At 60.8% G+C, this 50292-nt stretch carries 79 protein-coding genes, 4 tRNA genes and 1 pseudogene (1 of these 84 only partly in view); 44 read left to right on the top strand and 40 right to left on the bottom strand.

Annotation, left to right across the window (positions count from 1 at the left end):
• The 6 genes from LZ005_RS19660 to LZ005_RS19635 all read right to left on the bottom strand — a co-directional run.
• Positions 1-773, bottom strand: the 5' portion of a protein-coding gene (locus LZ005_RS19660) for a hypothetical protein (RefSeq protein ID WP_237810208.1). 55 nt of this gene lie to the left of the window's left edge; only the first 773 of its 828 coding nucleotides appear in the window; its start codon is at positions 771-773; its stop codon lies beyond the left edge, outside the window.
• Positions 766-2436, bottom strand: a complete 1671-nt coding sequence (locus tag LZ005_RS19655) for a GspE/PulE family protein (protein WP_237810207.1) — start codon at positions 2434-2436, stop codon at positions 766-768. The genes LZ005_RS19660 and LZ005_RS19655 overlap by 8 nt, the downstream gene beginning before the upstream one ends.
• Positions 2433-3617: a type II secretion system F family protein gene (locus LZ005_RS19650; RefSeq protein ID WP_237810206.1), complete on the bottom strand. Its 1185-nt coding sequence runs from the start codon at positions 3615-3617 to the stop codon at positions 2433-2435. Before LZ005_RS19650 ends, LZ005_RS19655 begins: the two co-directional genes overlap by 4 nt.
• An 11-nt stretch (positions 3618-3628) precedes the next feature.
• Entirely contained in the window at positions 3629-4087 is a 459-nt protein-coding gene (gene gspG / locus LZ005_RS19645) for a type II secretion system major pseudopilin GspG (RefSeq protein ID WP_373889404.1), read from the bottom strand.
• Positions 4088-4162: 75 nt separating this feature from the next.
• A complete protein-coding gene (locus tag LZ005_RS19640) occupies positions 4163-5584 on the bottom strand; it encodes a mannose-1-phosphate guanylyltransferase/mannose-6-phosphate isomerase (RefSeq protein WP_237810204.1) in 1422 nt (473 codons plus the stop codon).
• A 102-nt stretch (positions 5585-5686) separates the two neighbouring features.
• The gene (locus LZ005_RS19635; RefSeq protein WP_237810203.1) at positions 5687-7606 is read right to left on the bottom strand and encodes an ATP-binding cassette domain-containing protein; all 1920 of its coding nucleotides are present in this window, start codon (positions 7604-7606) and stop codon (positions 5687-5689) included.
• 77 nt (positions 7607-7683) lie between these two features.
• Here LZ005_RS19635 and LZ005_RS19630 point away from each other — a divergent pair.
• A tRNA-Arg gene (locus LZ005_RS19630) sits at positions 7684-7758 on the top strand.
• Between the two features lie 115 nt (positions 7759-7873).
• Positions 7874-9154 carry an integrase arm-type DNA-binding domain-containing protein gene (locus tag LZ005_RS19625; protein ID WP_237810202.1) on the top strand — a complete coding sequence of 427 codons (1281 nt, stop codon included), beginning with the start codon at positions 7874-7876 and terminating at the stop codon, positions 9152-9154.
• Here LZ005_RS19625 and LZ005_RS19620 read toward each other — a convergent pair.
• The 31 genes and pseudogenes from LZ005_RS19620 to LZ005_RS19480 form a co-directional block, all read right to left on the bottom strand.
• Complete coding sequence (locus LZ005_RS19620; RefSeq protein ID WP_237810201.1) at positions 9113-9427, bottom strand: AlpA family phage regulatory protein; 315 nt, start codon at positions 9425-9427, stop codon at positions 9113-9115. The genes LZ005_RS19625 and LZ005_RS19620 overlap by 42 nt on opposite strands.
• Positions 9424-9915: a hypothetical protein gene (locus tag LZ005_RS19615; RefSeq protein ID WP_237810200.1), complete on the bottom strand. Its 492-nt coding sequence runs from the start codon at positions 9913-9915 to the stop codon at positions 9424-9426. Before LZ005_RS19615 ends, LZ005_RS19620 begins: the two co-directional genes overlap by 4 nt.
• Before the next feature lie 2 nt (positions 9916-9917).
• Positions 9918-10241: a hypothetical protein gene (locus LZ005_RS19610; RefSeq protein ID WP_237810199.1), complete on the bottom strand. Its 324-nt coding sequence runs from the start codon at positions 10239-10241 to the stop codon at positions 9918-9920.
• Positions 10234-10479 carry a hypothetical protein gene (locus LZ005_RS19605; protein ID WP_237810198.1) on the bottom strand — a complete coding sequence of 82 codons (246 nt, stop codon included), beginning with the start codon at positions 10477-10479 and terminating at the stop codon, positions 10234-10236. The genes LZ005_RS19610 and LZ005_RS19605 overlap by 8 nt, the downstream gene beginning before the upstream one ends.
• Positions 10476-11897 (bottom strand): hypothetical protein, encoded by a 1422-nt coding sequence (locus LZ005_RS19600; RefSeq protein ID WP_237810197.1) that lies wholly within the window; start codon positions 11895-11897, stop codon positions 10476-10478. Before LZ005_RS19600 ends, LZ005_RS19605 begins: the two co-directional genes overlap by 4 nt.
• A gap of 3 nt (positions 11898-11900) precedes the next feature.
• A complete protein-coding gene (locus LZ005_RS19595; protein WP_237810196.1) occupies positions 11901-12278 on the bottom strand; it encodes a hypothetical protein in 378 nt (125 codons plus the stop codon).
• Positions 12275-12883, bottom strand: a complete 609-nt coding sequence (locus LZ005_RS19590; RefSeq protein WP_237810195.1) for a hypothetical protein — start codon at positions 12881-12883, stop codon at positions 12275-12277. Before LZ005_RS19590 ends, LZ005_RS19595 begins: the two co-directional genes overlap by 4 nt.
• A 356-nt stretch (positions 12884-13239) precedes the next feature.
• Complete coding sequence (locus LZ005_RS21930; protein ID WP_373889417.1) at positions 13240-13803, bottom strand: HNH endonuclease; 564 nt, start codon at positions 13801-13803, stop codon at positions 13240-13242.
• A 764-nt stretch (positions 13804-14567) separates the two neighbouring features.
• Positions 14568-15002, bottom strand: a pseudogene (locus tag LZ005_RS21925) (DNA cytosine methyltransferase); the annotation flags it as partial.
• A complete protein-coding gene (locus tag LZ005_RS19580) occupies positions 14990-15337 on the bottom strand; it encodes a hypothetical protein (protein ID WP_237810193.1) in 348 nt (115 codons plus the stop codon). The gene LZ005_RS19580 and the pseudogene LZ005_RS21925, both read right to left, overlap by 13 nt.
• Complete coding sequence (locus LZ005_RS19575; RefSeq protein ID WP_237810192.1) at positions 15337-15870, bottom strand: hypothetical protein; 534 nt, start codon at positions 15868-15870, stop codon at positions 15337-15339. The genes LZ005_RS19580 and LZ005_RS19575 overlap by 1 nt, the downstream gene beginning before the upstream one ends.
• A gap of 72 nt (positions 15871-15942) precedes the next feature.
• Positions 15943-16545, bottom strand: a complete 603-nt coding sequence (locus LZ005_RS19570) for a hypothetical protein (protein WP_237810191.1) — start codon at positions 16543-16545, stop codon at positions 15943-15945.
• Positions 16546-16547: 2 nt separating this feature from the next.
• Positions 16548-16919 carry a recombination protein NinB gene (locus LZ005_RS19565; RefSeq protein ID WP_237810190.1) on the bottom strand — a complete coding sequence of 124 codons (372 nt, stop codon included), beginning with the start codon at positions 16917-16919 and terminating at the stop codon, positions 16548-16550.
• The gene (locus LZ005_RS19560) at positions 16916-18070 is read right to left on the bottom strand and encodes a hypothetical protein (protein ID WP_237810189.1); all 1155 of its coding nucleotides are present in this window, start codon (positions 18068-18070) and stop codon (positions 16916-16918) included. Before LZ005_RS19560 ends, LZ005_RS19565 begins: the two co-directional genes overlap by 4 nt.
• The gene (locus LZ005_RS19555; RefSeq protein WP_237810188.1) at positions 18067-18837 is read right to left on the bottom strand and encodes a lambda exonuclease family protein; all 771 of its coding nucleotides are present in this window, start codon (positions 18835-18837) and stop codon (positions 18067-18069) included. The genes LZ005_RS19560 and LZ005_RS19555 overlap by 4 nt, the downstream gene beginning before the upstream one ends.
• Complete coding sequence (locus tag LZ005_RS21830; protein WP_307727822.1) at positions 18834-19904, bottom strand: RecT family recombinase; 1071 nt, start codon at positions 19902-19904, stop codon at positions 18834-18836. The genes LZ005_RS19555 and LZ005_RS21830 overlap by 4 nt, the downstream gene beginning before the upstream one ends.
• 236 nt (positions 19905-20140) lie before the next feature.
• Positions 20141-20269, bottom strand: coding sequence for a hypothetical protein (locus tag LZ005_RS21700; RefSeq protein WP_269106822.1), 129 nt, complete (start codon positions 20267-20269; stop codon positions 20141-20143).
• Positions 20257-20529 (bottom strand): hypothetical protein, encoded by a 273-nt coding sequence (locus tag LZ005_RS19545; protein ID WP_237810187.1) that lies wholly within the window; start codon positions 20527-20529, stop codon positions 20257-20259. Before LZ005_RS19545 ends, LZ005_RS21700 begins: the two co-directional genes overlap by 13 nt.
• Positions 20526-20879, bottom strand: coding sequence for a hypothetical protein (locus tag LZ005_RS19540; RefSeq protein WP_237810186.1), 354 nt, complete (start codon positions 20877-20879; stop codon positions 20526-20528). The genes LZ005_RS19545 and LZ005_RS19540 overlap by 4 nt, the downstream gene beginning before the upstream one ends.
• Positions 20880-20887: 8 nt before the next feature.
• A complete protein-coding gene (locus LZ005_RS19535; protein ID WP_237810185.1) occupies positions 20888-21100 on the bottom strand; it encodes a hypothetical protein in 213 nt (70 codons plus the stop codon).
• Complete coding sequence (locus tag LZ005_RS19530) at positions 21097-21303, bottom strand: hypothetical protein (protein WP_237810184.1); 207 nt, start codon at positions 21301-21303, stop codon at positions 21097-21099. Before LZ005_RS19530 ends, LZ005_RS19535 begins: the two co-directional genes overlap by 4 nt.
• Positions 21300-21473: a hypothetical protein gene (locus LZ005_RS19525; protein ID WP_237810183.1), complete on the bottom strand. Its 174-nt coding sequence runs from the start codon at positions 21471-21473 to the stop codon at positions 21300-21302. Before LZ005_RS19525 ends, LZ005_RS19530 begins: the two co-directional genes overlap by 4 nt.
• Positions 21474-21496: 23 nt before the next feature.
• A tRNA-Pro gene (locus LZ005_RS19520) sits at positions 21497-21573 on the bottom strand.
• Positions 21574-21735: 162 nt separating this feature from the next.
• Positions 21736-21808, bottom strand: a tRNA-Gly gene (locus LZ005_RS19515).
• A 336-nt stretch (positions 21809-22144) separates the two neighbouring features.
• Positions 22145-22378, bottom strand: coding sequence for a hypothetical protein (locus tag LZ005_RS19510; RefSeq protein ID WP_237810249.1), 234 nt, complete (start codon positions 22376-22378; stop codon positions 22145-22147).
• 59 nt (positions 22379-22437) lie between these two features.
• A complete protein-coding gene (locus tag LZ005_RS19505) occupies positions 22438-22779 on the bottom strand; it encodes a hypothetical protein (RefSeq protein ID WP_237810182.1) in 342 nt (113 codons plus the stop codon).
• Between the two features lie 11 nt (positions 22780-22790).
• Complete coding sequence (locus LZ005_RS19500; RefSeq protein WP_237810181.1) at positions 22791-22997, bottom strand: hypothetical protein; 207 nt, start codon at positions 22995-22997, stop codon at positions 22791-22793.
• Between the two features lie 160 nt (positions 22998-23157).
• Positions 23158-23478 (bottom strand): zinc-ribbon domain-containing protein, encoded by a 321-nt coding sequence (locus LZ005_RS19495; RefSeq protein WP_237810180.1) that lies wholly within the window; start codon positions 23476-23478, stop codon positions 23158-23160.
• A gap of 185 nt (positions 23479-23663) precedes the next feature.
• Positions 23664-23879 (bottom strand): hypothetical protein, encoded by a 216-nt coding sequence (locus LZ005_RS19490; protein WP_237810179.1) that lies wholly within the window; start codon positions 23877-23879, stop codon positions 23664-23666.
• A 106-nt stretch (positions 23880-23985) separates the two neighbouring features.
• Positions 23986-24801 (bottom strand): hypothetical protein, encoded by an 816-nt coding sequence (locus tag LZ005_RS19485; RefSeq protein WP_237810178.1) that lies wholly within the window; start codon positions 24799-24801, stop codon positions 23986-23988.
• 2 nt (positions 24802-24803) lie between these two features.
• Complete coding sequence (locus LZ005_RS19480; protein ID WP_237810177.1) at positions 24804-25463, bottom strand: LexA family transcriptional regulator; 660 nt, start codon at positions 25461-25463, stop codon at positions 24804-24806.
• A gap of 302 nt (positions 25464-25765) precedes the next feature.
• Here LZ005_RS19480 and LZ005_RS19470 point away from each other — a divergent pair, with 302 nt between their 5' ends.
• On the top strand, positions 25766-25969 hold the full coding sequence (locus LZ005_RS19470; protein ID WP_237810175.1) for a hypothetical protein: 204 nt from the start codon (positions 25766-25768) through the stop codon (positions 25967-25969).
• Here the strand turns inward: LZ005_RS19470 and LZ005_RS19465 are convergent.
• Positions 25938-26246 carry a hypothetical protein gene (locus tag LZ005_RS19465; RefSeq protein WP_237810174.1) on the bottom strand — a complete coding sequence of 103 codons (309 nt, stop codon included), beginning with the start codon at positions 26244-26246 and terminating at the stop codon, positions 25938-25940. The two genes, LZ005_RS19470 and LZ005_RS19465, sit on opposite strands and share 32 nt — an antisense overlap.
• Positions 26247-26325: 79 nt before the next feature.
• Here LZ005_RS19465 and LZ005_RS19460 point away from each other — a divergent pair, with 79 nt between their 5' ends.
• From LZ005_RS19460 to LZ005_RS19290, 35 genes are all read left to right on the top strand, one after another.
• Positions 26326-26805 carry a phage regulatory CII family protein gene (locus tag LZ005_RS19460; RefSeq protein WP_307727821.1) on the top strand — a complete coding sequence of 160 codons (480 nt, stop codon included), beginning with the start codon at positions 26326-26328 and terminating at the stop codon, positions 26803-26805.
• The gene (locus LZ005_RS19455; protein WP_237810172.1) at positions 26795-26971 is read left to right on the top strand and encodes a hypothetical protein; all 177 of its coding nucleotides are present in this window, start codon (positions 26795-26797) and stop codon (positions 26969-26971) included. The genes LZ005_RS19460 and LZ005_RS19455 overlap by 11 nt, the downstream gene beginning before the upstream one ends.
• On the top strand, positions 26968-27357 hold the full coding sequence (locus tag LZ005_RS21825) for a helix-turn-helix domain-containing protein (RefSeq protein WP_237810171.1): 390 nt from the start codon (positions 26968-26970) through the stop codon (positions 27355-27357). Before LZ005_RS19455 ends, LZ005_RS21825 begins: the two co-directional genes overlap by 4 nt.
• Entirely contained in the window at positions 27354-28496 is a 1143-nt protein-coding gene (locus LZ005_RS19445) for a phosphoadenosine phosphosulfate reductase family protein (RefSeq protein WP_237810170.1), read from the top strand. Before LZ005_RS21825 ends, LZ005_RS19445 begins: the two co-directional genes overlap by 4 nt.
• Positions 28497-28500: 4 nt before the next feature.
• Positions 28501-28926 carry a Ref family recombination enhancement nuclease gene (locus tag LZ005_RS19440; RefSeq protein ID WP_237810169.1) on the top strand — a complete coding sequence of 142 codons (426 nt, stop codon included), beginning with the start codon at positions 28501-28503 and terminating at the stop codon, positions 28924-28926.
• Complete coding sequence (locus LZ005_RS19435) at positions 28923-29492, top strand: hypothetical protein (RefSeq protein WP_237810168.1); 570 nt, start codon at positions 28923-28925, stop codon at positions 29490-29492. Before LZ005_RS19440 ends, LZ005_RS19435 begins: the two co-directional genes overlap by 4 nt.
• Entirely contained in the window at positions 29489-30499 is a 1011-nt protein-coding gene (locus LZ005_RS19430) for a DUF1376 domain-containing protein (RefSeq protein WP_237810167.1), read from the top strand. The genes LZ005_RS19435 and LZ005_RS19430 overlap by 4 nt, the downstream gene beginning before the upstream one ends.
• Positions 30499-31236: a hypothetical protein gene (locus LZ005_RS19425; protein WP_237810166.1), complete on the top strand. Its 738-nt coding sequence runs from the start codon at positions 30499-30501 to the stop codon at positions 31234-31236. Before LZ005_RS19430 ends, LZ005_RS19425 begins: the two co-directional genes overlap by 1 nt.
• Positions 31233-31814: an endonuclease domain-containing protein gene (locus LZ005_RS19420; protein ID WP_237810165.1), complete on the top strand. Its 582-nt coding sequence runs from the start codon at positions 31233-31235 to the stop codon at positions 31812-31814. The genes LZ005_RS19425 and LZ005_RS19420 overlap by 4 nt, the downstream gene beginning before the upstream one ends.
• Positions 31815-31823: 9 nt before the next feature.
• Positions 31824-32285: a RusA family crossover junction endodeoxyribonuclease gene (locus LZ005_RS19415; RefSeq protein ID WP_237810164.1), complete on the top strand. Its 462-nt coding sequence runs from the start codon at positions 31824-31826 to the stop codon at positions 32283-32285.
• A 178-nt stretch (positions 32286-32463) separates the two neighbouring features.
• Positions 32464-32835 carry a hypothetical protein gene (locus LZ005_RS19410; RefSeq protein ID WP_237810163.1) on the top strand — a complete coding sequence of 124 codons (372 nt, stop codon included), beginning with the start codon at positions 32464-32466 and terminating at the stop codon, positions 32833-32835.
• Positions 32836-33023: 188 nt separating this feature from the next.
• Positions 33024-33126: transfer RNA gene (locus tag LZ005_RS19405), tRNA-OTHER, on the top strand.
• Positions 33127-33261: 135 nt separating this feature from the next.
• On the top strand, positions 33262-33417 hold the full coding sequence (locus LZ005_RS19400; protein WP_237810162.1) for a hypothetical protein: 156 nt from the start codon (positions 33262-33264) through the stop codon (positions 33415-33417).
• The gene (locus LZ005_RS19395; RefSeq protein WP_237810161.1) at positions 33417-33617 is read left to right on the top strand and encodes a hypothetical protein; all 201 of its coding nucleotides are present in this window, start codon (positions 33417-33419) and stop codon (positions 33615-33617) included. The genes LZ005_RS19400 and LZ005_RS19395 overlap by 1 nt, the downstream gene beginning before the upstream one ends.
• 80 nt (positions 33618-33697) lie before the next feature.
• Positions 33698-34018 carry a hypothetical protein gene (locus LZ005_RS19390; protein ID WP_237810160.1) on the top strand — a complete coding sequence of 107 codons (321 nt, stop codon included), beginning with the start codon at positions 33698-33700 and terminating at the stop codon, positions 34016-34018.
• On the top strand, positions 34009-34395 hold the full coding sequence (locus LZ005_RS19385; protein WP_237810159.1) for an HNH endonuclease signature motif containing protein: 387 nt from the start codon (positions 34009-34011) through the stop codon (positions 34393-34395). The genes LZ005_RS19390 and LZ005_RS19385 overlap by 10 nt, the downstream gene beginning before the upstream one ends.
• A gap of 64 nt (positions 34396-34459) precedes the next feature.
• Positions 34460-35095 (top strand): HNH endonuclease, encoded by a 636-nt coding sequence (locus LZ005_RS19380; protein ID WP_237810158.1) that lies wholly within the window; start codon positions 34460-34462, stop codon positions 35093-35095.
• A 177-nt stretch (positions 35096-35272) separates the two neighbouring features.
• Complete coding sequence (locus LZ005_RS19375; protein WP_237810157.1) at positions 35273-35650, top strand: terminase small subunit; 378 nt, start codon at positions 35273-35275, stop codon at positions 35648-35650.
• Positions 35647-37350: a terminase large subunit gene (locus LZ005_RS19370; protein WP_237810156.1), complete on the top strand. Its 1704-nt coding sequence runs from the start codon at positions 35647-35649 to the stop codon at positions 37348-37350. The genes LZ005_RS19375 and LZ005_RS19370 overlap by 4 nt, the downstream gene beginning before the upstream one ends.
• The gene (locus LZ005_RS19365; RefSeq protein ID WP_237810155.1) at positions 37347-37574 is read left to right on the top strand and encodes a hypothetical protein; all 228 of its coding nucleotides are present in this window, start codon (positions 37347-37349) and stop codon (positions 37572-37574) included. The genes LZ005_RS19370 and LZ005_RS19365 overlap by 4 nt, the downstream gene beginning before the upstream one ends.
• Positions 37571-38803 carry a phage portal protein gene (locus LZ005_RS19360; RefSeq protein WP_237810154.1) on the top strand — a complete coding sequence of 411 codons (1233 nt, stop codon included), beginning with the start codon at positions 37571-37573 and terminating at the stop codon, positions 38801-38803. The genes LZ005_RS19365 and LZ005_RS19360 overlap by 4 nt, the downstream gene beginning before the upstream one ends.
• Positions 38784-39437 carry an HK97 family phage prohead protease gene (locus LZ005_RS19355; RefSeq protein ID WP_237810153.1) on the top strand — a complete coding sequence of 218 codons (654 nt, stop codon included), beginning with the start codon at positions 38784-38786 and terminating at the stop codon, positions 39435-39437. Before LZ005_RS19360 ends, LZ005_RS19355 begins: the two co-directional genes overlap by 20 nt.
• Before the next feature lie 65 nt (positions 39438-39502).
• Entirely contained in the window at positions 39503-40786 is a 1284-nt protein-coding gene (locus tag LZ005_RS19350) for a phage major capsid protein (RefSeq protein WP_237810152.1), read from the top strand.
• A 76-nt stretch (positions 40787-40862) separates the two neighbouring features.
• Positions 40863-41294, top strand: a complete 432-nt coding sequence (locus tag LZ005_RS19345; protein WP_237810151.1) for a hypothetical protein — start codon at positions 40863-40865, stop codon at positions 41292-41294.
• Positions 41295-41370: 76 nt separating this feature from the next.
• The gene (locus tag LZ005_RS19340; RefSeq protein WP_237810150.1) at positions 41371-41643 is read left to right on the top strand and encodes a hypothetical protein; all 273 of its coding nucleotides are present in this window, start codon (positions 41371-41373) and stop codon (positions 41641-41643) included.
• Complete coding sequence (locus LZ005_RS19335; RefSeq protein WP_237810149.1) at positions 41640-42011, top strand: hypothetical protein; 372 nt, start codon at positions 41640-41642, stop codon at positions 42009-42011. Before LZ005_RS19340 ends, LZ005_RS19335 begins: the two co-directional genes overlap by 4 nt.
• A 3-nt stretch (positions 42012-42014) precedes the next feature.
• On the top strand, positions 42015-42329 hold the full coding sequence (locus tag LZ005_RS19330) for a hypothetical protein (protein ID WP_237810148.1): 315 nt from the start codon (positions 42015-42017) through the stop codon (positions 42327-42329).
• Complete coding sequence (locus LZ005_RS21920; RefSeq protein ID WP_237810147.1) at positions 42326-43144, top strand: head-tail connector protein; 819 nt, start codon at positions 42326-42328, stop codon at positions 43142-43144. Before LZ005_RS19330 ends, LZ005_RS21920 begins: the two co-directional genes overlap by 4 nt.
• A 14-nt stretch (positions 43145-43158) precedes the next feature.
• Positions 43159-43503 (top strand): head-tail adaptor protein, encoded by a 345-nt coding sequence (locus tag LZ005_RS19320; protein ID WP_237810146.1) that lies wholly within the window; start codon positions 43159-43161, stop codon positions 43501-43503.
• Positions 43500-44003: an HK97-gp10 family putative phage morphogenesis protein gene (locus LZ005_RS19315; RefSeq protein WP_237810145.1), complete on the top strand. Its 504-nt coding sequence runs from the start codon at positions 43500-43502 to the stop codon at positions 44001-44003. The genes LZ005_RS19320 and LZ005_RS19315 overlap by 4 nt, the downstream gene beginning before the upstream one ends.
• Before the next feature lie 4 nt (positions 44004-44007).
• Complete coding sequence (locus LZ005_RS19310; protein WP_237810144.1) at positions 44008-44556, top strand: hypothetical protein; 549 nt, start codon at positions 44008-44010, stop codon at positions 44554-44556.
• The gene (locus LZ005_RS19305; RefSeq protein WP_237810143.1) at positions 44549-44947 is read left to right on the top strand and encodes a hypothetical protein; all 399 of its coding nucleotides are present in this window, start codon (positions 44549-44551) and stop codon (positions 44945-44947) included. Before LZ005_RS19310 ends, LZ005_RS19305 begins: the two co-directional genes overlap by 8 nt.
• A gap of 82 nt (positions 44948-45029) precedes the next feature.
• The gene (locus LZ005_RS19300; RefSeq protein ID WP_237810142.1) at positions 45030-45491 is read left to right on the top strand and encodes a phage tail tube protein; all 462 of its coding nucleotides are present in this window, start codon (positions 45030-45032) and stop codon (positions 45489-45491) included.
• A 117-nt stretch (positions 45492-45608) separates the two neighbouring features.
• Complete coding sequence (locus LZ005_RS19295; RefSeq protein ID WP_237810141.1) at positions 45609-46016, top strand: hypothetical protein; 408 nt, start codon at positions 45609-45611, stop codon at positions 46014-46016.
• Positions 46017-46174: 158 nt separating this feature from the next.
• Complete coding sequence (locus LZ005_RS19290; protein ID WP_237810140.1) at positions 46175-46498, top strand: hypothetical protein; 324 nt, start codon at positions 46175-46177, stop codon at positions 46496-46498.
• Between the two features lie 74 nt (positions 46499-46572).
• Here LZ005_RS19290 and LZ005_RS21820 read toward each other — a convergent pair whose 3' ends face one another.
• Entirely contained in the window at positions 46573-47160 is a 588-nt protein-coding gene (locus LZ005_RS21820; protein ID WP_307727820.1) for an Arc family DNA-binding protein, read from the bottom strand.
• 75 nt (positions 47161-47235) lie between these two features.
• Between LZ005_RS21820 and LZ005_RS19280 the strand changes: the two genes are divergently transcribed.
• The 6 genes from LZ005_RS19280 (at position 47236) to LZ005_RS19260 (ending at position 49642) form a co-directional block, all read left to right on the top strand.
• Positions 47236-47436, top strand: coding sequence for an Arc family DNA-binding protein (locus LZ005_RS19280; protein ID WP_237810139.1), 201 nt, complete (start codon positions 47236-47238; stop codon positions 47434-47436).
• Complete coding sequence (locus LZ005_RS19275) at positions 47414-47953, top strand: Rha family transcriptional regulator (RefSeq protein ID WP_237810138.1); 540 nt, start codon at positions 47414-47416, stop codon at positions 47951-47953. Before LZ005_RS19280 ends, LZ005_RS19275 begins: the two co-directional genes overlap by 23 nt.
• Positions 47954-48022: 69 nt before the next feature.
• Positions 48023-48727: a BRO family protein gene (locus LZ005_RS19270; RefSeq protein ID WP_237810137.1), complete on the top strand. Its 705-nt coding sequence runs from the start codon at positions 48023-48025 to the stop codon at positions 48725-48727.
• Between the two features lie 14 nt (positions 48728-48741).
• Positions 48742-48951 carry a hypothetical protein gene (locus LZ005_RS19265; RefSeq protein ID WP_237810136.1) on the top strand — a complete coding sequence of 70 codons (210 nt, stop codon included), beginning with the start codon at positions 48742-48744 and terminating at the stop codon, positions 48949-48951.
• 6 nt (positions 48952-48957) lie between these two features.
• Positions 48958-49224 (top strand): DUF1902 domain-containing protein, encoded by a 267-nt coding sequence (locus tag LZ005_RS21915; RefSeq protein WP_373889383.1) that lies wholly within the window; start codon positions 48958-48960, stop codon positions 49222-49224.
• 1 nt (position 49225) lies between these two features.
• Complete coding sequence (locus tag LZ005_RS19260; RefSeq protein ID WP_237810135.1) at positions 49226-49642, top strand: type II toxin-antitoxin system HicB family antitoxin; 417 nt, start codon at positions 49226-49228, stop codon at positions 49640-49642.
• 72 nt (positions 49643-49714) lie between these two features.
• Here LZ005_RS19260 and LZ005_RS19255 read toward each other — a convergent pair whose 3' ends face one another.
• Positions 49715-50164: a PH domain-containing protein gene (locus tag LZ005_RS19255; RefSeq protein WP_237810134.1), complete on the bottom strand. Its 450-nt coding sequence runs from the start codon at positions 50162-50164 to the stop codon at positions 49715-49717.
• Positions 50165-50292 lie beyond the last annotated feature (128 nt).

The following is a 50292-nucleotide window of genomic DNA, read 5'->3' as shown; positions in this document are numbered from 1 at the left end:
CCGCGCCGCGCGTGATCGAGGCGCTGCACGCGCAGCGTCGCATGGCTGCCATCGACCCACTGGGCCGGCGCCGCGCCGCACACCTGCAGCAGCTCGGGCGCCGCGCACTCAAGACGCAGGGCCTCGCGCGCGACCTGCTGGGCCAGCCAATCGAGGCTGGCTTCGGGTGTCACGCGCAGCACACGCACGGCATGCAGGCGCCTGGCGCGGCTGATGCCCAGGCTCAGACGATCACCCTGCACGAGGGCGAACCAGGCCGCAGCATCGAGCTTGCCGCACCAGCGGTTCCAGGCGGCCAGCAGCTGCGGCTGCACCTGGGTCAGCAGCGCGCCGCTGTCACGGGCCGCGCGCGCCAGGCTGTCGCCCAGGCTGGCGCGCAGCGCACAGGCCAGGAAAGGCGCGTCGGCCTGCCAGTCGGCGGCCAGCTCCCAGCCGGCCAGGCTGTCACCATACAGGCCCTGAAAGCGCAGCGCGCAGGCGGCCTCCAGATCGGCCAGTCGGGCCGCGCCCTGGGGCGGCGTGACGCTCCACAGGCGCACCAGTTCATCGGCCAGCACCACGCGCAGACGCTGGCCGCGCAGGTCGTGGCCAGCGCACAGCTGCGCAAGCGCGGCGTCGAGCGCGCCCGCGTCCTCGCAGGCGCCCGGCGCGAGCGCCTGCTCAGCCAACAACGTGAAGGCAGGATCGCCCCAGCGGTGTGTGCGCGCCAGACTCAGACCGTCGCGCGCGAGGCCCAGGTGCAGGCAGTGTCCAAGGCGGGCCAGATTAAGCATGCAGGGTCACCCGTTTGATTTCGGCCAGCGTGGTGGCGCCGCGCTTGACCAGCTCGAGCGCCGCGTGGCGCAGGCTGCGCGTGCCGTTCGCATACGCGGCCGCCTTGATCTGGCGGATCGGCCGCTTGTCGATGATGAGTTCGCGGATTTCGTCGTTCAGCGTGAGAATTTCGGCGATCGCGCGGCGCCCCTTGTAGCCGGTGCCGCGGCAGTCGCCGCAGCCCTTGCCCTGCATGAAGCGGTATTCGGCTACTTCCTCTGGGCTCAGGTTCACGCTGGCCAGTTCGGCCGCGTCGGGCGTGTAGGCGACGGCGCAGTGCGGGCAATTGGTGCGCACCAGGCGCTGCGCCCAGATGCCATTCAGGGCCGAGACAAAGGCATACGGATCGATGCCCATGTGGGTGAAGCGGCCGAACACGTCGAACACATTATTGGCGTGCACCGTGGTCAGCACCAGGTGGCCGGTCAGCGCCGACTGCACGGCGATTTCGGCCGTCTCGCGGTCGCGGATTTCGCCAACCATGATCTTGTCCGGGTCGTGGCGCAGAATCGAGCGCAGGCCCTTGGCGAAGGTCAGGCCCTTCTTCTCGTTCACCGGGATCTGCAGGATGCCGCCCAGCTGGTACTCGACCGGGTCTTCGATCGTGATGATCTTGTCGCGCCCCGTGTGGCTCTCGGTCAGGGCCGCATACAGCGTGGTGGTCTTGCCGGAGCCGGTCGGGCCGGTCACCAGCAGCATGCCATACGCCTCCTGGGTAAGCGCGCGCAGCGCCGCCAGCGAGGCGGCGTCGAAGCCGAGCGCCTCCAGCGTCAGCGCGCCGTAGGCTTCCACCATCGCGCGCTTGTCGAGAATACGGATGACCGCGTCCTCGCCATGAATCGAGGGCATGATCGAGACGCGCAGGTCGATGTCGCGCCCATTGGCCTGCACGCGGAAGCTGCCGTCCTGCGGGATGCGGCGCTCGGCGATATCGAGTTCGGCCAGCACCTTCAGGCGCGAGATGACCTGCTCGGCCAGCTCCACCCCATTCACGGCGGTGGCGTGATCGAGCACGCCGTCGATCCGGTATTTGACGGCCAGACCGCCGGCCGTGGTCTCGAGGTGGACGTCGGAGGCGCCGGCCTTGAGGGCGTCGTACAGGGTCGAGTTGACCAGCTTGACGGCCGGGCTGGCGGCCTCGCTGACGCTGGCGAAGGACAGCACGGCAGCCGTCTTGCCATCGCGCTTGGTGTCGCCGTCGGCGCCCACCAGCGAGTCGACGGCGCGCGCCGATTCCTCCTGCTTGCTCAGATAGGCCTGGATATCGGCCGCCAGCGCGAGGCGCAGCTGCAGCGGCGCGCGTGCCTGGGTCTCCATCCAGGTCTGCAGGTCGAGATCGAAGGGATCGGCGATCACACCCAGCAGCGCCCCACCCTCGGCGCGCAGCAGCACGCAGTGGCGCGCGATGGCCGGCGCCAGCGGCAGCAGATCGAAGGCCGGCTGCAGCTGCAGCATGTCGGCCGTCTCCACCACTTCCAGCCCGAACGGCGCGGCCAGCGCGCGCACGATGTCGCGCGCATCGAGCCCGCTCAGGGCCTCGAGTTCCTCGACGATGGCACGCTGCGAACGTGCGCTCTGGGCGCGCGCCTTCAGCAGCAGCGCGTGGTCGAACACGGCGCTCATGTCATGTCTCCCGCCAGATCGAAGATCGGCATATACAGCAGCACCACGATGGCGCCGACGATCAGGCCGATGGCGGCCATCAGCAGCGGTTCGACGCTGCGCGTGAAGCGTTCGATCCAGCGCGCGATTTCACCGTCATAAAACGCGGCCGACTGCGACAGCATCGGCCCCATGTCGCCGGTGCGCTCGCCCACGCGCAGCAGGCGCAGCGAGATCGGCGTGCACAGGCCATTGGCCTCGAAGGCCTGCGACAGCGGCAGGCCCGATTCGACCATCTGGCGCGCGCGCGCCAGCCCGGCCGCCAGCGGCGGACTGACCAGGCCCTGCACGGTATCCATCGCCTGCACGATCGGAATCCCGCCCTCGCTCAGCATGCCGAGCGTCAGATAAAGGCGCGACAATTCGTAGACCTGGACCTTCTCGCCGATGCCGGGCAGGCGGCCCAGCAAACGCAGCAGGCCGCCCGGCGCCAGCAGGCGGCGCAGACCCAGCCAGGCCAAGCCGGCCACGATGGCCAGGGCCGCCAGCACCAGACGCGTGTGGTTGGCGGCAAAGCGCCCCCACGACAGCAGCAGCTGCGACAGGAAGGGCAGATTGCGGCCCGCGCCTTCATAGACTTCGGCGAAGCGCGGCACCACGTAGGTAATCAGGAAGGTCGACACGCCGCCGCCGACCAGCAGCAGAATGGCCGGATAGATCGAGGCCGAAATCAGTTTGCTGCGCACGCTGTCGATGCGCTGCTGGTAGTCGATGTAGCGCGCCAGCGCGCGCGGCAGATCGCTGGTACCTTCGGCCGCGCGCACGATGCCCACATACAGGGGCGGAAAGCGCTCGCCCTGCTCGGCCAGCACGGCCGAGAAGCGTTTGCCCTCGCGCAGACCGCCGAGCAGACGCGCGAGCACGCTGCGCGTGACGGGATGGCTCTCTTTTTCGAGCAGGGCTTCGAGCGCCTCGACCACGCCGAGGCCGGCCTGCAGCAGGGCCAGTAGCTCCTGCGAGAACAGCAGCAGGGTCATGCCGCCGCCGCTGGCGCGGCGCAGCGCACCGCCGGCCGCGCGCACGTCGGCCACGACCATGCCGCGCGCCTCGATCTGACGGCGCGCGTCGGCCGGGTCCAGGGCCTCGACCGTCAATTCGGTCACGACCGCGTCCGGCGACAGCGCACGCACTGCGAACTGCATGGCGCGCTGGCTCAGTTGCTGATGTCGGCGTCTTCGCCGCTGCCGCCCGGCTGGCCATCACGGCCGAGCGAGACGATCTCGTACTCGCCCTTCTGCCCAGGCGCGCGGTAGATGTAGGGGCGGCCCCAGGGATCGGGCGGCAGGGCCTTTTGCAGATACGGGCCGTTCCACTTGCCGGCGGCCGAAGGCGGCGCCACCAGCAGGGCGCTCAGGCCCTCTTCGGTACTCGGATAGCGGCCGACGTCGAGGCGGTAGGTATCGAGCGACTTGGTGAATGCTTCGATCTGGGCCTTGGCGACAGTCACTTCCGACTTGCCGAGTTGGGAAAAATACTTAGGCCCGACGTAGGCCGCGAGCAGGCCGATGATCACAATCACCACCAGCAATTCCAGCAGCGTGAAGCCTGCCTGGCTGGCTTGTTTTTGTTCGATACGCACACCAAACTCCTCAATGTGTCTCAAAATGAACATCGCCCGTCAGACCACAAGTCAAACGGGCGAAACAGACTACCATTTCAGAGCGATAACGCCAAGCGCTACCGGCAATCAGGCGCGCTGATAGATGTCTTCAAAACGCACAATATCGTCCTCGCCGAGGTAGCTGCCGGACTGCACTTCGATGATGTGCAGCGGCACCTTACCGGGGTTCTCGAGACGGTGGTTGACACCGATCGGGATATAGGTCGACTGGTTTTCGGCGAGCAGGCTGACGGTATCGCCGCAGGTGACGCGCGCGGTACCCGACACCACCACCCAGTGCTCGGCGCGATGATGGTGCATCTGCAGCGACAGCTTCTCGCCCGGCTTGACGGTGATGCGTTTGACCTGGAAGCGCTCGCCCGAATCGATGCCCTCGTAAAAGCCCCAGGGGCGATACACGCGCGTGTGGTGCAGGTGCTCGGTGCGGTCCTTGGACTTGAGATGATCGACCACCTGCTTGACGCGCTGCACCTGGTCTTTGTGCGCGACCAGCACGGCATCCTGGGTTTCGACCACGACCAGGTCCTCGACCCCGACCACGGCCACGATGCGGCTTTCGGCGCGCACCAGCGAGTTCTTCACGTTGTCGAGATAGACGTCGCCACGCTGCACATTGCCCAGCGGATCGTCGCCTTTTTGCACTTCCCACAGGGCCGACCAGGAGCCGACATCGCTCCAGCCGATGTCGGCCGGCACTACCACGGCGCGCTTGGTGTGCTCCATCACTGCGTAATCGATCGAATCGGAGGGGCTGGCCATGAAGGCGTCTTCATCCAGACGGCAGAAGTCGAGGTCGCGCGCGCCCATGGCGACGGCGGCGGCGCTGGCGTCGGCAATGGCCGGCTGGTAGGTGCGTAGTTCTTCGAGGAAGGCATTTGCGCGGAACATGAACATGCCGCTGTTCCAGTAATAGCCACCCTCGCGAAGGAAACCTTCGGCCTTCTCGCGGTCCGGCTTTTCGACAAAGCGATTGACGCTGAAACAGTGCGGCGCGCCCGCCACTGCGGCGCCGGCATGGATGTAGCCATAGCCGGTTTCCGGCGCCGTCGGGACCACCCCGAAGGTGGCCAGTGCACCATCGGCGACCTGGTTCTTGGCCAGCGCGACCGCGTCGGCGAAGGCCTTGCCGTCATTGATGACGTGGTCGGCCGGTAACACCAGCATGACCGCCTCGGGGTCGATCGCCAGCAGGTAACTGGCGGCGGCGGCAACGGCCGGAGCGGTATTGCGCCCGGCCGGTTCGAGCAGAATGCCGGTCGGCGTGACGCCGATTTCGAGCATCTGTTCGGCCACCAGGAAGCGGTGCTCATTCCCGCAGACGATCAGCGGCGGCATGACATCCGGCCAGGCGCATACGCGCAGCGCGGTTTCCTGCAGCATCGTCTTGTCCGATACCAGCGGCAGCAACTGCTTGGGCAGCACCGCGCGTGACAACGGCCACAGGCGGGTGCCGGCGCCGCCGGACAGAATGACGGGGTAAAGCTTCATGCGGTTTCCTTCCAGTAGAGCGAGCCCGAAGGCGAGGTTGCCAGCATTATACCGAGCGCGGCCCGGCGGATATTCACGAAATCTGTAAAGAAAAGCGACAATTTACGACACAGCGTCGCCGCGCGCCTTGGCCTCGAGCGCCTCCCATTTTTCCAGCGCTTCGAGCAGGGCTTCCTCGATTTCAGCATAGCGCGCGCTCATGCGGCGCGCGTCAGCCGCTTGGGTGCGGAAGAAGTCCGGGTCGTTGAGCGACAGGTTGATCTGGGTCTGTTCATCTTCAAGACTGGCGATCAGCTTGGGAAGTTCCTCGAGCTCGCGCTGTTCTTTGTAGCTGAGCTTTTTGCCAAGCTTGCCCGCCTGCACCGGGGCCGGGCTCGGTGCCGGACTCGGTTTGGCGGCCGGCTTGGGGGCGCTCGCGGCCGGCGCACGCGCCGCGGCGCGTTCCCAGTCCGTGTAGCCGCCGACAAACTCGCGCCAACGGCCCTCCCCTTCGTTGACGATGACCTGAGTCACCACATTGTCGAGGAACCTACGGTCGTGCGAGACCAGGAACACCGTGCCCTGATAATCCTCGAGCAGTTCTTCGAGCAGCTCGAGGGTGTCGATGTCGAGGTCATTGGTCGGTTCGTCGAGCACCAGGCAATTGGCCGGGCGGGCGAACAGGCGCGCCAGCAGCAGGCGGTTGCGCTCGCCACCGGACAGGGACTTGACCGGCGAACGCGCGCGCTCGGGCGAAAACAGGAAGTCGCCCAGATAGCTCATCACATGCTTGCGCTGGCCATTGACCTCGACCCAGTCCGCGCCCGGCGAGATGGTATCGGCCAGGCTCGACTCCGGGTTCAACTGGGCGCGCATCTGGTCGAAATACGCGACCTGCAGCTTGGTGCCCAGACGCACCTTGCCGCTATCGGCCGCCTCTTCGCCGAGGATAATGCGCAGCAGCGTGGTCTTGCCGACCCCATTCGTGCCGATCAGGCCGACCTTGTCGCCGCGCATGATGGTGCAGGAGAAGTCGCGCACGATCTGCTTGTCGCCATAGCGTTTGCTGACGTTTTCCAGCTCCGCCACGATCTTGCCCGAACGCTCGCCGGCCGTGATCTCCAGCCGCACCTGGCCCTGCTGATCGCGGCGCGCGGCACGCTGCACCCGCAGGTCTTCCAGGCGTTTGACGCGGCCCTCGTTGCGCGTCCGGCGCGCCTCCACGCCCTTGCGGATCCAGACTTCCTCCTGCGCCAGGATTTTGTCGAACTTGGCATTCTCAATTTTTTCAATTTCCAGCAATTCCTGCTTGCGCTGCTGGTAGGTCGAGAAGTTGCCGGGGAAGGAAAGCAGACGCCCACGGTCGAGCTCGATGATGCGCGTCGCCACATTGTCGAGGAAGCTACGGTCGTGGGTGATGAACAAGACCGAGCCGCGGAATTCGCGCAGCAGGCCTTCCAGCCAGATGATCGACTGCACGTCGAGGTGGTTGGTCGGTTCGTCGAGCAGCAGCACGTCGGGACCGGCCACCAGGGCCACGGCCAGGGCGACGCGCTTTTGCATGCCGCCCGATAGCGTGCCCATCAGCGCATCGCGCTGCAAGCCCAGCCGGTCGAGCGTGGCCTCGACCTTGTTGCCCAGATTCCAGCCATCAGCCGCATCGAGCTGGGCCTGCAGCACGTGCATGCGTTCCATCACGGCCTCGTCATTGCCCTGGCCAAACTGGCCGGTCAGCGCCTCGTACTCGGCCAGCATGGCCTGCTGCGCGGCCAAGCCGCCGGCGACGGCGTCGAACACGGACATGCCGGGGTCGAACTGCGGCTCCTGCTCGACATAGGCGATCTTCAGGCCCTGCTGCATGACGAGCAGGCCGTCATCGAGCCGCGCGCGGCCGGACAGGATTTTCAGAAGCGAGGACTTGCCCGTGCCATTACGGCCGATCAGGCCGACACGTTCCCCGGTTTCAAGGGAAAACTCGGCATGGTCGAGCAGGGCCACATGGCCAAAAGCCAGCTGGGCGTCGGTGAGGGAGATAACTGCCATGGAAGACTTCGCGCGAAGAAGCAAAACCGCCATTGTACCCAGTTGCGGCCACCCCTCGGCTATAATTGCGCCCGCGTCTCCCCGTAGCACAATGGATAGTGCACATGCCTCCTAAGCGTGGGATGCTGGTTCGATTCCAGCCGGGGGGACCACCAAGCAATATCATCCAATTTCATCTTGTCTCACACGCGAGTTTTTTTTGCATTTCTCACTCGTGACGTGTTGTCTCATGTTGTTCAGCGTGTATCATCCCATCTCAAAGCTCTGATGGTATCTGCCGATGGTATCGGGGATCAGAGCGCCAAAAAATACCATCAAATTCAGGGGTTTTACATGGCACTGAGCGACACTTTTTGCCGCCAGGTGAAGCATTCTGGCTCGCCTGCCGGTGACAAGCACGTGGACGGCGATAGCCTCTACTTGCTGGTCAAAGCTGCTGGTAAGTACTGGCGGATGAACTACCGGTTCTACGGAAAGCAAAAGACACTTGCCCTTGGCGTTTATCCGGAGGTATCGCTGGTCATGGCGCGGCGCGCACGCGATCACGCGAAGCAGATGTTGGCCACCGGGGTCGACCCATCAGAGGTGAAGCGACAGGGTAAGAGAGAAGCTGCCAGGGCGAAGAACACCACCTTCGAGACGGTCGCCAGCGACTGGCTGAAGACGACTGGAAAGGGCCGCGCTGAATTGACGCAAAAGCGCGTCGAAAGCTGGTTCAAGCGTGATGTCTTCCCGTTCATCGGTAGCCGCCCTATTTCCGAGATCAGGCCACGTGAAATCAGTGTAATTCTCGAAAAGATGCAGAGTCGCGGCGTTCGCGAAACCACCCATCGAGTACTCGGATATCTCCACGGCGTATTCGAGCTGGCGATGGCATGGGAGCTAGTTGAGCGCGATCCGACGACCGGGATCAAGCAGACGCTGGAGAAGTATCAGGCTCAGCACCATGAGGCCATTACCGACCCAGAAAAGCTGGCGCCGCTGCTCAGGGCCATGTGGGGGTATGAAGGGCACCCGGCGTGCCGGACCGCTTTAAAGCTCGCGCCATACCTATTTGTTCGCCCCGGCGAACTGCGCCGCATGGAATGGAGCGAGATATCCTTTGAGGATGCATCGTGGATCATCCCGGCAGAAAAAATGAAGATGCGTCAGACGCATGTGGTGCCGCTTGCCACTCAGGTCTTGGACATAATCAGGACACAGCAAAACATCACGGGGCACGGTAGATACGTGATGCCGAGCATCAAATCGACCGAGCGCCCAATGAGTGAGAACACGGTCAACTTTGCGCTGAGGGAGCTTGGTTTTGGCGATCAGGTTGTGGGCCACGGTTTCAGGGCTACCGCAAGGACTATCATGGACGAGGTCTTGGGTGAGCGAGTGGATCTGATCGAACACCAGTTGTCGCACACCGTCAAGGACGCCAATGGCCGAGCCTACAATCGCACGAGCCATCTTCCAGCGCGACGCGAAATGATGCAGCGCTGGGCCGACTACCTTGACAAACTACGCGGCGGCGCTGAGGTCGTTCATATTCGCCGGGCCTGATTCCCACTTCCCCGCAAGCCATGCGCGCACGTCCTCGACGCGCCATGCAGTCACCCCGGCCGACAATTTCACGGGCTGGGGAAACTTCTTCGCCTTAACCATACGCCAGAGCGTGGCGTGCGAAACACCAACAGCACCGCGCCGCTCTGGCTTCCCGGCCCGCGCTGGGGTTCGCACCAGGTCGATTTCACGGATGAAGCCAATCGAAGGCATTTCACCAGCAGAATTCAATTCATTGACCACTTTTTCCTCCAAATTCCAGACCGCACTCACGCGGCCATCTTCTCAATCAATTCGGCCACGCGCCGGCTGCCGCCGCCCATGTGCCAGTTCTTCACGCTCTTGATGGCGCGCGAGTACTCCGCTTGCGTGCAAATGCGCAGTTGGCTCCGGTACCAGCTCATGGCGTCGTAGATCGTCGTTAGCTCAGCGCCCGTGCACACCGAGGACCGGCCAGCGGCGCGGCGCTCGGCTACTGCCTGTAGTGCGGCCATTCCAGCGTGCAGGAACGGCATCAGCTCGGCACCAATTCGGGCCACGGCCAGCGCCTCACCCAAGTTCAGGGCCTGCACAAGCGTGTTCCAGTCGTCAACGGTTGCCTGGCCCTGGCGCAGCTTGTCGTATGCTGCCCTCACCGGCTCGATCAGGTCAGCGACCATCGAGGCCGTGAAGCAGCAGGCACCAGCCACGGCCCATTCGGCGGCATTGACGCTCACGGGGCGCGGGCGGTAGGCCTTGCGGGGTTTCTTCGAGTTCGCCATGATCACTTGCTCTCTTTGCTCGATATCGTTTTGATCGCTTGATACATTCGCTCGCGGCACACACCTAAAGCCTCAGCGGCCGTCTTGTGCTTAAACTCGGATCTGACTTTGAATTCGCTGCCTAGAGCCATAGTCCGCATGGCGATCGATGCATGCCAGAGACCGTCATCGAGGCAGCTAATGCTGGGTGCCCCGAACTTGGCCATCTCGTTGAGCATTTCATCCACTGTCAATGCCTGTTGACTCGATTGGGCTGCGGAACTGTCTGATTCGATTGTGTGTTCGGCTTCTTTGAGACCGATGTGCTTCTTGACCAAATTAAACATTTGCGAGGCCTTTCTCGCGCATGGCGGCGTCGTATGCCTCGGAAATTCCGTTATCCATTCCGACAATCGGCGGTTTGCTGATGACGGTAAGCCACGCCTGCAATGCGCGATTTTCCGGTAACTTTCCGACGAACTCAGCGCGATAGCCGCGACTGGTTTTGATGCCCATCACTATGGCTACTTCGCCTTCTTCTACTTCGCCGCGAGGGATTGCGGCTTTCCACTTATTTGTGCTCATGGCTTCTCCTTCATGGCGGCGTCGATGGCGGCGTCCATCTTTTCATCGCCATCGACAAACGCATTGTGAAGATCAACATCAGGGCCAAAGTCGCCAAACCCTTTGCGCAAGAACCGATACCGCGCCGCATCCCGCGCATCGTCCCTGCTACCATAATTGGTGAGGGAGGCATCCCGCGCATCGCCAGCCGGTGCGGCCCCGACCCAGCGGATAAAGCTGTGATGCGCGCCGTGCTTGGCGATTTCGTCACCAACAGCCAGCACCAGCACCTTTTCGCTCGGATTCGATGACGACCAGAATTCGCCAACGCGCCACTGTGCTGCCGGTGCTTGCGCGGCGGGTGCGGCGGTGGTTTTCAGGGCGACGCGCAATTCCTCTGCGCGGTCGTAAGAAATTGCACCCCATCCTTCTGCTGTCGATACGCAATTCATAAGCGAATCGAAATTTCTTTTGCTAATCTGCGCGAACGTCAGCCCATTTTGCATTGCTTTTAATGCGCGAATATCTTGCGCCAACACCACGCCTTGCAATTCGCCGTCGAACTCTTCACAAACCTTAGCCGCTTCCTCCAGCGCCGCATCCCGCACGCTCTGCGCCTGCGCTTCCAGTTCGGCAATACGCGCCTCAGCATCTTTCAGCTTGAGAGAGCAAAGCTGGAACGCTGTGTCTTGAGCTTCGTGTTTGGCTTCCAGTTCATCAAGCCTCACGCGCAAGTCGTCGGCGTGGTTGCCGTCCTTGTCGGTGTCCCGCACGCTCTGCGCGTCGGTGGGTGGGGTGGCCCGCAGGTACAATTTGTCCCCCGGCTTCAAAACCGCGCCGTTACCGTAGATGAAAACTTGGGCTTTGTTGTCCGGGTTTTCCACGCACCACGCAACAGCATCGTCAGTATCTACCTTCCCCGCCGCGCCAGTGTCGGTGGGTGGGGTGACTTGCAATTCCTTGACCATGAACACGATAGACAGTGCTGCCTCTGCCGCGTCGTAAATCGGACCGTTAGGAAAGTCCTTCGGGGCGTTCGTGAAATATGCAGGGTTATCCAGTTTTGAGTGGATTTTATTGGCGCAATGTTCGATCAGTTCAAGATTACGTTTCCACTTTCCTTGCCCACACTTCCCCGCTGCGTCTGGTGCTGCTACATAACCACTAAGCACTTCCAGCAGTGCGGCGTCTGCATCTTCGTCGCCTTCGGTTGCGCGGCCCCAGTCTTGCAAGGCTTGGCGAAGCTCTGGCGTCATTGAAAGTACAGCACTCGCGGCTTGTGGTGCTGATGGGGCGGCAGCAATGCATGCTTTATATGCTTTTGTCAGAGCTTTAATAATGTTCGGCTCATCGGGCTCGTTCAGTGCATCAAGCATTTTCGGCGTCGGCTCAACCGGAACCAACTTCCACTTGGTGTCGTCGTAGGTGATGGTTTTCATTTTTTACACCTCCCCAGTCTCGGCAAATCGAGCTAGCGCCATTTCTTCGGCTTCTTTCATTGTTCCTGCTACGAACACAACTTTGCAGTAGTTCGGCTGATGCGTTGTAAGGGCGCTCTTGATTCGACTATCAACGGTTTCGCTAGTGTCGATATAGCGAACAGTGGTTTGCTTTCCATCTGGGTAGTACAGAGTCCACATCGACGGGAAAACATGTCCACGGCTAGCTTCCTCGGATAGCAAGCGTTTTACATCTTCCATATGTTTTGCTTGAAGCTTAGCAAGCTTCCGCATTACGTTTTCCGTAATCAAAACACCGCAATGCACGCCAGCGGTAAAGTCATATAGGCCGCTTGGGTGAAGTTCGTAAGGTTTGCTCATGATTTCTTGTCCTTGGTGAGTGCGGCGCGCGCGGCAATAACCTCAGGTTCTTCCTCTGGATTCCAATTACCGGCATCACCTGAGTTCGCCAAGCGGACATAACGATTGAGAAGGTTGGAAAGTGCGTCACGCATTTCTGCATCCACCCCTTGCGCTACTGGTTGTGGGGATGGGGTTAAAAGTAGGGCGTTATACTCGTTGCAGAAATGACCGATAATCTTGGCTCGATCTTCTCCTTTGGGCACTTCTGCTGACGTCAAAGCACGGCGCAGTGCAAGTATCACTTCATTAGCATTTGGCACTCCCACTACTGCGGGGTGGGTGGGCTTATCCACGTTCGGCATGGAATCAACTTCAACAGACGGCGCGATAGAACGCATAAACTCAAGCGCGGAATCTTCGTCAACGAATTGAAGCGTCAGATAGCCATTATCTTCGTTTGTGATACGGCCTAATCCTTTGACAGCCTCCACCGCGCTCTGTGTAGCTGCAAGGGCAGCGCGGAGTTCTGCGATTTCGGCATCGCGTGCATTCAATTGATGCGTGATGTATTTCGCCTCTGCCGTAGTTATGCGCTCTTGCCATTTTTTGATGTGCTTCATCATTGATCCTTCTTATTCGGAGTTCTGGCAATGCAGCGCTGGCAGGTATCGATGTTCCCGCTGAACTGGGCAACGCTCCGGCGCTGGCCACAGCAGACGCAGGTGCGCATGCGCGCGAATCCCTGATCAAGAGTCGGGTGTACGCGCGGTGCGTTCACCGGCATGTCAAAACCGCGTGGGGTCGGGTAGCGGGTCATGCTGCCACCCTTCGGCCTTCGGACAATTCTTCGACCTGAGCAATGCGCTTCCCGATCCAGGCCATGACGGGAACCGCCATGCTGTTGCCGAGCGCTTTGTAGCGCGGGCCGTCGGCGGCAGGCTTGCCACGGTAAGGAACAAGGGTGTACGGTGTCTCTACGTCAAACTGGAGCGAGAAACTCTCTGGCAGTGTTTCGTTTGGAATGCACCCACTTATGGCAGCCAACACAGAGCAGAGCCAGGTTGCTTCCTTCGAGGCGCAGGTCGGGACGATTGACCCAAGTGTGAATGTGGTGAACCTCTCCAGTTGAGCATCTTTCGCGACACCTTTGGCAGTGCCCGCGTTCGCGGCGCCAGATTTCGGCGCACAAGTCTCGCCACGCTTTACTGGCATAGAAAGCTTGATGCTCGGTAGTGATCCCGCCTTTCCAAGTAAGGCTTCGCTCGCCAGTGCGCGCAGCGGCGGTGCAAGCTCGGCTGCAATAGCGGCGGCTCGCATAGGTGGGAGATACAGATCGGATTCGGCCGCACTCTTCGCAGACCAGATCAACTTTGTTCGACTGTGCAGCTCCAGAAGCTCGTCCGCGGAGAGCATACGCACACTCGCGTGAGCAAGCATCACGCGGTCTGCTGGGTGCGTGCTGGAATGCCTTTCCACAGTAACCGCATGTTTCGGAGACCCGCTTGCGTCGGCAGACGATGCATTGCCGAGCGACCTGAGACATCTCAGATCCGCAAGAACAAAGCCGCTTTGATGGTCGATGCATAAGTCAATGATAATTTTTTCCTGCAAAGGGGGGAATCCCTGCAGGCGTTCACATTCGCGTGGGGTCAGGCGGCGAACGGCCATGTCTGGCGTCATTGCTGCAGCCGGTTGGCCGCCTCCCGATGCACTTGGCAGTTTTAGCGTGAACGCAAGCTCCACGCTGGCTTTCGGCGTTGCGTCCGTCTGAAGTGAAATTGCAGGCTGCATGACCACATTCGGCCCGAGCGCGGTATCGCTGCTATCAACTTGCTTTCCGTAGTTGCCGGTGATCGTTCCGGCCACATCCCGCACAGATACAGGTGCCAATACATGCGGCTTATCGCCGCCACCGGTTGACGCGCGCAGACAACCAGCAAGGCTGTCGCCTAATTCTGCAGTGCCGCCGCCTTCGCGCCCACGAATTGCGACGGAAAGAGGTATTAAGCTATCAGCCGTGTCGACATCAGTGCCTGGAGGTCGGTCGCCTCCGGTTCGATTGCCTCCGGCCCGAAGTGTCGGACAGACATCGACCGAGATCAAAGTTCCACGCTCAGGATCATCTACCCCGCCACGGCGGCCAGAGCTTGATGTAAGGCTTCCGGTAAATTTTTGCCGCGTTTCTCGGCTCGGCGCAGGATTCCCGCGCAAGCTGTCGCGCTCAAAAAGTACCGCTGCGGGACGGCGCCAGTCTCCAAGGTATCCGACAACGAACACACGGCGGCGTCGCTGGGCCACTCCGAAGTATTGAGCGTCAAGAACTCGGTAGGCGAACCCATACCCGAGTTCTGCCAGCATTCCGAGGAAGGCGCCAAAGTCCCGTCCGCCATTCGACGACAGGACGCCGGGGACGTTTTCCCATACCAACCACCTGGCGCGTGTGCGCCGAGCAAGCGCCCCAAACTCGAGCATGAGGTTGCCACGAGGGTCATCCAGTCCCTTTCGTAGTCCTGCGACGCTGAATGATTGGCAAGGGGTTCCTCCGACAAGAAGGTCAATTGCTCCATACTCGTTGCCTTTGATCGTGGTGAAATCGCCGTGTAGCGGCACGTTCGGATAGTGGTGGGCGAGGACCGCGCGCGGGAACGCTTCGATTTCGCTAAATGCAACCGACTGCCATCCGAGCGGATGCCAAGCTACCGTTGCCGCCTCGATGCCACTGCAGACGCTCAGATACCGCATTGCGAAGTCTCCCAATACGATTTAGCCGGCCCATGACCAAACAGGGCGACGATCAGCGGGTCGCGGCGCACCTGAACATCAGCCGGGCGCGCTGTGAAGTCGTCCATGTCGACGATCTCGTCGACGTCATACCCGAGCGAATAGACGAACGGCGAGCGCTTGCCAGTACCAGTGCGCGTGCGCTTCACCAGTCCGGCCGCCATGAGGCTCGCCAGGGCGCCATCAGGCTCAGACTTGAACCCGATGTCGTCCTTCAGTTGGCGACAGGTGGCGGGCCCCTTCTCGAGGCGCGCCAGCACAGCCTTGGCACTGGTGCTCAAGGTCAGCATGTTCATCAGGCGGCCTTCTTCTCGCCGCCGGGAAACAGGTCGTGCACGGAGGTCGGCGCCGGCGGCGTGATGTCCATTTCGATCTGCTGCTGAATGAACTCGCAGAGGCGGCCAACGTCTTCGGTTTCCGGGTGCACGATGGCAGTAAGGCCGACCGTGACGGTGCCGCCCTCCTTCGGCAGGAACTTCACCTTGTGGATCTTGACGTCCGACAGCTTGATGTCGCTCGGGCCACCGATTCCGTAGGCCACGCGGATCGAGTAGCCTTCGGCAGCGAAGTCCCATTTGATGTTGCCGACCGGGCGCGGGAAACGGCGCTCGGTCGGGATGTCGCTCGGCTGGGCCTGGTCTGCCAAATCCGGGTTGGCCGGCTTCTGAAACAGGAAGTGGCGCAGCTCCGGGTGAAACGGGATCAGCACGTCATTGCTGGAGTCGAATTCGAGCGTGAGGTCGTATGCGGGCTTGCGCTCTTCACCGTGGATCTCGGCGCGCGGGTTGACGCCGACGATCTTCACGGGCTTCTTCTGCAGGTCAATCATGGGGTTTCCTTTCGTTCTACGGGTCATTGCTACTTAGGGTGATGGACTGGAGTTGGAGAGTGGAAGGCTCGGCTATCCCAACGTCCATCCGTGATACGTCTTGAGATAGCCGGACCTGAGTCGCGCCAGTCCAGAGCTAGTCAATCCGTTTCTTTGGGCGAATTCAGTCATGTTTCGCCCGGTGTGCCTGATGCCAAGCGGGTCAATGAAAGCAAACTCGATGGCGGTCTTGTCAGCAGCAGCTCTGCGGCCCGCATCGTTTTCCTTCGTCCGCCCCTTCAACTTAGCGGCTGTCTTTTGCGTCGCCACCGCAATGCCTGGATGGCTGAATTTGGTTCGCCCGCGCAGTTTCTCTGCTTGGCTTGCGACAGACTTATGGCTCTCTTTTGTGCGGCCGCGCAACTTGGCTATTTTTGCCGCGAGGCCACCGTTTTTAGCCTGTTCAGCTTGATTCTCTTCGACGGTAATAAAGCGACACGAGGACGGCGTGTAGTCGCCACGATCAGTGAAGCGGGCGAGGTTATACATCCCTCTCCGAAGGCCTACCATTGACGGCTCAATGCCAGCTTCTGCAAGCTTCAAAATGTACTGTTGAAAGGTGAGGTAGCCGAGTCCTCGACTTTTTGCTCCATCAACATGGCCTCTCCATTTCTTGCGCGCCAACTCGATATCCATCGCTATGCTCCAAATTTCACGTTCCTTGCTGCGCCGAAGGCAGTGATCAACTCAAGCAAGTCAGACATCTCGCGTTTGGTCATTGCACTCGTGCGAAGACCCAGGACAACGAAGCCGCCATTTATCCCTGGCACTGAGTCGTGATGCTTCAAGGCTGCCGTGAAGATGCACTTCCAAGATTCCGCATCAAGCTTTCTTCCATGCCAAACGACTTGCGCAGCGATCTCGTTCAACTTCGCCCACATGGCGGCGTTCTGCTCAAGATTCCGAGTCGGCTCGCTAATCGTTACGACATAGCCGGCAGGAGAGCTCTGCACGGCCTGAAGGGCACGACGGCGCGCTTCCTCATGGGCGAGAACAATCGTCTGCTTCATGCTGCTTGCTTGAGCTGGGCCTGTGCCGCTTCTTGGATGTGCACGATCAATGCCGCGCACAAGCGCTGGAAGTCGCTCTCGCGGTACTTCGGCAGGCCTTTGATCTTCTCGGCCGGCTCGATGCCAAGGCTGGAGACGAAAGCCACGGAGACCGTGAAGCCGAGACGTGCGCCGAAGTCGCCCACGCCCAGGACCGCAGGGCCGTCCACGATCGCAGCCACAGGCAAAGCCGCTTGCCGCTGACGCGCATCATTCGGGAAAGGCCAAGCGGCTTCCGGCGTCAGCGGCTTCACCACGGTGCCACTCGCCTGTTCAGCATCCTCGAAGCGTTCCTGCTCAGCGGCGCGGCGCTGTTCTTCGGACAGGCGCTGGTCTGCCAACATCTTTCCCCACTCTTCGAGCTCGCGCTTGGTTTCAGCGGCGACGCGGTCCTGTTCAGCTTGAGCGCGTTCGCGGGCTTCCTTCTCTGCGCGCAACGCGGCGAGTTCAGCGCGCTCGGCTTCGATACGTGCAGCTTCGGCGCGGCGCTGCTCTTCGGCGATGCGCGCAGACTCTTCGGCCTGCAATGCCGCACCATATGCGCGCTCCAGCGCTTCCAAGGAACTGGCGCGAGCCGACGCAGCTTGGTCCTTGAACTCAGCGAAGGAGTCGTCAATCTCAACGGCCAGGAGGGCCGAAAGCTTCATGCCGATGGCGCCGGAGCCGGCACCGATGACCGACAGGGGAGCATTGGCCATTTCCTTGATTCGGTTCTGGATGCCCTCGATTCGCGAGCGCTCGGCGGCGATCTTGGCTTGGCGCTCGGCTTCAATGGCAGCGTCGTAGTCGTCGCGCATTTTGATGATGCGCTGCTCTTCCGGCTGGATGATGTCGATCAGACGGCGCTCTTCGGCGATCACGGCCGCGCAGAACTCCTTTGCGTCTTCACGGGCGGCCTTGCCAGTTTTCTCGATGGACGTGCGCGCCGTGCGCAGCCGCATGCCGATAGCGTGTGCCTGGTCGCGGCCGGCGCTGTTCTTCACTTCCGTGATGTCGATCGACGACGCGACCAGGGCGCGCAGATCCTCTTCGGTCTTACTGGAGTTCAGGGCCACGGCCGCGCGCTGCGGCAGGGTGAGAGCGGTCTGGGCCTGGGTGGTTTCGGTGTTCATGCTGCCTCCTTCATGCGTAGGGTGGTTTCGTAGTCGGACACCATGCGTTCAAAGGCGAACAGGTCGGCTTGAAGCGCGGCGATATAGGCGTCGTCGCGTGCAATGCGGCGACGGTAGAGCTGCTTGCCAATAGGCTTCAGCGAAGGGCAATACACGCAGAAGTCCCACCACTGGCGGTCCGTGATCCACATGCAGCCCTGCACTTGGTCGGTGAAGTCGCTGGTGTCATTGAAGAGCCAGACATCGCGAAGACGCTCAGCGGAGATCAGGCACTTGTATTCGCTGCCGCCGTCGGGAGCAATCAGGCCGTCGGCGCTGGCGCCGTAAAGGTAGTCGTCGGTCATAACGAAGCCAGCGCGCTGGACGATGAGGCCCGTCTGCAGCTCGTGCTCCATTCGCGCATCAGGCTCCAGCTCGTGGCCGCGCTTCATGGCGTAGGTCTGGAATCCTTCGTCCAGGGGTTCGCGGCTGATGCGCTCGATGGCTAGCCGGAAAGCGTAGTTCTTCGCAGCCTCGGACGGTTCGCCTACCGATTCACCAGCCAGCGCGCGCTCAATTGCCTCGGCGCGCGGCTGATTCTTGTAGCCAGCGATGTCGCAGGCGCCAGTAACGGAAGCGCCTGCCAGGATTGCGTCGACATAGCGCTGCTGCTGTGAAGTCAGGCCGTTGACGCGCTGACGTGCCGTGGAGAACATACTGGCGGTGATGACGCCCACGCGCGCCAAGTCCCAGTCCGCGCTACCCTGCTCGCATTCGATGAGGATCACTTTGCGCCCCCGGCTTTCGCTGCGCGAGCTTCAAGTGCCGGAATGCTGGCCGCCAGCTTGTCCAGGGTGGCGTTGGAAAGGCGGCTGATCGCGTCCATGAGCGCTTCCGGTCCTTCGTCAGCAACAGCGGTCAGGTCAGCCAGGAGGCCATCCAGACCATCATCCACGGCACCAGCCGCAGGCTGGTCAATGGTCCGCTCTTGGTCGACAGCGGAAGCCTGGGCCTTCAGTGCCTCGTGATGGGCGGCCAGCGTGCGGCGGTTTGCTGGGCCGGTCTCTTGCCAGAACTTTTGATATTCGGCCACGCCGCCACTTGCCGCCGCCCTCGCATCAGCCAGCAATTGATGATCAGGGGTCGCCGTCGGCGCCGCGCCCTTTGGTGTGATGTCGCGGGGCTCACGCGGCATTTCTTCCAGCTCGTCCGGCGTGTAGACACCCAGGATCACGCCAGGCGTATAAAGACGGGCCCAGCGCTTCTCAGCGAGGTAGGCAAGTTGCTGCTTCGGGTCGTCTGCCCAAAGCGACGAATTGCGAGTGCGCGCCTGGGCCAGCAGCAATTCCAGAGTGCGGACAGTGCCGGTGGCGCGAAGAGTGCCAGTCACGCGCACGCCGCAGCCGGCTTCGTCAGCAAGCGTCCAGCCAGGCACGCGATATTCGCCCTTGTCGCCCTTCTTGATATCGAATTTTCCGATGATCTTTTCCCAGGGCCCGAACCATTCAAAGCCGAAGTTGTCCTTCGTCAGGACGCCAGACGATTCGATGGCGGCGGCCACAAGCTGGGCTTCATAGCCGATCTTTCCCTGAACGAAGTGAGTCTTTTGGGCGACGGCAAACGGGTTCATGCCCCATTGCACGGACTGCATGACCACGGCCAGGCAGTCACCCGGAGAATTGCGGTATTCGTTCGGCACCGAACAGCGGCCGGTCGCCATGACATCGGCCAGGCGCATCATGCTGTCCATGCTCGCGCTATCGAGGACCAGGGCGGCGCTGCTTTTGGCGACGGTGCGAATACAGCTGTCGTCGTCTACAACCGCGAGGCTGCGGCTTTTATCGGGTGCGTTCAATTTGCTCTCCTGTTTGGTTTCAAAATCCCCGGCGCCAGAGGTTCAGCGCGCGGGTCAGTGCTTTGTGGCCGAAGCCGGCGCGGCGTGCTTGGCGCCACTGGTTTTCGATGAAGCGAAAGAAGCTCATTTCTCGGTGGTGCTGGCGAGCTGGGTATCGCGGTAATCGATGCGGTCGGCGTAGGCCATGAGGAACAGCAGGCCGAAGACAACCAGGGCGGCGCGGAGAAAGTCACGCATCACAGCGGCCTCACAGTCACGCCCAGGGCGCCGTCGTCATAGGCGGCATCCATCAGGGAATCGCGGCTTCCAATGGCCGGATAGGTGCGGCTGCCGTTGGTGGTGGTGATGGTGATCAGGAAGCGCATTCTTCACCTCGCATGGCGGCATTTCGTTCAGTGGCTGCGGCGATCTGGAGTCGACGTTCCTGACGGAGCAGGAATGCATCGCGCCCAGGCTTATCGCCGATGCGCTCGAACACGTTGACGTGGCGCGCTTTGCGCTGCGATTGGGTCAGACCCAAGGCGTACATGGCCACCTCATGGATCGCCTGGATGCGGCGCGTGTAGGTGCGCGACTGATTGCACAGCACCAGGATTTGCTCCAGGGCCTCGCGGTGGTCGCTCACGATGCACTACCCTTCTCGCGCTCGGCCAGCGTGGCGCGCGCGGATTCAGGCCAATAAGTGCCGGAGTGCCACCCGGGGACTTCGCTCTCCATGCGATAGCAGGAGATTTCCTCGTCGTCGATTACGAGGATCGGTGTCGCCCAAGTAGACGCGAGGTAGGTGTAAGTCTGGTCACGAGGCACGATTACCCCCCCGTTCCAGATTTCGCCGCCAGTCCATTCAAAATCGCCTTGCAGGCCAGCGGACGCCGACTGGGGCTGGCGTTCAGCGATGATCTTCGCGGCCTTGTCCCAATCGAACACCATCATTTCGCGGCCACGGTTGGCCTCGCCCATCATGAATGCAGCCATGCTATCCATTACGATTCCCCCACAGCAGCAAGAGCAGCAGCGGCGCGAGCGCCGAGCAGCGTATCGGTCAATTTGGCGATGGTGTCGGCCTTGCTCGGGCCGAGCGGCGCCATGTGTTCGGTCAGCGCGGTCTGGGCGGCTTTCACCAGGGTGGCGAGTTCTTCCACGCCTCCGAGGAACGTGCGTTCTTCGGTGTCATTCTCAAACGGAGGACGGATCATGCGGCCACCTCTTCCATGCCAGCGGCCTTGCCGCGCACGTAGATCAGGTACAGCTCGGCCTCATCGACTTTGGAGCAAAGCTCGCGCTTGGCCCATGCGTTCAGGGCTGCGCGCTCCGGAGCTGCTTCGCAATGCGGGCAGTCCAACGCGCCGTCGAGCGACTTGGACAGGCTCCCAGTGTCATCACAGTGAAGGCAGCTCATTTGCGAACCTCGGCGAGCAAGGCGTCGAACTCGGCATCACCCATGTCGGTGCAGTCGATCCAGCCGTCGCCCTGGCACTCCGTTATGACGCTCTGCGGATGGCACCAGAACGCCTGCTTGGCCTTCGTATGCACCATGAAGCGGTAACCCTGCTGTTTCAGATTTCCCATGGTCTTCCCCTGGTGGATTTCTCTGGTCGGGGCGACAGGACTTGAACCTGTGGCCTGCCGGTCCCAAACCGGCCGCTCTACCTGTCTGAGCTACGCCCCGATGTTCATCCGGCTTTAACCATGTCCGGCATGGGCCTGTGCGCACTCAGGCTGGCGTGTGGTGGCCGGTGCTGATCCACGGCTTTTAGGATTTGGTGTCGGCCGGGATACCCCAACCCGTTGACGCCCCTGCACCGCGCATCAGCCTGCGCATTCACCACACAGCGGCCAACGAGATTCGAACTCGTGACACCGGACTTGGAAGGACCGTGCTCTACCTGCTGAGCTATGGCCGCTGTGTGCCGCCTGGTTAAGGCCCAGGCGGTTGCCCTACTACGTGCTGGCCCTTCCCCAGCTCGGGCGCTGCTTTCGTCCAGCAGCGGCGTTTTAGTCATTGAGACCTCAGCTATTTCGGCTCTGCCGTCGCGCCCACCTTCAATGCCGTTCAGGTGAGCGCATCCGTAAGTCAGACCGCTTTTTCTGCCTGTAGGCCGTGGCCGTCGCTGTTTCGGCCAGTTGCCCAGGCAGCCTGTCGCCATGCCCCTCGGCATAGGGGATCGGACCATTCCGATACAGGCAATGCTCGGGAGATATCAAGATCAGGTTCATTTCAAGAAGGTCGGATTGAACTATTAGGATTCCCCGCCAACGTCCATCTGACGGAACTTCGTGCGACGGTCGCCCATCAGATCACGCAGATCACGGATGCTCAGGCCCGTCACCTCGTGCATGCGGATCAGAAGCGACGCCCCGACCGGCAAGCGGTGATGGCGAATCTTCGAGATCACCGGCGGGGCCACGTCCAGCGCGCGGGCCAAAGCAGCATCGTTCTTCAGCTGCAGCTTCCCGATCAGGATGTCCAGCATGTGATTAGGGTTGTATTCCAGGACGCTGTCAGTCACGGCATCTTCTCCTTCAGTTGTGGTCAGGGTTTGCGCCCCGCTTCGGCGCGCTTTTCGTATTCGGTTTCAGCTTCCGCTTCAGCCTGGCGCTTCCAATACGCAGTCAGCTCAGCGCTGAACGTCTCGGTGATGTCATGGCCTGCTTCCAGAGCGCCTGCGACACGAGCCGCAAACGCGCGCCCCACAGTCTCCAGCTGCACATAGAGAAACTGCTCGATGGCCGGCGCGGTGAACGGGTAGCAAGGCTGGCCACGACGCATCAGCTCAATGGCGCGGTCATGGATGAAGTCGGCCCGTGCTTGGGCGGCTTCTTCGTCGCGCTCGTACTGACGGTCGATGGCGAGAAAAGGATCGGTGTGACCCATGATGGCCTCGCTCAGGCTGCAGCGCCGACCAGCGACAGATGCGAGCGCGGCGCCACCGTGACGACCTTCGGCGCGGCCCAGCGATTCGCCGCAGCCTCAGCGGCATCAACCAGGTCGAGACGGGCCTTGTAGTCAGCGCGGCGGAATGCATCGATCAGGCGGCGCTCGGCGGCGCTCAGGTCGCTCTGCGAGGCTTTCTGTTTGGTGGCTGCGGTCATTTGGAACTCCATCGTGTGGGTGGTGCGTCGATGGAGTAACTTTAGCGCACTAAAGTTCAGAAGGCAACAAAAATCTTTAGCTTCCTAAATTTTTTCTGCTGCAGGTTAAGCGGACGAAAAAAAAGCCCCGGTTACGGGGCTTGGAATATTTGGAGGATGATTACGGACTCACTCCGTACTTCGCCTTGAAATCAGCTTCCATTTTTTCGCAAAATCCAGCGATTGTTCTTGCAGCGACTGGCGTGTTGGATTTCTTTGCCTGATCTTCCCAGCAAAGTTCAATTGCCTTCCGATCCGCGAACTTAGCCCTGGCTTCCGGCGTGTCCGAAAGAGTGGCCCCAAATCCGAGAAAAAGCACGACCAAAGCAATCGGCAACCAAAGCCACCACTTAAACTTCTTTGGCCGCGCTCCACAACTTGGGCACGCTCTCGCGGTACTGCTGTATTCGTTCCCACATTCGGAGCACTTCAACATTGCCATGGTCTGACTTTCCTCTATCTGATCTCTTCTTCTGGCGTGCAATTTCCTCGGCTATGCCTTTTTTTGAAGTGTGGCGACCGTCTTCCCAAGACGCCGACCGAACTCTTCAGCCTTTGACGGCTCAGGATCTGGATCACAAAACGCTGGTATCGATGCGCCGCAATGCTCGCACTTGATCGCCTCTTTCAGCACCAGCTCGGCGCACTCGGGGCATTCCGGTGAGTCTCGGCCGTTGGTGTTCCAGGCGCCGCCGACAGCGAAGGCAGCACCAGGATCACAATCAGGGAGAAAATCGAGAACAGAAAACCGAGGACAATCCAACCGCCCACCGAGCGGCCTTTATTCGACGCGATAATCCCGCAGGCGATTGCGCATCCGACCCAGAATAGGGAAATTTCCATGCAATACCTCCTAAATCTGATGCTATCGAAACCTGATCCTTGAAGGCTCACCGATTGTCACAAAAAAGCCCGCTCGTGGCGGGCTTCGAGTGACTCAACAATTGGATTAAATCCAATGAAATCCTTTGGCCATTGCGGCAAGCAATCCGACCATTGCCAATCCAAATTTCCAAGTAATCCCGTGGAAATTTTTATGCATTTCTGTCCTCACGTCTCTCGCCTGACCAGATAACTCACCAAATTTCTCCGCAATTTCGCGCCGCAACGCAGCAATGTCTTCTCTCGTCGCGTAATTTGATTTGATAACCGCGACATCCTGTGCCACAGAAGCAAGGCGCTCCGTGGTCTTCTCAGCAATGTCCTCAAGGCGTTTTATGCGCTCGTTCATGCGATCATCATCCGACCCTTCCCCTCCGCTGTCAACCGGCGGGCGCGAACCGCCACCGAGTCCAGCCTTCGCTGCAATTGCGCTTCGGTAAAGGCGCGTCATAACGTCAGGTGCAGGCTCGCCGCTGCGAACAAGTTCAGCGCCTTGTTTCAGCAAGGCTTGAATTTCATCGGGATCGAGGCCAGCATCAATTGAATCGGCAAGCCGCCTCGTAGCATCACCCAGCGCTCGAATTCGTAGAGCTGCTCGGACTACTCGCAAAACCAAATCATGATCCGCGCCGAACCTATCGATAGCCCTATCAAACTGAGCTTTTACCTCTGCATGTAATGAAGAAATGTCATTCGCAAAAATGAAAATTCGCCGAGTGTCGGGAGGATCAGAAGCCAGTTCAGTTTCAGACTGAAAAATAAGAGATTCAAGAATCTGAAGATTTTGCGTGAACGACGAGAGTTCTGGGTCATCCCGCCCGAATGCCGCCAAAAATGCTCTGGTCTTATTGGCGGACGGTAGATCGTCAGCATCCTTTGTCAAGACTAAATCCTCTCGCTTTCCTTCTTCACCACTCGCCCGACGATGATGCATTCGCCGTCGCGGCAGTTCTTATGCGGGTACTTGCGCTTGTCCGGGTTGTCCGACACTAGATGCCACTGGCCCATGTTGCGCTCCAGGCGCTTCACCACGGCCTCGCCCTCGTAATTGATAGCGAACACAGCGCCGTCTTCCAGTTTTGTGTCGGCCGTGTTGATGATGATCGTGTCGCCAGGGTAAAGGGTCGGCACCATGCTTTCACCCTTGATTTCCATCGCCAGCAGCTTCTCAGGGATGTAGCCGTTTCGTTCGATGAAATCTCGCCGCACGCTGGCCAAGCCGGACGAGCCCGGCTCCTGCTCTATCTGAAAGCCGGTGAAGCCCGCCTGAAGTTTCAAAGTCACCCGTTTGATCTTGATGAAACCTGAGTCCTCGTCGCCATCAACAGAGACCTGACCAAGAGTTCCAGCCGGAGCTGTAGATGGTCGGTACTTCGGCAGCTTTCCCTCAGATATCCATTCAAGGTTGAAGGGCGTTTTTGAAAAGGCAAGCATCGGCTTCGGACCAAGTTTTGTCCGGCCTGAAAACCACTGAGAGACAAGCCCTTCGCTAACGCCACAGAACTCCGCGAGCTCCACGGGCTTTTGCAAGCCGAGCTCACGCATTACCTCATCCAGTCGTTCGCCAAGAGTCTCCATGTTTAGGAGTCTAAACATTTCACCCTTTAGTGAGTTAAGAGTCCTTGCGCCATAAACTTTAGTGCGCTAAAGTATTGTGCATGGATACCTCGAAAATTATTAGCCTGCTTGGAGGCACCGCAAAGACTGCGGAACTTTGCCAAGTTACGCCCGGTGCAGTGTCCCAATGGCTGCATTCGGGTATCCCTGCTGCGCGCCTCATGTATTTGAGGGCCATTCGTCCTGAAGTATTCAAGGACGAAGACGCGCCGAATACGGAGGCCGCTTGAATGAAGGTCGCCCGCACCTCGCGCGCGATGCGCTGGTTCCTCACCTGGCCGGAATGGCTGGGGACGATCGTCATGGGTCGAGCCGGCTTCCTCATGGCGCAGGCCATGAGCGCCTACGGCTACGTCATCACCTGGCGTCACGTCTTTGGGCTGGTCCCGCTGCATATCGAGACTATGGCCGTGGAGGACCGACATGACGCCTGAGCCAATGCTCGCCGACGCTGTCGCGGCGCGCCATCCAGTCTTCGCCGAGCTCCAGCACGAGCAGGTCGTGAATCGTCGTCGTGCCCTGCATGACGAGCAGCCAAACAGCGGAGGCGATCAGGTGCGTGGTCACGAAAAAGCCGACGTGCGCCGGATCGAACCAAGCTGCCTTCGCGCCGGCGTCAATCCCTTCGATGTTCGCCTTCACCAAGCCGGCATCACCGGCATTGGCCGGATTGATCGAGAGCAGAACAAGGTAATCCCGCAAGTCAGCCATCAGGGCCTCCAGAAGCATCAATGGCTTGATTGTGTTTCACAACGTTGCAAGTAACTACACTTTTTCACAGGGGTAACGAATGAATGTCTTAGACGCTTTCCACCAGACCGTGCACGGAGCGCCAGGCGGCTGCGAAGCTCTGGCCCCGCGGATGGGAATGTCCGCTGCTGTCCTGCGCAATAAGGCCAACCCGAACCACAGCCACAACGTTCCTTCGCTGATTGACGCAGATACCGCGATGGGGTTGACCGCGAACTTTGCAGTGCTGCATGCACTCTGCGCAAACCACGGCCACGTTGCGATCCGCATCGATGACAACGTCGGAGCGAGCGACTTGGCCATTCTCGAGCTGGTGACGCACGTCTGGAAGTCGAACGGCGATGTCGGTGCCGAGGTCAATGCTGCGTTGGCAGACGGCCGTATCGAGCGCCATGAGGTCGACCGTGTGCGCGCCGCCGTCTATCGCGTCGAGAACGCAATGCATCAGATGCTCGAGCGCCTGAACAGCATGTGTGAGCCTGACCCGCGTGAATCGAAAGGGACTGGCAATGTGCGCTGATCCGATCATCTCCAAAGACCGCATCCGCGAGAAGGCGCGCGTCGCGTTTCAGGCTGGCCTCGGCCGCGACGACCACCACATGAACCCTGGCTCCCCTGCCATTGAAACCTGGCAGGAGGAGTGGGATCGACTGGCTGCCAAAGAGCAGGAAAAGGTGGCCGCGTGACCAAGCGCCAGGCATCCCGTCAGCGCCGTTCCGAGTTCTCCAACCGGCTGCGGGCCCTGCTCGTCCAGCACGGCTATGGCCTCGACCCAGTCGATGTGGCCCTGGCTTTTCAAGAGCACAGCGGCGGTATCACCGCTCAGACCATCAGCAATTGGCTGAATGGTGTGCAGATCCCACGCCGGGGAACACTGTGGGCGCTGGCCAACTGGCTGCGCACGACAGACGACTACCTGCTGGGCGGCGCACCGGTCCTGCATTTCAAACCGCTGAAGGCCGAGGACGAGCAGCAGCAACGTCTGCTGTCAGATTTCCAGCGCTTGAACGCTGAGATGCGCGGCGCCGTCGTGACGATGGTGGGCGCGCTGGCGGGAGGGGCTGCGACATGAGCGAGCATAACATCAATATTTCTGGCGCCCTCCAAACGAGTGGCTTTGCCGATGAAGCCGAGTTCCACGCATTGGTAGGCGCCGCTGACCTCTCCTCGCCCGATAAGGTAGCTCGCTTTGAGCAGTGGAAATCTGGTGACGGTTCGAAGGCCGGGCTGCTTGCCTTGAACCGCCAGCCGACATCCGGCGGCGAGCACAACATAATTTCAGTCTCTGGCGGCAAAGACAGCACGGCGCTGTTGCTGCTGGCTATCGAGCGCGGCGCCGAGAACATGCAAGCCGTTTTTGCTGATACCGGCCACGAGCATCAAGAAACCTATGAATATGTCCAGTATCTTAGCGATACCGTCTTCCCCATTCGCACCATCCGAGCAGACTTTTCGGCGCAGATTGCAACAAAGCGAGCGAATCTTCCTGCGCGCTGGGCGGCTGAGGGTATTAGCCAAGACAAGATAGACCGCGCCCTGGCGCTCCTGCACCCGACCGGAAATCCGTTTCTTGACCTTTGCCTATGGAAGGGTCGGTTTCCATCGACACGGGCCCGCTTCTGTAGCGAAGAATTGAAGCGCAACCCAATCATCGCGCAGGTTCAAAAACCACTGCTTGCCGCCGGTGACGACATCATCAGCTGGCAGGGAGTGCGCGCCGACGAGAGCCCGAGCCGCGCGCTGCTGCCAGAGAATGAATGCAAATTCATTGACAACGACACGCAGGCTGAGCTTTGGAATTTTCGCCCGATTCTCAAATGGACGGTTGAGGATGTGTTTGCCATGCATCGCAAACATGGTGTCAAGCCGAACCCCCTCTATTCCAAAGGCATGACGCGCGTCGGTTGCATGCCATGCATCCATGCGCGCAAAGACGAACTTTTGATGATTGGTCAGCGGTTCCCGGAAGAAGTGGCAAGGGTTGCCGAGTGGGAGCGACTGGTCGCCGACTGCAGCAAACGCGACATGAGTACATTTTTCGCTGCCGACAAGACTCCAGGGCGCCACAAGACCGACTTCACATTACCGATGCCTGGAATTTACCAAGTTATCGAGTGGGCTAAGACAAGCCGTGGTGGCACCAACTTCGACATGTTTCGAATCCAGGATGTAGGCCCTCTTTGCAGCAGCATCTATGGCCTATGCGAGTGAGACCATGAAGCGCACCGCCCTCACCCGCAAGACACCGATGAAGTCCGGTTCCTGGCCGCACATCGACCGCAAAGAGGCTGCCGCCGTCGCGAAGGTGCGCCGCTCGCTGAAGTCGAGCCAGCGCACCGTGACATCAGCCGAGCGCTCGTTCTGGGATCGCCTTTCTGCACTCGGCTGCATCGCCTGCCGGATCGACGGCATCCTCAACACGCACGTCAGCATTCACCACATCGACGGGCGCACGAAGCCCGGCTGCCACCGGCTGGTCCTGCCGCTGTGCGCGCCCCATCATCAGCACGACGACACCGACCCTGCAGGCCGGATCGGCGTGCATCCCTACAAAGCCCAGTTCGAAGCGCGCTATGGCGCCCAGCTCGACTTGCTGGACCAGTGCATGGTGCTGCTCGGCGAAGAGGTGGCGGAACTATGAAGCCCTGGAGCGAAGCCCTCATTGCCGGCGCCATCGCGCGCCAGACCTTCAAGAGCCGCTATTTGATGGCCGTGCCGAACTGCATTTGGACGGGCCACGAGTGCGACCTGCTGGTGGTGACCGACGACCTGCGTCTGATCGACGTCGAAGTGAAGATCAGCCGCGCCGACCTGAAGGCCGACGCCAAGAAGACCAAGTGGTGGGAGACCTATTTCTTTGATCCCTCAATTGGTCGCCATACGCGCCGCGATCCCCCGCTGCCGCGCTCGCATCCGCCAAAGGTCTGGAAGCACTACTACGCCATGCCGAAGGAAATCTGGAGCAAGGATCTCGAATCCTGCCTGCCCAGCCCAACCAGCGGCGTGATCCTGTTGGACCGCGACAGCTACCCGCGCCCGCCCGGCGCCAGCATGAACGTCGGTGTCGCCCGCCGCGCGACCCCGAACCGCGACGCTCAGCCCATCACCGCCCAGGCCGCCGTCGATATCGCCCGTCTGGCCAGCCTGCGCATGTGGGACGCCTTAAAGGCACTTGAGGCCGCCCGCGAAGAAAAGGAAACACTGTGACCCAAGAACTGCCCGCCCCGCTGACGCCGGCTGATAGCGACTTGCGGAACTTTCCGGAAATGCCCATTGAGGTTGCGCGCCTTCGCCGGTCCAAGGCTTGGCTCATCGCCAAGCGCATCCCTGAACTCGGGTTCTTCATGATGAACCTTTGGCAGGGAAGCTGGCACGAAATGCCGGCCGGCTCGCTTGAGGACGATGACGACGTGCTGGCCGATGTGGCCATGTGCGACCCGAAGCGCTGGAAGAAATTCAAGGCAGATGCAATGCGCGGCTGGGTGAAATGCTCGGACGGTCGCTTGTATCACCCAATCGTCGCTGAAAAGGTGAATGCCGCCTGGTTCAAGAAGGTGCATTACGCATGGAAAAAAGAATGCGATCGCATCCGGAAAGAGAACAAGAAACGCGAGGCCGATGGCAAGCCTCCGCTGGTTTTTCCACCGGAACCGCTGCCACCATCAATCGGAATTCCATTGGAAGAATCTGGAATTCCGCAGGAAAGCGAAGGAATTCCAGCGGAAAACGCTCTTAAAGGAGAGGAGAGGAATAGAAAGGGAGAGGAAGGGATTAATAAAACCTACGTCCCGACTGCGTCGGACGGCGCTGACAAGCCCGATCCGAAGCCGCGAAAGCATCACGGAAGCGAGGAAGACCACACCGCTGCCCACTGGATTTTTGACCGCGTCTTGCTGCTCAACCCCACAGCGAAGGCCCCGAACTGGGACGCCTGGGCGAACGAAGTCCGGTTGATGCGCGAGATCGACGGCCGCAGCCACCACGACATCTGCGAGCTGTTTGCCTGGGTGCAGCGTGACGCCTTCTGGTGCGCCAACATCCTGTCGCCGGCCAAGCTCCGCGAGAAGTGGGACGCCCTGGTTGCCAAGCGTGGCCGCCCGGCCCGTGACCTGCAGCAAAGGCCCAGCATCGAAGACTTGAACGCCCAGCGCGCCGCTGAATTCCTTGGCACGGCGCCGGCTGGTGACACCAACACCATCGACATGGAGGCATGATGGAAGACAAGCAAAAGTCGCAGTTTATGACGATGCTCGCCGAGACTCTGGCGGCCTACGACAAGCCCCTTCCGGAGCAGGCCATCATCCGCACCTGGTGGTCATGCCTGCGGGAGTTCCCAATCGCTCAGGTCGCATCGGCATTCCGTGCCTACCCGATCGACAATCCGAAGTTTGCGCCCACGGCAGCCGCAATTGCCGCCCTGTGCCGCGTGATGGACGGTCGACCTGGTGTGGAGGAAGCTTGGGCGATCTCGCTCCCCAGCCTGGACGAGAGACACACCGTAGTCTGGACCGAGGAATGCGCGCAGGCCTTCGGAATCTGCAAACCCATCCTGTCTGGTGGCGACGAGATAGGCGCCCGCATGGCCTTCAAGGATGCCTACAACCGGCTAGTGTCGGAGGCACGCGCCGCCCGTCGCCCAGTCGCCTGGTTGGCCTCTGCCGGCTGGGACAAGAAACTCGCGGCGCCAGTTCTTGAGCGTGCTGTGGCAACCGGCCTGCTTCCAGCGCCGGCCGTGGCAGCTCTTCTGCCGGCGCCTGAGGGTGGTGGTCTCACACAAGACGACCAGGCGCGCGCCAACCTGGCCAAGATCAGGGAAATGCTCGCCGGCAGCCAAGCGGAAAAGGAGCGTCGCCGTGACGAAGCAGTGGCCGCGCGCACCGCCGCTGATGAGCAATGGCGCCAAGAGACGAATCAGCGCGTGACCGATTACCTTTCGAGGACCGTCCATTGAGCGCCGCAAATAACTTTACGGACTTCCGCCGCATTCGCGAGGTCTACGCGCGAGTTCTTCCGTTTCTTATGCGGAACTACGAGGCCACCGGGCGGATGGCTTTCGACCCTTACTTCATGGACTGGAAATTCACGCCAATCGAATACTCCGCGTGGACTGACATTCGCGGCGCCGGCCTGCCGTTCTTTCCTCAGGTTCCGGTGCTGAACTATTTCCTCGACTTTGCCTGCCCCTTCAACAAGATCGCCATCGAGTGCGACGGTGCTGCCTACCACGATCCGAAGAAGGACGCATTCCGCGACCAGCGATTAGCCGACGAAGGCTGGAGCGTATTCCGCATTCCTGGCCATGAATGCCGGCGAATTCGCGAGCGTCCATTCCGGCATTACCCAGACGACGAACTACCGGATGCGCAGGATTGGTACCAACGGACTTCGGAAGGCCTGATCCACGCGATCGGATGGGGGTTGTTTGATGCTGACCACCACCCAATCCCGCCCGAGCATGAGCGGTTCGCCGTCGAAACGTTGAAATCGCACTGCTCAACTGGCTTCGAACGCCTGGCCCAACACCTGTAGGAGACGAACTTGAATCAGATCACCCTCACCCTCCCCTACCCGATCTCGGCAAACCGCTACTGGGCATCGCGCGTGGTCACGCCCAAGGGCAAGCGCCCGATGTCGATCACCTACGTGACGCCCGAGGCGGCGGCCTACAAAGACGCAGTGGCCAAGCTCGCGTGCCTGGTTGGCGTCACCACGCCAATCCGGGGCCGCGTCCAACTCGACGTGAAGCTCTACCCGAACCGCCCGCAGGACTATGCCACCCGCCAGCGCAAGTTCGGCGCTGCCTGGGACGACTCGGTCCTCTGCATGGACCTGGACAACGCCAACAAGGTGCTGCTCGACGCGATCAAGGGCGTGGCCATCGAGGATGACAAGTGGGTGCGGCGCCTGATCGCCGAGCGCATGGAGCCGGACGGCGAGGCGCGCGTGGTGGTGACGATCACGCCGATGCCGGTTGGGAATCCTCAGATGGAGTTGGCATGACCCTGACCGCCCCGCTCCGTCGCCAAGAAGTCCACCACCAGCAAGAGGGAAATGCTTGCATTGGCTGCCGCTACCTCGAGCGCTTGCTGCCGAACATCCGCGCCCAGCGCCGCTGCATGCACCCGGATTCAGAACCACAACCAGCCGAACAGCGCTGCGCCCGCTACGAGGAACCCGCATGAAACCATTGCCCTTTGAAATCCGCTATGTGACCATGACGCCACTGGAGAACTGCCTATCCATCTGGCAGCGCTGGCACGATCGGGAGGACGAAAATATCGGCTGGAACCGCCGGTCGCCGATGCTGAGCAGCGAAGGCTCCCTAGATCCGCACCAACTTTACGACAACGCCGACATGCAGGTTGCCGAGGCGGTGGAGGCTATGGTGAATAGCTTGACGGCCCAGCACGAAGCCGCAATTCGTCACCGCTGTGGGCATAGCCGGGTCTGGCGTTTCCAGCAATTGGACTTCACCCTGGTGCTGCCGGAAGCCGAGGCCGAACTAGAGAAGAAGCTGCGCGCCAACGTGTTCACGTCGTTTTTGTTCTGAAATGTTGACAAGCTCAAAAAACTACGGCATGATTTTTCGCAGTGGGCGTTCGCGCGTCCATAGCAAACGCAAGCCCAGCCCGCAGAAATGCCGCTGGGCTTTTGCATTTGCACCACCGTTTTCCCGCATTGGCCCGGCATACCTCCCCTGGTGACCGGGCCATTCTTTTTCGCCAGTTCGTGAGTAGTGGTTGCGTGCCTGAGTGGTTTAAGGGTGACGCAAATAGAGCCTGAGGCCGCAGTTTGCGCTGCGATGGCCGAGGGTGCCTGGGTTCGAATCCCAGCGCAGCCGCTACTCACGAGGGGGTGACAGCCCCATCCCGTCATATGCAGTCTCGCCCAAAAGGCAGGTGCGGCCGTATGACTACGGCACAAGGGATGGGCCGCCGCGATAGCGGATTCTCCCTCGAATCATCCGGAGGCTGCCATGACCACGCAGACGACGCACCCGAGCAAGGAAACCCTCCAGCAGTACCTCGAGCGCCGCCACCAGGCGAACGAGGTGCCGCCGACGCCCGACCGCGTGCGCGAGCAGCTTGGCTGGCACCTCTCTGGCAACAAAGACGACGGCCGGGGCCGCTGATGCATCCACGCTACTACCGCGATCTCATTGTCCGCGCCGTCGAAAACCGCGACGACGACATGCTGGACTCGATCGCCAACCACCTGGCCGACTGCGAGGAAGGCAAGACCATCCTGCGCGCCAAAGGCTATGGGCTTCACGGTATGGCGGTGGCCGCCCTCGCCCGTCAGGTGCCCGCGAGCGGCCAGCAGCCCGAGTAAGAATTCTCCCCTGTGGACATGATCCACACAGCCGGGCGCCTGCGGGCGTGCCAAACCGGCCGCCGGACGCTGTGACCGGCATGAACACCAAGCAGGCAGAACCGCCAGAGCGCTCCAGCGGCGGAGAGGACGTAAAGCGGGCGCAGCGACTTCGACGCGCAATGACCGGGCGGCGACTCCGGGCCGCGGATACCAGGCCTGCCGACCTGAAGCGGGCGATCGCAATATTCAAGGACAAGACCATGGCAATGCAAGTCGTCGAGATCCGCGTGAGCTTCGCCTGGTGGGTAAAGCCGTACCTATGGGGAGTGCAAACGATGAGCGCGCTGACTGGGCTTAAGTGCGACCACGACAAGGTCACGTACTGGCTGACCAAAGGCATGCGCATCAAATGGCGCTGAAGACCTTGGGCCCGCGGGTTGGCGCCCTGCCCATCAGGGTTAAGTCGGTCGCCCCCGGCAGTTGGCGCCAGCCCGACGCCTCCAGCGCGCAGCGCGGCTACGGCTACAAATGGCAGCAAGCGCGCGCCGCCTACCTCAAGGCTCACCCGCTGTGTGTGTTCTGCCTCCGCGACGCTGGCGTCACCGCCACCGAGCTGCCGGACCAGATCGCCCAATGCGTCGAGAAGCGAATCGCGCCGCCAATGGCCAGCGTGGTCGACCACAAGGTTGCGCACCGGGGTGATATGAAGTTGTTCTGGGACCGAGACAATTGGCAGTCACTGTGCCCCAGTTGCCACTCATCAGTAAAACAACGAATGGAGAAGAGCGGTGGCTGAGCATACGTGCCAGGTTGATGGATGTTGTCGCGATGCCATCCGTCGGTGGGCTGACGGACAATTCATGTGCAACATGCATTGGCTGCGAATGTACCGCCACGGATCGACCGACCGGCCAGCTAAAAAGGCCAAGGCGCGCGGCACGTGCGGCGTCGAGGGCTGTGGTAGCGAGGCCACCCGTGTTGGCGCCGGACTATGCGAGGCCCATTACATGCGCGTTCGCCGCCACGGAGACTCTGGTATCAAGTCTAACTTGAAGCCAGGTTTGCTCGAGCATTCTGGTGGATATCTGCTGCAGCACGCGCCGGAGCACCCGTTGCGCCGCACCTGGAGTCGGGTCTACCAGCATCGTGTCGTCTATCACGCGCACCACGGCGATGGTCCGTTCGCCTGCCACTGGTGTGGCGTGCAGGTCACGTGGAATGACATGCATGTCGACCACCTCGACGACGACCCGAAGAACAACGAAATAGGAAACTTGGTTTCCTCCTGTCCCAAGTGCAACCAGAAGCGGGGCCTTGCGAAGTTGAAGGCGACCATGAAACAGAAACACGGGATCACCGTCAACGGGGTAACCAAGACAGTCATCGAATGGGCTGCGACTGTGAAGCACATCAGTCGCAGCGGCATTGCGGCCCGTCTGGCAGCGGGATGGACGCCGAGCGACGCCATCATGACACCGAGACGCGGAGCGCGATGAATTGATGCGCCGCAATGAACGGGAGAAGGCACGCGAAAACGCGGCCCCAGACCAGAATCGATGCGGCGGCGCAACACAGAGGGAGGGGCGGGGTCAATCTTTGGGGAGTCCAAAGGCTAGACCGCCTGCCATCCCACGCGCGGAAATTAAACCCCCATTTTCAAATTGAGGAATCAAATGGCCGGAGCGAAAGGACGTAGCGGCGGCGCTCGGCCAGGCGCTGGTCGCAAGCCGAAAGCCAAGGGTGACGTGAAGCAGGAGCCAAAGGTGGCACCGAGCAGCGCGCCACCTGAGAACGCCGAGGACATGCCGGTAGTCATGGACGGCGCTGAGCGTGACCCGCTAGATTTCCTGCTTGCCATTCAGAACGATCCGAAGGTTGACCTGCGCCTTCGGCTGCGGGCATCGGTAGCCGCCGCACAGTATAAGCACACGAAGCGGGCCGATGGTGGAAAGAAGGATGAGCAAGCCGACGGCGCCAAGAGGGCAGCGACCGGCAGATTCGCACCGAAAGCGCCTCCTAAATTGGTTGCAGCGGGCGGCAAGAAAGTATGAAGCCATACCCAGAGTGGACGACAGCCTGTCCCGACTGGGCAGACCGACTGAGGTCCGGGCGGTCGATCATCCCGCCGCCGATATTCGTCGACCAGGCTGAGCAGGCGCTGGCTATCTTTAAGCAGCTCCGCGTGGTCGACCTTCCCGGCCAACCGACCTTTGGCGAGTGCTGCGAAAAGTGGGTCTTCGACTTTGTGGCAGCCATCTTCGGAGCCTACGACGAAGAGACGGGCAAGCAGCTGATTCGTGAGTTCTACTTGCTGATAAGCAAAAAGAACACGAAATCGACAATCGCGGCCGGAATCATGCTTACGGCAGTGATCATGTGCTGGCGGCAGGACGAAGAGCACCTGATCCTGGCGCCGACGAAAGAGGTGGCAGACAACAGCTTCAAGCCGGCGGCCGGCATGGTGCGTGCAGATCCTGAATTGTCAGCTCTGTTCCACGTCCAGGGTCATATGCGCACGATCACCCATCGGGAGACCGGTGCATCACTGAAGGTGGTCGCAGCAGATACCGATACCGTCAGCGGAAAGAAATCGGGCCGCGTGATGGTCGATGAGCATTGGGTGTTCGGCAAGTACGCAAACGCAGATGCAATGTTTATGGAGGCCCTTGGTGGGCAAGTGTCGCGCGAGGAAGGCTGGGTAATCTACCTGACAACGCAGAGCGACGAACCTCCCGCCGGCGTCTTCAAGGAAAAACTGGGCTACTTCCGCGATGTCCGGGACGGCGTTATCGTCGATCGTAAATCGCTGGGCGTGTTGTTCGAGTTCCCACAGGACTTTATCAAGCGACAGGCTTACCTGAACCCTGACAACTTCGGCATGACAAATCCGAACCTCGGCAAGTCGGTAAGCGCAGAGTGGTTGCAGGACCAGATCCGCAAGCTGCAGCACAAGAAGGACGGTTCCTTCCAGAAGTTCCTTGCAAAGCATCTGAACGTCGAGGTTGGCATGAATCTCCGTTCCGACTGCTGGGCCGGAGCAGAGTTCTGGAAGCAGCAAGCCATCGAGTGCTTTCACCTCGATGAGTTGATCGAACGCTGCGAAGTGGCCACGGCCGGCATCGACGGTGGCGGCCTGGACGACCTGCTTGGCCTGACGATCATTGGGCGGGAAAAGGTTACGAGGCGCTGGCTCTGGTGGTCTCATGCCTGGGCGCATCGCATTGTACTGGACCGTCGCAAAGAGATTGCCGCTCAACTGGAGGACTACGAGCGCGACGGTGACCTAACACTGGTGGACAAGCCCGGCGATGACGTGTGCGAGCTGGCCGACATGATCTGCGAAGTGAGGGACGCCGGCCTGCTTCCGGAGAAGCACGCAATTGGCGTCGATCCTGCAGGCATCGGCGACGTCATTGATGAACTGACCACCGAAGAACGCGGGATCACAGCGGAACAGATCGTGGCGATTTCTCAGGGTTACAAACTGAACGGCGCCATCAAGTCCACTGAGCGAAAGCTGGCCGGAGGCGACCTGGTTCACGCGGGACGGCCGTTCATGGCCTGGGTAGTCGGAAATGCCCGGGTTGAGGACAAAGGAAACGCAATTCTGGTGACAAAGCAGGCGTCTGGGAAGGCAAAGATCGACCCGCTGATGGCCGGGTTCAGCGCCGTTTCTCTGATGGCCTTGAACCCAGAGGCGTCGGCTGGAACGGATTCATATTTGAACGAAGAATCGGCAATCCTCCTATGAAAGCAATCGCAACAAAATCGCTCGGCGCAGCCGGTGCGCTGGCTGTGGCATTGGCCAAATCCGTAGCCAGCCCTGCCGCAATCCGGTCCGCTGCTGTGTTCGGCGGTGGCTACATGGTCAGCCACGGCGCCGCGCTGATCTATGCGCCGGCCGGCTGGATCGTAGGCGGTGGACTCATGCTCATCGCCGGCCTGTCTGGCCACTTGCGTGGCGGCGACCAATGAGTGGCTTGCTGACCAAGTTGCTTGGCGGCCCGACAGACGCCAAGGGCGGCCTGATGGACAAGCTGCTTGACATCATTGGTGGCGGCATTCCGAGCAAGGCGGGTCCCGGCGTGAATTGGAAGACCGCGCTACGGGTGTCGACGGCATTGAGTTGCGGGCGCGTGCTGGCCGAGGGTATTTCTCAGGTTCCGTTCAAGCTCATGCTCGAGCAAGAAAGCGGCGGCAGTGAATTGGCGCGTAAGCATCCTCTATACAACGTCCTGGCGCGCCGGCCGAATGACTGGATGACGCCGTTTGAGTTCCGCGAGACCATGATGTACCACGCGATCTTTGCGCGCGGCGGCCATGCGGTGATCAACCGAGTGAACGGCAAGGTTTATGAACTCTTGCCAGTAATGCCCGACCGTATCCGAGCCGAGCAGAAGGCCGACACGACTCTGGTCTACTGGATCCGCATGCAGGATGGGATTGAGCGAGAGTTTCCTCGCGAGTCGATTTTCCGAGTGCGCGGGCCGTCATGGGATGGCGTCGAAGGCATGGACATCATCGACCTGGCGCGCGAGGCCTTGGGCCTGGCTCTTGCCACAGAGGAAACTCACGCCCGCCTGCACAAGAACGGCGCAAAGGCGGCCGGCGTAATCTCCGTCGATGGGAAACTGAGTTCCGAGAACCGCGAGTACCTCAAGAAGACGTTCATCGAAGCGACCACCGGCGACAAGGCATACAAGACCCTGGTGCTGGATCAGGGCGCCAAGTTCAGCCAGATGTCGATGAATGGCGTGGACTCACAGCACCTCGAAACCCGCCGCTTTCAGATCGAAGAAGTCTGCCGTGCCTTTCGTGTGTTCCCACAAATGGTGGGCTATGCCGACAAGACCGCGACTTTTGCGAGCGCCGAGCAGTTTTTCATCGCCCATGTCGTGCATTCACTCACGCCGTGGGCAGAACGATTTGAGCAGGCCGCCGATCGCGACATGCTCACAAAGAAGGAAGTCGACGCTGGCTACTACACCAAGCTTCAGCTCCAAGGCTTACTGCGCGGCGATGTGAAGTCCCGCGGGGAATTCTATGTACGGATGTTCGGCATCGGTGCAATGAACCCCAACCAGATCCGCGCTCTGGAAGACATGAACCCCTACGACGGCGGCGAGAAGTACTTCGTCCCCATGAACATGGCGGACATCGCCGCTATCGAAAAAGGAATCAACAATGGCAACCAAAACTCGTGACATCGCCTTTGAGCTCAAGTCGCTGAAGGAAGACGGTTCCTTTGAAGGCTACGGCAGCGTCTTTGGCGTCAAAGACAGCTACGATGAAATCGTGGCCGCTGGCGCCTTCACTGAATCGCTGGCCAGCCACAAAAACGCCGGAACCATGCCTGCCCTGCTCTGGCAACACCGTTCCGGCGAGCCGATTGGCGTCTACCTCGAAATGAAGGAAGACAACATCGGTCTGAAGGTCACCGGCCAGCTCGCGTTGAAGACCACGCGCGGCGCCGAAGCCTACGAGCTGCTCAAGATCGGCGCCATCACGGGCCTGTCCATCGGCTTCGTGACTCGCGAGGACTCCTACGACCGCGTGACGGGGATCCGCACGCTCAAAAAAGTCGACCTGTGGGAGGTTTCCCTCGTCACCTTCCCTGCCAACGACGCCGCCCGCATTCAGGGCGTGAAGTCGATCGAGCAGCTGGAGGACCTCAAATCTGCGGAACAGTACCTGCGCGATGCAGGCCTGAGCCGCACCGAAGCCAAGGCGTTCGTCGCCAGGGTGAAATGCCTCGGACAGAGTGATTCTGATGGGGGCGAATTGCAGCAAATCCGCGAGGCACTTTCGTCCCGCGGCGCGGTGTTCGCCGCAACCTAAATCCGTCGAATCACAACAATGTGGCCGCCGCGTGCGGCCTTTTTCTTTTCTTGAAAGGCAAAACCATGAGCGATCTTTCCGAAATCAAGCAGATCCTGGACCAACAGGGTCGTGCGTTCGAAGAGTTCAAACGTACCAACGACGAACTGATCAAAGCCAAGGCCGACGGCAAAGCCATCGGCGATCTGGAGGCCAAGCTGGCCAAGATCGAGAAAGAAGGCATGTCGGCCGGCGAGGCCGCAAGCGCCAAGCTGCAGGCCGCCGAGCATGAAGCCAAGCAAGCCAAGGCTGCCGCCGAGGAAGCCAAGCAAGCTCTGGAAGAGCTCGAAGCTAAGTTGAACCGCCAAGGTCTTGGCGGGCTGAAAGGCGGTACCAAGACCGACGTCAACGCGTGGGCGCGCGCTGTGGTCGACGCCCACGTCAAAGGCGTCGTCAACCTGTCCGAATCGCAGCGCAAGGCCCTGGAAGCCGTCGAAGCCGAATATAAGTCGCTGAGCGTGTCGAACGACACCACCGGTGGCTACCTGGCGCCTTCCGAGTACGTCAAGGAAATCATCAAAGGCGCGACCGAAATCAGCCCGGTCCGCCAACTGGCCCGCGTGCGTGCCACCGGCGCCAAATCGATCATCCTGCCGAAACGCACCGGCCAGTTCGCTGCCGTCTGGGTCGCTGAGCAAGGTGACCGAAGCGAAACCACTGGCTTGAAGTGGGGTCAACTGGAAATCCCGGCGCACGAGATGTATGCCCTGATCGACATCTCCAAGCAAAACCTGGAAGACAGCGCGTTCGACCTCGAAGGCGAGATCACCTTCGAAGCCACTGAGCAGTTCGCTGTCGCCGAAGGCGCCGCCTTCGTGTCCGGTACCGGCGTCGGCAAGCCCGAAGGTTTCCTGGTCAACGCCGACGTGGGTATCACTGTGACTGGCGCCGCTGCCGCCCTGACGGCAGACAGCCTGTTCGATGTCAAGCACGCCATCAAGACCGTCTACACCCGCAACGCAAACTGGGCCCTGAATCGCACCACTCTGGGCTCCGTGCGCAAGATGAAGGATGGCAACGGCAACTACCTGTGGCAGTCCGGCCTGGCTCTGGGCAAGCCGAATACCATCGACGGCGATCCGTACGTGGAGGTCCCGGACATGCCGAACGAAGCGGCAAACGCCAAACCGGTCGCCTATGGCGATTTCATGCGCGGCTACACGCTGGTCGACCGCATCGCAATGTCGATGCTGCGCGATCCGTTCACCCAGGCGACCAGCGGCAACATCCGCTTCCTGCTGAGCCGTCGTGTGGGCGGCATGGTGGTGCTCCCCGAAGCCATCCGCGTGCTGAAGTGCTCGGTATCCTGATCCACGCGAGATGAACCCGGGCCCTGCCCCAGGGCGGGGCCTCCCCTAAATTCCAAATCTCCATAAGGCACATACCATGAACCGTGACCTCTGCAACAATATCCACCCGCTGCGGGCCATCAGCCCGGTGGCGGCCGGCACCGATAACACGCCCTACGTGTCGCAGATCATCGACACCGCCGGCTACAACTCGCTGACCTTCGCGATCATGATCGGTGCCAATACCGACGCCGACGCGACCTTCACCGTGCTGATCGAAGACGGGGACGACTCCGGTCTGAGCGACGGCGCCGCCGTGGCCGACAAGTTCCTGATCGGCACCGAGGCCCTGGCGAGCTTCACCTACGCCGATGACAACGAGACCCGCAAGATCGGCTATGTCGGTCCGAAGCGCTATGTGCGCATGACGATCACGCCGGCCGCGAACGGCGCCGGCAACATCTACATGGCCGCCATCGCCATCCTCGGCCACCCGAACAGCGCGCCGACCGCGAATCCGCCGGTCTAATCCGCGCGACAAACCAGGCAATGGCTGGGGCTGACCTGGCCATTGCTCCCCCAACTCAATAATCACGAGGATTACCATGGGCTCGAATACCCTGAACTACCGTGAACAAGGCGGTGCGGCGGACCACATTGGCGGCATGTTGGACGTCGATAGCGGCGGCACGCTTCGTATCCGCTCCGGCGGCAAACTGCTGGCCGGAACCTCGCAGATCGCTGGACTCACCACGGTTGGCTCCGCCAGTCTGACGACCGCAGCCATCCCGGCCTTGAGCACGGCCCAGGTCGCCGCCCTCTGCGCCAATAACGACCTGATCGTGAACGCGCTCAAAACCCTCGGGGTCGCTTCGTGAGCCACGCCACCCGCGTATCGGTCACCGTCACCACGGCCGCCGACGGCTCGGCTACGGCGTATAGCCCGGCAGTCACCGGCAAGCTGTCGACGATCCGCTATGTCAAGGACACCTTTGACAACGGCTCGACGATGACGGTGACGGTCGAGCAGACCGGTGAGGCCGTCTGGAGCGAAACCGGCGTCAACGCCAGTGCGACGCGGGCACCGCGCCAGGCGACGCACAGCACGGCTGGCGCCGCGGCACTTTACGCGGCCGGTGGCGCGGCAGTGAACGACAAGATCGTCATGGCAAATGACCGCCTGAAGATCGTCATCGCTGCCGGCGGCAATACCAAGTCCGGCACTTTCCACTTCATCATCGAGTAAGCCATGAAAATCCGCATGCTTCGAACCACACCCGGTTCCATCGACGGAATCCGCGTGACGTCCTACGAAGCCGGAAGCGAATATGATCTTGGCGCCAGCAAGGGCGCCAAAGATCTGGCAGTAGCTTTTGTCGGCGCCGGCCTGGCCGAGGAAGCTGCTTCTGTCGCCCCGGCAGCAGTTGAATCCAGCGCTGGCGCACCAGCGGCTGCCACCGAGAGCGATCAGCCTGCCGGCCTGGCCGAGGAAGTTGCTCCGGAGACGACTGCCCACGCCGCTGCGCCTGAAACCAAGCCCAAGCGCGCAAAGGCAGCCAAGTGATTGGGAACACCATCATCCGCCGCGGCCCGGGCGCTGAGCCAGTCTCGCTTGCCGAGGCAAAGGCTCACGTCCGCGCGATTCTGGCCCAGACCGACGAGGATGCCCTGCTGCTGAGCTATATCGCAGCGGCGCGCCAGTACGTCGAATCGACCACGGCACGCGCCGTGGTCACGCGGGCAGTGCGGACGACGTTTCCTGAATTTGAATGCCGCCTGGACTTGCCGGCGCCGACGCGCGCAGTCTCTGCGGTGACCTACCTGGACGCGGCTGGTGACACCCAGACCTTGGACCCGGCGAGCTACGTGGTCGACCTGAGCGGCGCGGTGGCGTCGATCACCCTGGCCAGCGGCTACGTCTGGCCAACGACGCTCAACCATCCGGCCGCCGTGACCGTGGATTTGATCTGTGGCCACGCCACACCATACGCAGCGAACGCTGGCACCGACGTGCTGACCGCTGTCGGCCACCCTTACGCGAATGACGATGTGGTTCGCGTTTGGAACAGTGGCGGCGCCGTGCCGGCCGGCTTGACGGCACAAACCACGGATTATTTCGTTGTGGGCGCCACGAGCGACACCTTCCAGCTCGCGGCCAGCGAGGGCGGCGCTGCGGCGAACATCACCGACACCGGCTCCGGGACAAACTTTGTCGTGGCCGCCAACGACCAATACTGGGCTGCAATGCGCCTGGCTGTGCTTCTGCTGGTCGGCCACTGGTACAACAACCGCGAGGCATCGACAACGGCCGCAAATGTCAGCGACATCCCGTTCGGTGTTGATGCTCTGCTGACGCCCGCCAAGGTTTGGGGGTTCTGATGCTAGCCGGCCGGATGAACGACCGCATCACCATCCAGGTGAATGAAGTCACGACCGAGGACGTCCACGGCACCGATGTGGCGGACTGGCAGACCTTCGCCGGCGCGGCGCGTATCCCCGCGGAGGTGCAAGACCAGCTCCCCAGCAAGGGCGAGGGAACGCGTGATGGCGTGCGCATGTCGGTGGGCCCCGCCCGCATCCGCTTCCGCTACCTGGTGGGCGTGACGGCGGCCATGCGCATCATCGTACACGGCGAGACTGACCGAATTATGCAGATCGTCAGCAAGCCAGCCATCCTCGGCAATCGTGAGGGAATCGAGATTATGGCCGCCGACTACTCGACGGCGGGCGATGCATGAGCAACGTCAAAGTCAAGGGCTTGAGCGAACTGCAGAAATTCCTCGACCAACTGCCCGCCAAGGTCGAGAAAAACATGCTGCGCAGCGGGCTGCGCGCCGGCGCCAACGTCATCAAAGACGCGGCGGGCGAAGAGCTGGAATCCAACGGCAGCGTCGTTACTGGGTCGCTGAAAAAGGGACTCAAGGTATCCACGAGCTCTAGGAAGGGCGTCGTGAAGGCCAAGGTCAAGACCACTGGCCCGCACGCCCACCTGGGCCCATGGATTGAGCACGGGACGAAGCCACACCTCATCAAACCGAAGGCAGCGAAGGCTCTGGCCATCAAGGGCTCGCTTGTCGAAGTGATTCACCACCCCGGCGCTAAGCCGAAGCCATTCATGCGGCCCGCCCTGGATTCGCGCGCCACCGAAGCTTTGCAGGCTGTTGGCGATGCCATCAAGGCTCGCCTGACGAAGCAAGGCCTCGACACGAGCGCCATCGATATCGAAGTTGAAGGATAAGACCATGACCACCAAGCTGAACATCGAGCGCATCTGGGAAGGCGAGACTGTCGCCATCCTCGGCAACGCCCCCACCCTGCCAGCCGAGCTGGAAGCCATGGGCCGCCCGGCGCGCGCCATCGCCGCCAACCAGGCCGCCATCGTCGCGCCCTGGGCCGACATGCTGGTGTCGATCGACGCGAACTGGCGCCCGGAACTGAATGACTTCGCCGGTGTGCGCGTGATCGGTTTCGAGTCGGACGCCATCGATGCCGCCTTCGCCCACTTCCCGCACGAATCGGTCGAGGTCGCGCCTGGCCATACGATCGAGATCCGCAACAACACTTGCGCCGCGATGCGCCTGGCCGCCAGCCTGGGCGCCGCAAAGATCGTCCTGCTGGGCCTCGATCTCGAATACTACGAGGCCAACATGGCCGCCCCTGGCAGCGCCAAGGCCATCACCAATCTGGCCGCCGAGCTGACTGCGCAGGGCGTGCCCGTGGAACGCTTCACGATGCCAGCCGCGTCCGCGCCGGCCGAACAACCGAAAAAGCAGAAAGGCCGCGGTGTCTGACGTTGCCGTCATCCGCTATCTGCTTACGCACAACGCCACCATGACAGCGGCGGTGCCCGCAGAGCGGATCAAGAACGGCACGCTCCCAGAAGGGATCGAACTGCCGGCGATCCAGATTCGGAGCATTTCGGCGCCCAGCTGGAAACCGATTCGCCGCGGCACAAAGCTGACCTACCGCGCGCGCGTGCAAATCACCGTGCACGCCAAGAACTACCCAAGCCAGAAGTCGCTGCTGGCATTGGTGAAGGCCACCCTCCCGCGTGCCCACGGCATCATCGCGGGCGCCGACGTGGCCAGCCTGACGCATGACAGCGACGGCCCGGACTTCAGCGACGACGACGCTGGAATTTATCAACAGTCGGTCGACTACATCCTGACGTTTAGCGAATAGTCGGCAACAAGGAATTCGATTTTCAACCCGCCCGCCCGGAGTGATCCGCAGGCGGGTTTTTCTTTTGTGAAAGGAAGTAGCCATGGCAGCACATACCACCCCGGCGCAAAACACCGACACCACCTATGCGATCAGCGCTTCGCTGCCCGCGACCTACGATGCGGCCGGCTACGGCGCCACCGCGATGGTCTACACCGAAATCACCCAGGTCGAAAGTTGGGGCCCGTATGGCGCCAAGCGCTCCATCAACAAGTTCCAGCCGATCAAGGGCGCCGTGTCCAAGGCCAAGGGAGCGCCCGACTACGGCGACATCGAAGTGGTCTTCGCCCACATCCCTGGCGACGCCGGCCAGATCATCGTCAAAGCCGCCGATGCTTCGCCGAATCACTACAGCGTGAAAATCACGTACCCCGACGGCGAAGTCGACTATCTGGACGTCCTGGTGGCCGGCTTCGAAAAGAGCGCCGCAAAGGAAGGCGAATTCCAAAAGATCACCACCACCCTTGGCGTCTGCCGTGCGGTGGTCAACGTGGCGGCACCGTAATCCAAACCCAACCGAATCCGGCCCAGGCCGGCACCCAGCACCGACCGGTCGCTGTCGTTCCTTCGCGGGACGCGGCGGCCGGCACGGGCACTTATCAATCCCGCGAAGAAAGGCAACATGATCATGAACGACATCACGAATACCAACACCGAATTCAACTTGGCCGATTTCGAGGCCAAAGACACGGCTGTGCTGGAAGTGCAGAACATCAAGGACGATGGCCCGCTGCTGCGTGGCGGCCAGCCGGTGCGCATCGTCGTGCGCAGCCCCGGCTCCCGTGAAGCTCTGTCGGCCCAGCACAAGCTTTCGACTGCAACGAATGCACGCACCTTCGCTGCGATGCGCGGCAAGCCCGTCAAGCAGACCATCGACGAAGAGCTGGCCGAGCGCGCCGAGCGCCTGGCCGCGATCACGGAGAGCATCGAGAATTTCCCGGTGAGTCCGCGCGAGCTGTACGCAAATCCGAAGATGGCCTGGCTCACTAACCAGGTCGAGAAATTCCACGGTGACTGGGCAAATTTTTAAACGGGCTAGGCGAGGAGCTGATTGTCTACGTTCGACACCTCGCCTGGCTAAACGCGGTTCCGCAGCCGCCTGAACCACCGAAAGGCAGCAAGGCACTTCGCCAGACCAATTCGAAGTCACGCATTGCCCGACTCGCGGCATCTGGGCGTGATCCAGTGATGCCCGAGACCTCGCTGCTCTACTTGAAGGACATCCTGTTCGAAATCGGCCCGGTCTCAAACAACGGCATGGGCCAGGACAGGCTTTCGGTAACGGAAATCGAGTCCTGGCAAAAGCAGATGGGAATTTTGCTTCAGCCCTGGGAGTTTCGGCTGCTGCGGCGCGCTTCCGGTGAATACCTGGCCGAGGCGCAGCGTTCGGAAGAACTCGGCAGACCGGCGCCGTACGAACCAGAACTGCATCCAGCAGACAATCTTATTCGGTCGGATTTGACGAAGGCAGCAATGCGCGCTATGCAGAAAGCGGCTGAAGGAGAGGACTAACTTAGGGGCGATGAGTCAATAAGTCGCTGTGCAACCGGCTGAATTTTGAGCCGGTTGTATTGCACAATACAAAGTCATGACTTTTTTTTACGGGGCTTAGAGGTTTTGGCTTCTGCGGCGACTAAGGATTTGTCGCCCCTTTGAATCAGAAAGTCGGGGGAAAGGAGATTCGAATCTGAGGATGTGAATTCCAGTCCCAGTTCCTTCATCCGGTGCGAACTGCTCCTAAGTGCCTCGATGGCTTTTGCGTTCTCTTCTTCGAGGTTTCGGAGACCATTTGCCATGACTTCAAAGGCACGGTCCTTGAAAACCTTAAGGTCTGCCGGATCGCAGGGTTTGTTCATTTCGATGTGCATAGCGAGCAAAGCTACCACTGTCGCGAAGTTCAACCTGTCGTTGCTGATTGTGCGAGCCTCAAGCTCAAGTTCGGCAATGCGATAGGCCAGGGTGGCGACGATGGTGTCGTTGGCGGTGCCGGCGAAGGACTGATCGAGGCGCGCGACGATCTCGGCGTTCATCGAGCGGTTATTCTGCTTGGCAGCTTCAGCGATGTTGTCGCGCATGCCATCGGGCAGTCGAACGATAAAACGCTCTTGGGTCTCGCTTGGGTAAGGTTTCTTGGTCATCCGACGAGGATAATGGCGACTCGGAATATTTTCCATGATTCCGACTTGACACTAATGCCGAGTCGGCATATGCTGAGTTCGTGCCGATGTGGCGCTAACAGAGGGCAGAAAATGGCAAACAAGAAAGGAACGGAAGTTTGGCGCGGCCAAGTGCGCATGCCGGCGCCGATCATGGCCTGGGTGCATAAGCGGGCGGAGGAGAACTTCCGCTCGGCAAACGCTGAGTTGGTCGAACTGGTGCGTGACGCAATGCGGCGTGATTCCGGCAGGGTTTCCACGGAGGGCAGCCATGACGCCCAGCAAGCGCAGTGAACCGGCCCAAGCGCAATTGGTCGTTGCAATGGGTGGGCGACTAGTTACCGACTCCCGCACGGTCGCAAGAGCGTTCGGGAAGTTGCATAAGAACGTCTTGCGCACCATTGATGACATGTTGGCTAGTGAGAACCTGGAAATCCGCGAACATGCCCGGCTCAATTTTGAGCCCATGACGCTGCAATCCAAGGCGGGTAAAGGCGCTTTGCGCAGTGTTCGCGCCTATCGAATTGCCCGCGATGGCTTTTCGGAACTGGCCATGAGCTTCACGGGCGACAAGGCACGTATCGTTCGAATTCGCTTTCTCGCCGCATTCAACGAGATGGCCGACCGTTTGAAACGCGGGCAGCAAGGTCTATGGACTCAATTGCTGGACAACCTAAAGCGCGATAAGGAATCGCGTGAGCAGGCTAGTGTTGGTTCGAAGATGCTACTGACACGAAAGCGCGAGCTTGGGCCGTTACGAGAAGAGCGCGCGAAACTGGAGTTGGCAATCCAGCCGACTTTGCTGAACTGAAAAGAAAACCCCGAGCGATCTTGGCGGATGGGCTCGGGGCGATGTGAAACCACTTAGCGAGGTATCAACATGGAGAATCGTAGCACAGAAGTCGCTGTCGTCAATGGGAAGCCCGTCGCAGGCAATCATGCGGTTTGCGCTGGATCCAATGAAGCATCGGAATTCTTCTTCCATGCGAACCGCGTCCGCGTCGTGATCCGCGACGGCGAACCCTGGTTCATTTGCGTGGATGTGGCTGAATCGCTGGGCTACCGCAACGCCCCGGATGCATCCCGTCATCTGGACGCTGATGAAAAGGGTACGCAGATTGTGCGTACCCCTGGTGGGGACCAGCGAGTGACGGTGATTAGTGAGTCTGGCCTGTACACGCTTGTCCTGCGCAGCCGCAAGCCCGAGGCCCGCAAGTTTGCTAAGTGGGTGACGCGCGACGTTCTGCCGACGATCCGCAAGACTGGCTGCTACCAGGGCGAAGTCGGCAAGATGCCGCTTCCGCTGGAACTGCAACGCGCGATCGCGGGTGATATGGTGGCGCTGAGTGCCGACATGGAATACATCCGGAGCTGGTGGCGCGAATTCGGCGCATCGCTCCAGGTGCTGGCGCCGGAAGCTGCGAACCAGGTTCATGACCACATCGTTGAAGGCGCCGCGCTCTGCCGCATCATGGTCAAGCGCTTAGGAACGAATTCGATGCGCGCGCCAGCCGAGCAGCACCAATGGCGATCCGGTCGGCGCCATCGGGCCGCAAGCGGTCGTGGTATTGTTCTCGGTCAATAAAGACGGAGGGCGCCATGAAAATGAATGAAAGTCCAAACAAAATCAGCGATGGAGACTTAGTGCGCCGGGCTGAAACCGCCTACCGCAAGGCTGGCGGCAATCAGCAACCGAGCGACCGCAGTGTGGAGGTGGTCGAATGTCGCCGCCGCGTGACCCTTTCGAACGTCAACGGCACGCTTGCGGTCTATGAATTCGACGGCAAGCGCCTGAAGCGCATCGAATAGGCGAGCATGTACACGGTCGGGAATCCGTTCTGGAGGCTGGCGGCGCTGGCTGGCATGCGCATGGTGGTAAGCGTGGACGTCCGACGTGACGCGAGCGCTGGCGTCTATGTGGCGTCAAGTACCGGCCTGGACGGCCTCGCATGCGAAGCGAGAACCTTGGACGAGCTGAAGGCTGAGATTGACAGCGTCGTCGACGTCCTGCTAGAGCTGGAACTGGGCCGGCGCGTCAGGCGCCCTGTCATCGGACTTCGGATTCAGCCGAGAAAGGATTGAAATGCAGTACCCCGTCACGCTCACGGAAGACCCTGGGCACGGCCTGATTGTCACTTTCAGGGATATTCCTGAGGCGATCAGCCAAGGTGATGACGTCGAAGAGGCGCTGGCCATGGCAGAAGATGCGCTGTTGACCGCGCTGGAGTTCTATTTCGAGGACATGCGCAAGGTCCCAGCACCTTCCGAACAGCTTGAGGGTGAACACCTGGTGCGCATCCCGGCGAGTGTTGCCGTCAAGGTGTTACTGCTGAATGAAATGGTCGAACAGAATTTCTCGGTCGGTTCCATGGTGCACCTTTTGGGCCTCACGCGCCTGGAAGCAAACCGCCTACTGGACCCTGATGGATCGACCGACATCGACACGATCGAGCGAGCGTTGAAACTACTGGGGCGAAGTCTGGAATTCAGCCTCAAATGAGCAAAGGAAGCCCACCAGAGAAATCCGGTGGGCTTTCTTGATTGTGGGTGCCAGGACTGGCGCCGACATTTCCTACGCTGCGCGTACCTTGTTTGCTGTCTCTTGGGCCTCCATGAATTTGCGGCGAAACTCAAGCGGATTGGCGATGCCAGGGATTGGCGCTTGCGGATTGCCGGCCCCGGACAACACAAGCGAGCCGAAGTTGAAAATGCGGCCGAGCAGCGACTGATCGACTTGCAAACTCTCAATCTTATTGATATTGAGCTCGATCGTCTTGCGGCTGATGAAGCCGAATTTAGCAATAACGCGGCGGTCCGTAATTGCAAGCTCAGTCGACGAAACCTTAATCCAAACGGCTAGGAAGCATGCTAGCGGAATAACGAACATTGGCAAAAAGCCGATGCCCAGCGGAAGAGTTAGTACCCCAAGCAAGAGCAGCACAAACTGCGACCAAAGACTTGTCTCCGCCTCATGGATGACAGACTCACTTGGCAAAAGTACGGCGCGAACGTAGCTGGACATGGCAACCTCGATTACTGAATTTAAGAAATCAAATTGTATGCACTAAGCAGCGCGCAATAGTCACAAATTATTGCACGGACAGTTTCACCAAGGTCAACAAGGGCCGCCTTCGGGCGGCCCTTTTCTTT

This window comes from Massilia sp. TS11 (assembly GCF_022012445.1).
GTDB lineage: Bacteria > Pseudomonadota > Gammaproteobacteria > Burkholderiales > Burkholderiaceae_D > Telluria.
The sequence above is the reverse complement of the archived record's forward strand: the minus strand, read 5'-3'. Positions and strand labels throughout refer to the sequence as shown.

Coding starts and splice junctions, on each gene's coding strand:
- LZ005_RS19535 (WP_237810185.1), bottom strand. CDS start 21,100: ATGATCCGTCCTCCGTTTGAGAATGACACCGAAGAACGCACGTTCCTC.
- LZ005_RS19490 (WP_237810179.1), bottom strand. CDS start 23,879: ATGGAAATTTCCCTATTCTGGGTCGGATGCGCAATCGCCTGCGGGATT.
- LZ005_RS21930 (WP_373889417.1), bottom strand. CDS start 13,803: ATGTCTCAGGTCGCTCGGCAATGCATCGTCTGCCGACGCAAGCGGGTC.
- LZ005_RS19345 (WP_237810151.1), top strand. CDS start 40,863: ATGAACCGTGACCTCTGCAACAATATCCACCCGCTGCGGGCCATCAGC.
- LZ005_RS19635 (WP_237810203.1), bottom strand. CDS start 7,606: ATGGCAGTTATCTCCCTCACCGACGCCCAGCTGGCTTTTGGCCATGTG.
- LZ005_RS19525 (WP_237810183.1), bottom strand. CDS start 21,473: ATGGGAAATCTGAAACAGCAGGGTTACCGCTTCATGGTGCATACGAAG.
- LZ005_RS19295 (WP_237810141.1), top strand. CDS start 45,609: ATGATCATGAACGACATCACGAATACCAACACCGAATTCAACTTGGCC.
- LZ005_RS21915 (WP_373889383.1), top strand. CDS start 48,958: ATGTACACGGTCGGGAATCCGTTCTGGAGGCTGGCGGCGCTGGCTGGC.
- LZ005_RS19350 (WP_237810152.1), top strand. CDS start 39,503: ATGAGCGATCTTTCCGAAATCAAGCAGATCCTGGACCAACAGGGTCGT.
- LZ005_RS19265 (WP_237810136.1), top strand. CDS start 48,742: ATGAAAATGAATGAAAGTCCAAACAAAATCAGCGATGGAGACTTAGTG.
- LZ005_RS19610 (WP_237810199.1), bottom strand. CDS start 10,241: ATGTTTAATTTGGTCAAGAAGCACATCGGTCTCAAAGAAGCCGAACAC.
- LZ005_RS19465 (WP_237810174.1), bottom strand. CDS start 26,246: ATGGCTGACTTGCGGGATTACCTTGTTCTGCTCTCGATCAATCCGGCC.
- LZ005_RS19400 (WP_237810162.1), top strand. CDS start 33,262: ATGACCACGCAGACGACGCACCCGAGCAAGGAAACCCTCCAGCAGTAC.
- LZ005_RS19650 (WP_237810206.1), bottom strand. CDS start 3,617: ATGCAGTTCGCAGTGCGTGCGCTGTCGCCGGACGCGGTCGTGACCGAA.
- LZ005_RS19380 (WP_237810158.1), top strand. CDS start 34,460: ATGTGCAACATGCATTGGCTGCGAATGTACCGCCACGGATCGACCGAC.
- LZ005_RS21820 (WP_307727820.1), bottom strand. CDS start 47,160: ATGGAAAATATTCCGAGTCGCCATTATCCTCGTCGGATGACCAAGAAA.
- LZ005_RS21700 (WP_269106822.1), bottom strand. CDS start 20,269: ATGCGCTTCCTGATCACCATCACCACCACCAACGGCAGCCGCACCTAT.
- LZ005_RS19445 (WP_237810170.1), top strand. CDS start 27,354: ATGAGCGAGCATAACATCAATATTTCTGGCGCCCTCCAAACGAGTGGC.
- LZ005_RS19595 (WP_237810196.1), bottom strand. CDS start 12,278: ATGAGCAAACCTTACGAACTTCACCCAAGCGGCCTATATGACTTTACC.
- LZ005_RS19615 (WP_237810200.1), bottom strand. CDS start 9,915: ATGGCGAACTCGAAGAAACCCCGCAAGGCCTACCGCCCGCGCCCCGTG.
- LZ005_RS19385 (WP_237810159.1), top strand. CDS start 34,009: ATGGCGCTGAAGACCTTGGGCCCGCGGGTTGGCGCCCTGCCCATCAGG.
- LZ005_RS19560 (WP_237810189.1), bottom strand. CDS start 18,070: ATGAACACCGAAACCACCCAGGCCCAGACCGCTCTCACCCTGCCGCAG.
- LZ005_RS19435 (WP_237810168.1), top strand. CDS start 28,923: ATGAAGCCCTGGAGCGAAGCCCTCATTGCCGGCGCCATCGCGCGCCAG.
- LZ005_RS19580 (WP_237810193.1), bottom strand. CDS start 15,337: ATGAACATGCTGACCTTGAGCACCAGTGCCAAGGCTGTGCTGGCGCGC.
- LZ005_RS19375 (WP_237810157.1), top strand. CDS start 35,273: ATGGCCGGAGCGAAAGGACGTAGCGGCGGCGCTCGGCCAGGCGCTGGT.
- LZ005_RS19255 (WP_237810134.1), bottom strand. CDS start 50,164: ATGTCCAGCTACGTTCGCGCCGTACTTTTGCCAAGTGAGTCTGTCATC.
- LZ005_RS19360 (WP_237810154.1), top strand. CDS start 37,571: ATGAGTGGCTTGCTGACCAAGTTGCTTGGCGGCCCGACAGACGCCAAG.
- LZ005_RS19575 (WP_237810192.1), bottom strand. CDS start 15,870: ATGATTGACCTGCAGAAGAAGCCCGTGAAGATCGTCGGCGTCAACCCG.
- LZ005_RS19510 (WP_237810249.1), bottom strand. CDS start 22,378: ATGCTGGACATCCTGATCGGGAAGCTGCAGCTGAAGAACGATGCTGCT.
- LZ005_RS19495 (WP_237810180.1), bottom strand. CDS start 23,478: ATGGCAATGTTGAAGTGCTCCGAATGTGGGAACGAATACAGCAGTACC.
- LZ005_RS19320 (WP_237810146.1), top strand. CDS start 43,159: ATGAACGACCGCATCACCATCCAGGTGAATGAAGTCACGACCGAGGAC.
- LZ005_RS19275 (WP_237810138.1), top strand. CDS start 47,414: ATGACGCCCAGCAAGCGCAGTGAACCGGCCCAAGCGCAATTGGTCGTT.
- LZ005_RS19530 (WP_237810184.1), bottom strand. CDS start 21,303: ATGAGCTGCCTTCACTGTGATGACACTGGGAGCCTGTCCAAGTCGCTC.
- LZ005_RS19395 (WP_237810161.1), top strand. CDS start 33,417: ATGCATCCACGCTACTACCGCGATCTCATTGTCCGCGCCGTCGAAAAC.
- LZ005_RS19625 (WP_237810202.1), top strand. CDS start 7,874: ATGGTATCTGCCGATGGTATCGGGGATCAGAGCGCCAAAAAATACCAT.
- LZ005_RS19565 (WP_237810190.1), bottom strand. CDS start 16,919: ATGAAGCAGACGATTGTTCTCGCCCATGAGGAAGCGCGCCGTCGTGCC.
- LZ005_RS19470 (WP_237810175.1), top strand. CDS start 25,766: ATGAAGGTCGCCCGCACCTCGCGCGCGATGCGCTGGTTCCTCACCTGG.
- LZ005_RS19455 (WP_237810172.1), top strand. CDS start 26,795: ATGTGCGCTGATCCGATCATCTCCAAAGACCGCATCCGCGAGAAGGCG.
- LZ005_RS19280 (WP_237810139.1), top strand. CDS start 47,236: ATGGCAAACAAGAAAGGAACGGAAGTTTGGCGCGGCCAAGTGCGCATG.
- LZ005_RS19330 (WP_237810148.1), top strand. CDS start 42,015: ATGAAAATCCGCATGCTTCGAACCACACCCGGTTCCATCGACGGAATC.
- LZ005_RS19605 (WP_237810198.1), bottom strand. CDS start 10,479: ATGAGCACAAATAAGTGGAAAGCCGCAATCCCTCGCGGCGAAGTAGAA.
- LZ005_RS19300 (WP_237810142.1), top strand. CDS start 45,030: ATGGCAGCACATACCACCCCGGCGCAAAACACCGACACCACCTATGCG.
- LZ005_RS19290 (WP_237810140.1), top strand. CDS start 46,175: ATGCCCGAGACCTCGCTGCTCTACTTGAAGGACATCCTGTTCGAAATC.
- LZ005_RS19460 (WP_307727821.1), top strand. CDS start 26,326: ATGAATGTCTTAGACGCTTTCCACCAGACCGTGCACGGAGCGCCAGGC.
- LZ005_RS19540 (WP_237810186.1), bottom strand. CDS start 20,879: ATGGCTGCATTCATGATGGGCGAGGCCAACCGTGGCCGCGAAATGATG.
- LZ005_RS19365 (WP_237810155.1), top strand. CDS start 37,347: ATGAAAGCAATCGCAACAAAATCGCTCGGCGCAGCCGGTGCGCTGGCT.
- LZ005_RS19570 (WP_237810191.1), bottom strand. CDS start 16,545: ATGGATATCGAGTTGGCGCGCAAGAAATGGAGAGGCCATGTTGATGGA.
- LZ005_RS19270 (WP_237810137.1), top strand. CDS start 48,023: ATGGAGAATCGTAGCACAGAAGTCGCTGTCGTCAATGGGAAGCCCGTC.
- LZ005_RS19370 (WP_237810156.1), top strand. CDS start 35,647: ATGAAGCCATACCCAGAGTGGACGACAGCCTGTCCCGACTGGGCAGAC.
- LZ005_RS19655 (WP_237810207.1), bottom strand. CDS start 2,436: ATGAGCGCCGTGTTCGACCACGCGCTGCTGCTGAAGGCGCGCGCCCAG.
- LZ005_RS19590 (WP_237810195.1), bottom strand. CDS start 12,883: ATGATGAAGCACATCAAAAAATGGCAAGAGCGCATAACTACGGCAGAG.
- LZ005_RS19260 (WP_237810135.1), top strand. CDS start 49,226: ATGCAGTACCCCGTCACGCTCACGGAAGACCCTGGGCACGGCCTGATT.
- LZ005_RS19340 (WP_237810150.1), top strand. CDS start 41,371: ATGGGCTCGAATACCCTGAACTACCGTGAACAAGGCGGTGCGGCGGAC.
- LZ005_RS19500 (WP_237810181.1), bottom strand. CDS start 22,997: ATGACCGCAGCCACCAAACAGAAAGCCTCGCAGAGCGACCTGAGCGCC.
- LZ005_RS19425 (WP_237810166.1), top strand. CDS start 30,499: ATGGAAGACAAGCAAAAGTCGCAGTTTATGACGATGCTCGCCGAGACT.
- LZ005_RS19355 (WP_237810153.1), top strand. CDS start 38,784: ATGGCAACCAAAACTCGTGACATCGCCTTTGAGCTCAAGTCGCTGAAG.
- LZ005_RS19440 (WP_237810169.1), top strand. CDS start 28,501: ATGAAGCGCACCGCCCTCACCCGCAAGACACCGATGAAGTCCGGTTCC.
- LZ005_RS19505 (WP_237810182.1), bottom strand. CDS start 22,779: ATGGGTCACACCGATCCTTTTCTCGCCATCGACCGTCAGTACGAGCGC.
- LZ005_RS19600 (WP_237810197.1), bottom strand. CDS start 11,897: ATGAAAACCATCACCTACGACGACACCAAGTGGAAGTTGGTTCCGGTT.
- LZ005_RS19410 (WP_237810163.1), top strand. CDS start 32,464: ATGAAACCATTGCCCTTTGAAATCCGCTATGTGACCATGACGCCACTG.
- LZ005_RS19480 (WP_237810177.1), bottom strand. CDS start 25,463: ATGCGTGAGCTCGGCTTGCAAAAGCCCGTGGAGCTCGCGGAGTTCTGT.
- LZ005_RS19315 (WP_237810145.1), top strand. CDS start 43,500: ATGAGCAACGTCAAAGTCAAGGGCTTGAGCGAACTGCAGAAATTCCTC.
- LZ005_RS19640 (WP_237810204.1), bottom strand. CDS start 5,584: ATGAAGCTTTACCCCGTCATTCTGTCCGGCGGCGCCGGCACCCGCCTG.
- gspG (WP_373889404.1), bottom strand. CDS start 4,087: ATGTTCATTTTGAGACACATTGAGGAGTTTGGTGTGCGTATCGAACAA.
- LZ005_RS19310 (WP_237810144.1), top strand. CDS start 44,008: ATGACCACCAAGCTGAACATCGAGCGCATCTGGGAAGGCGAGACTGTC.
- LZ005_RS19390 (WP_237810160.1), top strand. CDS start 33,698: ATGAACACCAAGCAGGCAGAACCGCCAGAGCGCTCCAGCGGCGGAGAG.